The sequence below is a fragment of the Veronia pacifica genome, assembly GCF_001707825.1.
Classification (GTDB): domain Bacteria; phylum Pseudomonadota; class Gammaproteobacteria; order Enterobacterales; family Vibrionaceae; genus Veronia; species Veronia pacifica.
Genome location: NZ_LYBM01000007.1, coordinates 57,672 through 115,342, shown reverse-complemented (window position 1 = coordinate 115,342; position 57,671 = coordinate 57,672). Strand labels below are relative to the sequence as shown.

55 protein-coding genes and 2 pseudogenes (2 of these 57 cut by a window edge) are annotated in these 57,671 nt (G+C 43.2%); 23 read left to right on the top strand and 34 right to left on the bottom strand.

Annotation, left to right across the window (positions count from 1 at the left end; all coding sequences use genetic code 11):
- A protein-coding gene (locus A8L45_RS06180) for an AAA family ATPase (protein ID WP_068900291.1) crosses the window boundary here: on the bottom strand, positions 1-406 show its start. It extends 1,244 nt beyond the left edge of the window; only the first 406 of its 1,650 coding nucleotides appear in the window; the start codon lies at positions 404-406; its stop codon lies off the left edge, out of view.
- A gap of 336 nt (positions 407-742) precedes the next feature.
- A complete protein-coding gene (locus A8L45_RS06175) occupies positions 743-1,594 on the bottom strand; it encodes a sulfurtransferase (protein WP_068900290.1) in 852 nt (283 codons plus the stop codon).
- A 417-nt stretch (positions 1,595-2,011) separates the two neighbouring features.
- On the opposite strand from A8L45_RS06175, the gene A8L45_RS06170 reads away from it, so the two are divergent.
- The 3 genes from A8L45_RS06170 to A8L45_RS06160 all read left to right on the top strand — a co-directional run bounded on the left by A8L45_RS06170 (position 2,012) and on the right by A8L45_RS06160 (position 4,575).
- A complete protein-coding gene (locus A8L45_RS06170; RefSeq protein WP_068900288.1) occupies positions 2,012-3,166 on the top strand; it encodes an HD-GYP domain-containing protein in 1,155 nt (384 codons plus the stop codon).
- Between the two features lie 136 nt (positions 3,167-3,302).
- Positions 3,303-3,725: a DUF3010 family protein gene (locus A8L45_RS06165; RefSeq protein WP_068900287.1), complete on the top strand. Its 423-nt coding sequence runs from the start codon at positions 3,303-3,305 to the stop codon at positions 3,723-3,725.
- Between the two features lie 373 nt (positions 3,726-4,098).
- Entirely contained in the window at positions 4,099-4,575 is a 477-nt protein-coding gene (locus tag A8L45_RS06160; RefSeq protein ID WP_068900285.1) for a methylated-DNA--[protein]-cysteine S-methyltransferase, read from the top strand.
- A gap of 7 nt (positions 4,576-4,582) precedes the next feature.
- On the opposite strand, the gene A8L45_RS06155 is transcribed toward A8L45_RS06160, so the two are convergent.
- From A8L45_RS06155 to pdsO, 7 genes are all read right to left on the bottom strand, one after another.
- Positions 4,583-4,987, bottom strand: a complete 405-nt coding sequence (locus A8L45_RS06155) for a hypothetical protein (protein WP_068900284.1) — start codon at positions 4,985-4,987, stop codon at positions 4,583-4,585.
- A complete protein-coding gene (yidD, locus tag A8L45_RS06150) occupies positions 4,987-5,208 on the bottom strand; it encodes a membrane protein insertion efficiency factor YidD (RefSeq protein ID WP_068900282.1) in 222 nt (73 codons plus the stop codon). Before yidD ends, A8L45_RS06155 begins: the two co-directional genes overlap by 1 nt.
- Before the next feature lies 1 nt (position 5,209).
- Entirely contained in the window at positions 5,210-5,425 is a 216-nt protein-coding gene (locus A8L45_RS06145; RefSeq protein ID WP_068900281.1) for a DUF4177 domain-containing protein, read from the bottom strand.
- Positions 5,426-6,052: 627 nt separating this feature from the next.
- Positions 6,053-6,904, bottom strand: coding sequence for a class A beta-lactamase (bla, locus tag A8L45_RS06140; RefSeq protein ID WP_068900279.1), 852 nt, complete (start codon positions 6,902-6,904; stop codon positions 6,053-6,055).
- 88 nt (positions 6,905-6,992) lie between these two features.
- On the bottom strand, positions 6,993-8,294 hold the full coding sequence (locus A8L45_RS06135; RefSeq protein WP_068900277.1) for a UDP-N-acetylglucosamine 1-carboxyvinyltransferase: 1,302 nt from the start codon (positions 8,292-8,294) through the stop codon (positions 6,993-6,995).
- 29 nt (positions 8,295-8,323) lie between these two features.
- Positions 8,324-8,872 carry a GNAT family N-acetyltransferase gene (locus tag A8L45_RS06130; RefSeq protein ID WP_083228228.1) on the bottom strand — a complete coding sequence of 183 codons (549 nt, stop codon included), beginning with the start codon at positions 8,870-8,872 and terminating at the stop codon, positions 8,324-8,326.
- A gap of 28 nt (positions 8,873-8,900) precedes the next feature.
- The gene (gene pdsO, locus A8L45_RS06125) at positions 8,901-9,647 is read right to left on the bottom strand and encodes a sortase-associated OmpA-like protein PdsO (RefSeq protein ID WP_245680654.1); all 747 of its coding nucleotides are present in this window, start codon (positions 9,645-9,647) and stop codon (positions 8,901-8,903) included.
- A 328-nt stretch (positions 9,648-9,975) separates the two neighbouring features.
- On the opposite strand from pdsO, the gene A8L45_RS06115 reads away from it, so the two are divergent.
- Both A8L45_RS06115 and A8L45_RS24465 read left to right on the top strand, forming a co-directional pair.
- Entirely contained in the window at positions 9,976-10,518 is a 543-nt protein-coding gene (locus tag A8L45_RS06115; RefSeq protein WP_068900273.1) for a GrpB family protein, read from the top strand.
- Positions 10,519-10,682: 164 nt separating this feature from the next.
- A complete protein-coding gene (locus tag A8L45_RS24465; RefSeq protein WP_068900271.1) occupies positions 10,683-11,138 on the top strand; it encodes a DUF6559 family protein in 456 nt (151 codons plus the stop codon).
- 184 nt (positions 11,139-11,322) lie between these two features.
- Here the strand turns inward: A8L45_RS24465 and A8L45_RS06105 are convergent, their stop codons facing one another.
- Complete coding sequence (locus A8L45_RS06105) at positions 11,323-12,081, bottom strand: carbon-nitrogen hydrolase family protein (RefSeq protein ID WP_139122321.1); 759 nt, start codon at positions 12,079-12,081, stop codon at positions 11,323-11,325.
- 1,070 nt (positions 12,082-13,151) lie between these two features.
- Here A8L45_RS06105 and A8L45_RS06100 point away from each other — a divergent pair.
- Positions 13,152-13,736, top strand: a complete 585-nt coding sequence (locus A8L45_RS06100; protein WP_068900268.1) for a hypothetical protein — start codon at positions 13,152-13,154, stop codon at positions 13,734-13,736.
- A 172-nt stretch (positions 13,737-13,908) separates the two neighbouring features.
- Here the strand turns inward: A8L45_RS06100 and A8L45_RS06095 are convergent, their stop codons facing one another.
- From A8L45_RS06095 to A8L45_RS06070, 8 genes and pseudogenes are all read right to left on the bottom strand, one after another.
- The gene (locus tag A8L45_RS06095) at positions 13,909-14,475 is read right to left on the bottom strand and encodes a hypothetical protein (protein ID WP_068900266.1); all 567 of its coding nucleotides are present in this window, start codon (positions 14,473-14,475) and stop codon (positions 13,909-13,911) included.
- A gap of 1,080 nt (positions 14,476-15,555) precedes the next feature.
- Positions 15,556-16,299 carry a hypothetical protein gene (locus A8L45_RS06090; protein WP_068900264.1) on the bottom strand — a complete coding sequence of 248 codons (744 nt, stop codon included), beginning with the start codon at positions 16,297-16,299 and terminating at the stop codon, positions 15,556-15,558.
- A 1,146-nt stretch (positions 16,300-17,445) separates the two neighbouring features.
- Positions 17,446-18,075: a hypothetical protein gene (locus tag A8L45_RS06085; protein WP_068900262.1), complete on the bottom strand. Its 630-nt coding sequence runs from the start codon at positions 18,073-18,075 to the stop codon at positions 17,446-17,448.
- Positions 18,076-18,958: 883 nt separating this feature from the next.
- Complete coding sequence (locus A8L45_RS25215) at positions 18,959-19,537, bottom strand: methylated-DNA--[protein]-cysteine S-methyltransferase (RefSeq protein WP_245680658.1); 579 nt, start codon at positions 19,535-19,537, stop codon at positions 18,959-18,961.
- A pseudogene (locus A8L45_RS25210) lies at positions 19,520-20,050 on the bottom strand (bifunctional transcriptional activator/DNA repair enzyme AdaA); the annotation flags it as partial. The pseudogene A8L45_RS25210 and the gene A8L45_RS25215, both read right to left, overlap by 18 nt.
- 118 nt (positions 20,051-20,168) lie before the next feature.
- Positions 20,169-20,537: a DUF6151 family protein gene (locus tag A8L45_RS25205; RefSeq protein WP_281181494.1), complete on the bottom strand. Its 369-nt coding sequence runs from the start codon at positions 20,535-20,537 to the stop codon at positions 20,169-20,171.
- A gap of 29 nt (positions 20,538-20,566) precedes the next feature.
- Complete coding sequence (locus A8L45_RS25480; RefSeq protein WP_175401925.1) at positions 20,567-20,734, bottom strand: DUF6151 family protein; 168 nt, start codon at positions 20,732-20,734, stop codon at positions 20,567-20,569.
- 67 nt (positions 20,735-20,801) lie between these two features.
- The gene (locus tag A8L45_RS06070) at positions 20,802-21,176 is read right to left on the bottom strand and encodes a nuclear transport factor 2 family protein (protein ID WP_068900257.1); all 375 of its coding nucleotides are present in this window, start codon (positions 21,174-21,176) and stop codon (positions 20,802-20,804) included.
- 251 nt (positions 21,177-21,427) lie between these two features.
- Between A8L45_RS06070 and A8L45_RS06065 the strand changes: the two genes are divergently transcribed.
- Complete coding sequence (locus A8L45_RS06065) at positions 21,428-21,817, top strand: hypothetical protein (protein WP_245680653.1); 390 nt, start codon at positions 21,428-21,430, stop codon at positions 21,815-21,817.
- A gap of 176 nt (positions 21,818-21,993) precedes the next feature.
- Here A8L45_RS06065 and A8L45_RS06060 read toward each other — a convergent pair whose 3' ends face one another.
- On the bottom strand, positions 21,994-23,118 hold the full coding sequence (locus A8L45_RS06060; protein WP_068900253.1) for a peptidyl-alpha-hydroxyglycine alpha-amidating lyase family protein: 1,125 nt from the start codon (positions 23,116-23,118) through the stop codon (positions 21,994-21,996).
- 404 nt (positions 23,119-23,522) lie between these two features.
- Here A8L45_RS06060 and A8L45_RS06055 point away from each other — a divergent pair, with 404 nt between their 5' ends.
- From A8L45_RS06055 to A8L45_RS06040, 4 genes are all read left to right on the top strand, one after another.
- Positions 23,523-24,416 (top strand): NAD-dependent epimerase/dehydratase family protein, encoded by an 894-nt coding sequence (locus tag A8L45_RS06055; RefSeq protein ID WP_068900252.1) that lies wholly within the window; start codon positions 23,523-23,525, stop codon positions 24,414-24,416.
- 146 nt (positions 24,417-24,562) lie between these two features.
- Entirely contained in the window at positions 24,563-25,138 is a 576-nt protein-coding gene (locus A8L45_RS06050; RefSeq protein ID WP_068900250.1) for an NADPH-dependent FMN reductase, read from the top strand.
- Positions 25,139-25,662: 524 nt separating this feature from the next.
- Positions 25,663-26,406 carry a metallophosphoesterase family protein gene (locus A8L45_RS06045; protein ID WP_068900248.1) on the top strand — a complete coding sequence of 248 codons (744 nt, stop codon included), beginning with the start codon at positions 25,663-25,665 and terminating at the stop codon, positions 26,404-26,406.
- Between the two features lie 54 nt (positions 26,407-26,460).
- A complete protein-coding gene (locus tag A8L45_RS06040) occupies positions 26,461-26,883 on the top strand; it encodes a GNAT family N-acetyltransferase (RefSeq protein ID WP_068900246.1) in 423 nt (140 codons plus the stop codon).
- Positions 26,884-26,938: 55 nt separating this feature from the next.
- Here the strand turns inward: A8L45_RS06040 and A8L45_RS24455 are convergent, their stop codons facing one another.
- The 5 genes and pseudogenes from A8L45_RS24455 to A8L45_RS06020 form a co-directional block, all read right to left on the bottom strand.
- On the bottom strand, positions 26,939-27,115 hold the full coding sequence (locus A8L45_RS24455; RefSeq protein WP_175401924.1) for a hypothetical protein: 177 nt from the start codon (positions 27,113-27,115) through the stop codon (positions 26,939-26,941).
- 99 nt (positions 27,116-27,214) lie between these two features.
- Positions 27,215-27,961, bottom strand: a complete 747-nt coding sequence (locus A8L45_RS06035; RefSeq protein ID WP_175401923.1) for a sulfite exporter TauE/SafE family protein — start codon at positions 27,959-27,961, stop codon at positions 27,215-27,217.
- A gap of 370 nt (positions 27,962-28,331) precedes the next feature.
- Positions 28,332-28,535 (bottom strand): annotated as a pseudogene (locus A8L45_RS06030) (sulfite exporter TauE/SafE family protein); the annotation flags it as partial.
- Positions 28,536-28,552: 17 nt separating this feature from the next.
- The gene (locus A8L45_RS06025) at positions 28,553-30,064 is read right to left on the bottom strand and encodes a CoA-acylating methylmalonate-semialdehyde dehydrogenase (protein ID WP_068900241.1); all 1,512 of its coding nucleotides are present in this window, start codon (positions 30,062-30,064) and stop codon (positions 28,553-28,555) included.
- Positions 30,065-30,141: 77 nt separating this feature from the next.
- On the bottom strand, positions 30,142-32,079 hold the full coding sequence (locus tag A8L45_RS06020) for a bifunctional 5-dehydro-2-deoxygluconokinase/5-dehydro-2-deoxyphosphogluconate aldolase (RefSeq protein WP_068900239.1): 1,938 nt from the start codon (positions 32,077-32,079) through the stop codon (positions 30,142-30,144).
- 573 nt (positions 32,080-32,652) lie between these two features.
- Here A8L45_RS06020 and A8L45_RS06015 point away from each other — a divergent pair.
- Complete coding sequence (locus A8L45_RS06015; protein WP_068900237.1) at positions 32,653-33,489, top strand: MurR/RpiR family transcriptional regulator; 837 nt, start codon at positions 32,653-32,655, stop codon at positions 33,487-33,489.
- On the opposite strand, the gene iolG is transcribed toward A8L45_RS06015, so the two are convergent.
- Together iolG and iolB are read right to left on the bottom strand one after the other, a co-directional pair.
- On the bottom strand, positions 33,486-34,472 hold the full coding sequence (gene iolG / locus A8L45_RS06010; RefSeq protein ID WP_068900235.1) for an inositol 2-dehydrogenase: 987 nt from the start codon (positions 34,470-34,472) through the stop codon (positions 33,486-33,488). The two genes, A8L45_RS06015 and iolG, sit on opposite strands and share 4 nt — an antisense overlap.
- Positions 34,473-34,539: 67 nt before the next feature.
- Positions 34,540-35,376, bottom strand: coding sequence for a 5-deoxy-glucuronate isomerase (iolB, locus tag A8L45_RS06005; RefSeq protein ID WP_068900233.1), 837 nt, complete (start codon positions 35,374-35,376; stop codon positions 34,540-34,542).
- A gap of 372 nt (positions 35,377-35,748) precedes the next feature.
- Here iolB and A8L45_RS06000 point away from each other — a divergent pair, with 372 nt between their 5' ends.
- The 5 genes from A8L45_RS06000 (at position 35,749) to A8L45_RS05980 (ending at position 40,267) form a co-directional block, all read left to right on the top strand.
- Positions 35,749-36,654, top strand: a complete 906-nt coding sequence (locus tag A8L45_RS06000) for a DoxX family protein (protein ID WP_068900231.1) — start codon at positions 35,749-35,751, stop codon at positions 36,652-36,654.
- Positions 36,655-36,831: 177 nt separating this feature from the next.
- A complete protein-coding gene (locus A8L45_RS05995; RefSeq protein WP_068900230.1) occupies positions 36,832-37,356 on the top strand; it encodes an RNA polymerase sigma factor in 525 nt (174 codons plus the stop codon).
- Positions 37,353-37,910, top strand: coding sequence for a hypothetical protein (locus A8L45_RS05990; RefSeq protein ID WP_139122320.1), 558 nt, complete (start codon positions 37,353-37,355; stop codon positions 37,908-37,910). The genes A8L45_RS05995 and A8L45_RS05990 overlap by 4 nt, the downstream gene beginning before the upstream one ends.
- 263 nt (positions 37,911-38,173) lie before the next feature.
- The gene (locus tag A8L45_RS05985; protein ID WP_068900226.1) at positions 38,174-38,989 is read left to right on the top strand and encodes a hypothetical protein; all 816 of its coding nucleotides are present in this window, start codon (positions 38,174-38,176) and stop codon (positions 38,987-38,989) included.
- Positions 38,990-39,226: 237 nt separating this feature from the next.
- A complete protein-coding gene (locus A8L45_RS05980; protein WP_068900224.1) occupies positions 39,227-40,267 on the top strand; it encodes an AraC family transcriptional regulator in 1,041 nt (346 codons plus the stop codon).
- Between the two features lie 57 nt (positions 40,268-40,324).
- Here the strand turns inward: A8L45_RS05980 and A8L45_RS05975 are convergent, their stop codons facing one another.
- Both A8L45_RS05975 and A8L45_RS05970 read right to left on the bottom strand, forming a co-directional pair.
- Positions 40,325-41,464, bottom strand: coding sequence for a hypothetical protein (locus A8L45_RS05975; protein ID WP_068900222.1), 1,140 nt, complete (start codon positions 41,462-41,464; stop codon positions 40,325-40,327).
- A 24-nt stretch (positions 41,465-41,488) separates the two neighbouring features.
- Positions 41,489-43,558: a TonB-dependent receptor plug domain-containing protein gene (locus tag A8L45_RS05970; RefSeq protein ID WP_083228227.1), complete on the bottom strand. Its 2,070-nt coding sequence runs from the start codon at positions 43,556-43,558 to the stop codon at positions 41,489-41,491.
- A 1,073-nt stretch (positions 43,559-44,631) separates the two neighbouring features.
- On the opposite strand from A8L45_RS05970, the gene A8L45_RS05965 reads away from it, so the two are divergent.
- Positions 44,632-44,829, top strand: a complete 198-nt coding sequence (locus A8L45_RS05965) for a hypothetical protein (RefSeq protein WP_068900218.1) — start codon at positions 44,632-44,634, stop codon at positions 44,827-44,829.
- Between the two features lie 147 nt (positions 44,830-44,976).
- On the opposite strand, the gene A8L45_RS05960 is transcribed toward A8L45_RS05965, so the two are convergent.
- Positions 44,977-46,032, bottom strand: a complete 1,056-nt coding sequence (locus A8L45_RS05960) for a LacI family DNA-binding transcriptional regulator (protein WP_139122318.1) — start codon at positions 46,030-46,032, stop codon at positions 44,977-44,979.
- Positions 46,033-46,183: 151 nt separating this feature from the next.
- On the opposite strand from A8L45_RS05960, the gene A8L45_RS05955 reads away from it, so the two are divergent.
- Positions 46,184-47,335, top strand: a complete 1,152-nt coding sequence (locus A8L45_RS05955) for a phytanoyl-CoA dioxygenase family protein (protein WP_068900215.1) — start codon at positions 46,184-46,186, stop codon at positions 47,333-47,335.
- Between the two features lie 10 nt (positions 47,336-47,345).
- Here A8L45_RS05955 and A8L45_RS05950 read toward each other — a convergent pair whose 3' ends face one another.
- The 5 genes from A8L45_RS05950 to A8L45_RS05930 all read right to left on the bottom strand — a co-directional run bounded on the left by A8L45_RS05950 (position 47,346) and on the right by A8L45_RS05930 (position 52,472).
- Positions 47,346-48,371, bottom strand: coding sequence for a LacI family DNA-binding transcriptional regulator (locus tag A8L45_RS05950; RefSeq protein ID WP_068900214.1), 1,026 nt, complete (start codon positions 48,369-48,371; stop codon positions 47,346-47,348).
- 147 nt (positions 48,372-48,518) lie between these two features.
- Entirely contained in the window at positions 48,519-49,484 is a 966-nt protein-coding gene (locus A8L45_RS05945; protein WP_083228225.1) for a sugar ABC transporter substrate-binding protein, read from the bottom strand.
- A gap of 95 nt (positions 49,485-49,579) precedes the next feature.
- A complete protein-coding gene (locus A8L45_RS05940; RefSeq protein ID WP_068900213.1) occupies positions 49,580-50,383 on the bottom strand; it encodes an ATP-binding cassette domain-containing protein in 804 nt (267 codons plus the stop codon).
- Positions 50,384-50,410: 27 nt separating this feature from the next.
- Positions 50,411-51,553: an ABC transporter permease gene (locus tag A8L45_RS05935; RefSeq protein WP_245680652.1), complete on the bottom strand. Its 1,143-nt coding sequence runs from the start codon at positions 51,551-51,553 to the stop codon at positions 50,411-50,413.
- Between the two features lie 25 nt (positions 51,554-51,578).
- Positions 51,579-52,472, bottom strand: a complete 894-nt coding sequence (locus A8L45_RS05930) for a TIM barrel protein (protein ID WP_068900211.1) — start codon at positions 52,470-52,472, stop codon at positions 51,579-51,581.
- A 468-nt stretch (positions 52,473-52,940) separates the two neighbouring features.
- Here A8L45_RS05930 and iolD point away from each other — a divergent pair, with 468 nt between their 5' ends.
- The 4 genes in view from iolD to A8L45_RS05910 are tightly spaced (at most 55 nt apart) and all read left to right on the top strand, a layout consistent with a single transcriptional unit that may run on beyond the window.
- Positions 52,941-54,794, top strand: coding sequence for a 3D-(3,5/4)-trihydroxycyclohexane-1,2-dione acylhydrolase (decyclizing) (iolD, locus tag A8L45_RS05925; protein ID WP_068900209.1), 1,854 nt, complete (start codon positions 52,941-52,943; stop codon positions 54,792-54,794).
- 55 nt (positions 54,795-54,849) lie between these two features.
- Positions 54,850-56,025 carry a Gfo/Idh/MocA family protein gene (locus A8L45_RS05920; protein ID WP_068900208.1) on the top strand — a complete coding sequence of 392 codons (1,176 nt, stop codon included), beginning with the start codon at positions 54,850-54,852 and terminating at the stop codon, positions 56,023-56,025.
- Positions 56,018-57,064 (top strand): 5-dehydro-2-deoxygluconokinase, encoded by a 1,047-nt coding sequence (iolC, locus tag A8L45_RS05915; RefSeq protein WP_068900206.1) that lies wholly within the window; start codon positions 56,018-56,020, stop codon positions 57,062-57,064. The genes A8L45_RS05920 and iolC overlap by 8 nt, the downstream gene beginning before the upstream one ends.
- A 17-nt stretch (positions 57,065-57,081) precedes the next feature.
- On the top strand, positions 57,082-57,671 hold the 5' portion of the coding sequence (locus A8L45_RS05910) for a 5-deoxy-glucuronate isomerase (RefSeq protein ID WP_068900204.1). 271 nt of this gene lie beyond the right edge of the window; the window shows 590 of its 861 coding nt (coding positions 1-590); its start codon is at positions 57,082-57,084; its stop codon lies off the right edge, out of view.

The window sequence follows — 57,671 nt, the reverse complement described above, 5'->3', positions numbered from 1 at the left end:
TCAGCAAGGTGTTGAGGATAGCTGGACCCGCTTTCCAAATTTCATCAAGAAATACGACGTCAGCTTTGGGCAAGTAACCCTCTGTCAGTCTGACGTATTTTCCGTGGTCCTTAAGATCCTGGATAGATAAAGGTCCAAAGACCTCTTCCGGTGTTGAAAACCGGGTCATCAAATACTCGAAGTATTGGCTTTGATCAAAGGCTTGTATGAGACGCTTGGCAATGTAACTTTTCGCAATGCCCGGCGGACCAAGCAGAAAAACGCTTTCACCAGCCAAAGCCGACAATAGGCAAAGCCTAATGGTGTGGTCTCGCTCAAATACACCCTCAGACAGCGCACTGACAAGATTTTGGATACGTTCAGGAAGAAGTGCTTTATTAGTGCTTTTTGTAGCTGTTTTGCTCATTTAGACGTTCCACAACTCTCGCTAACCACCAATATGTTATTAGTATTAACGAAATATTAATTTTGTATAAATTTTTTTCTACATAAAGAGGGGGTATACAGTACAGCGTGCTGGGCTATTTCAGTAGCACTTGATGACACTCAAATAGTTGGTGAGATTATCTATAAATATCATTATTTTTTTGTGATTTAGATCCATTAAATATAAATCAACATCAAAAATAGAAAACCGCTGAGTTGTAGAGGAAAGGTGTCCTCCAAGTGTCTCAGCGGCCAGACATCGGAAATAGTATAATTTTTTAGTAATTAAACTTTAAACAGACGGATAAACGCCTGCTCACTCTTTGGTAACGGGCAAGTCAGGATGTGTGCCCCATTCACTCCAAGAACCGTCGTAAACACACACAGTTTTATCGGCAAACTCTTCCATCGCCAAAGCAAAGATACATGCTGTAACGCCCGAGCCACATGATGATACTAAAGGTCTGTTCTCTGCAGCATAAGGTTCAATAAGAGGGAGAAGTTTTTCCTTTACTATGAGTTTTCCATTTTCAATGAGATTAATGAAGGGTAAATTGCTCGCCCCAGGCATATGGCCGCTGGCCATGCCCTCCCTTGGCTCCGGGACCTGACCCCAAAACCGTTGTGCTGGGCGAACGTCAACCACAGCAGACGACTTAGTCATTAGCGCATGAAGAAGATCGTGTTTATCTATCACTCTCTCTGGAGCGAATTGGGATTGATACACGGCCTGTGTGATTCCAGAAACTGGCTCGCCTCGTTCAACCGGATAGCCTTTTGAATCCCACTCATCAAATGACATATTAAGCACTGCGACATTCTGATGGCCCATAACCTTAAACATCCACCAGCACCGGGCAGCACTAAACAGCCCATTCCGCGAGTAAACGACAATCAAATCTGAGTGAGAAATCCCTAAGGCACCCACTGCTTTTTCAAACTTTTCGGGCGTTGGCAACATATGCGGCAGACTTGATTGGTGATCTTTTATCTCGCTATCGTAATCAAAAAAAACTGCACCGGGAATTCTGGACTGTGCCCATTCAAGCTTGCCGTTTCTGCCAGAATCCGGCATGAACCAGGTTGAGTCGACCAGCTTTACACTCTCGTGATCTAATTGCTCAACGAGCCAATCTGCCTCAATGAGGTTGGTATCAAGTTGTTTCACGTTTCTCTCCCTAATTACATCGCCCCGATATGTCGGCTCTTGAGACTGTATGTGATAATTCAGTAACCGTTAACTAAGCCGATTCTCTCATTTTTTGAGTGTTAAAGATTGCCGTTGTAGTAAAAGTCGTGGTAAAGGATACAAGGATCGTCGCTGTAAATTCGCTTTAACCACAACTGTGACAACCCGCGATAGTGGCATCACGGGGATGAACTTTTCTTTACCATCCAGATTAATATGCATAAGAATGTATATTAATTAGTCATCTGAAGAGTTAACCGTGGCAAAAACATGGATTTATTACTGAACTATCTTAAAATGTAAGAGCCAAAAAGCGAAATATGCTGACGAGAGAAGTATACACCTGTCAATTCCACCATTTTTCTCTATCAGTACCCAGTCAACGGAGTCAGTTCAATGCTGCAACGAGTAGCCATTGATGAAATTCGGATCGGCATGTATGTCGAGCAAATAGAATCAAACAACACCAGGGCAAAAATCCGGCAGCCGGGGTTCATCAGGCGAGAAGAAACCATCGAAAGCCTGCGACAGCAAAATGTGGATTTCGTGCTCGTTGATCTTTTCCAGTCTCAGTTCGTCCAGCCTTTGGTTGCAACTGAAATCCCGGTTGGAGAGCAATCCTCGATCCCTGAAAACTTAGACCTGTCTGCGGCGAAAACACTTGTCGACGAGACAAAAAAGCACCTGACAAAGATCTTGACCAATATTGCTGAGGGAGCAGAAGTTGAAATAGCCCCACTTCGAGAATTAGGGTCAGATATTGTCAATAATATCTTCGAAAGACGGGATGCTGTTTTCTGGATCAATGGCATCAGAGAGAAAAGTACCTATTTACTTGAACACTCTCTGGGCGTTGCCTTTCATCTTGTCAATTTTGGTCGTTACATGGGTTTCGATAAACCTTTACTGGAGGATCTTGCGATTGGTGGATTGATTCACGATATTGGAAAAGTGATGATTCGCGATGAGGTATTGAATAAACCCGGAAAGCTAACTGATGACGAGTTTGTTCATATGAAAGAGCATCAGGTATTGTCACAACCCATATTGAACAGCATGACATCATTGAGCCAGATAAGCCGTGATGTGAGCCTGATGCACCATGAAAAGTTAGATGGCACAGGTTACCCCAACAGATTAAAAGGTGATGAGATTTCCTCTGTCGGTCGAATGTCAGCCATTGTCGATATTTTTGACGCTCTGACGACAGACAGAGTGTATAAACCGGCAATGTCGCCGTCAGAAGCCTTTAAAGTGATGATCAGTCTCACTCCTTTTCATCTTGATACTGACCTACTTAAATCTTTCATCCGATGCGTTGGCTTTTATCCTCCCGGATCAGTCATTGAGCTCAGTAATGGCAGAGTTGGCCTCGTGACTCAGCAGAACGAGGATGACATGACCAAACCAACAGTGAAGATCTTCTACTCGATACGAACAGGAGGTTATCGCGAGGTTGAGTACATAGACCTGAAAAAGCACCCTGATATTAGTATTGTCAGAGGACTAACCGAGCAAGCACTTGGCACATCTTTCGCTGAATTCCGCTAAATATCTCCTGCTGTAAAATCTTGGCATGCGTTTTTGCGTGAAATTTCGGCAATCGACGGTCAGTATGATCTTATTCGATGACCACAGGCTCTGCATTGCCTATACTATCGGCCTCCAACCCGCTATGGAAAAGATCATGAGAATTTGTGCCGTCGATTTAAAAAGCAACGAAGCTAACATCTGTCTGCTGGAACTGAATCAGGGAATGTTCGAAGTACCAGAGTGCCGGACCCGTAAAATGACCATTGCAGACGCCTCTAACGCGGAAGAAATGCGTCATTTTCAACGCACGTTTGCCAAACTGATGGAAGATTACAAAGTTGAAAAGATTGTTGTTCGTGAACGACCAATGAAAGGTAAGTTTGCTGGCAGTGCAATCGGCTTTAAAATTGAAGCAGCTCTGCAACTTCTTGACAATATCGACTGTGAAATCCTGACTGCAGCTGACATGAAACAGTCGTTGAAACGCAGCCCTGTTGACGTATCAATGAAAGAAGTTGGCCTGAAGCAGTTTCAGGAGCAAGCATTTATGACTGCTTGCGCTTACCTCAATCAGTAATGAATGCAACGGCAGGCGACAGTCAAGGGACGTAGCCTGTTCAATGCGAGCTTGATATGAGTTAGGACAGCCCCGTTGAGGGGCTTTATTTTTTGTCCTGCCATTACACTGATGCAGCTCCCAATTTGACCTTTGGCAGCACCAGAAAATACACCATCAGCTAGCTAAAAATATTGCTATCACCGCAATAATTTCCCGCCTAAGCATTTCTTTATTAACCAACAGCTTCACTTTTCGACGAATACAACAGCACTTGTCTGACTGACCTATGACGGGTTTGTTATAGTGGACCGATTCACTCATCCAACGTGAATCTAATGTGATTCATGAAGGCTAATTAGTTCAGCACATTGATAATGAAGGTGAGGTTAATTTGCAGCACTATATTTTCCGCTACCCCAGCCCACTTGGCGAACTCACAATGATTGCCTCAGAAAAGGGCTTGAAAGGCATTTTCTTCCCCGATCACAAACTGCCAACTGCAATGCCAGAAAACCTGATCGATGATAAGTCCCCTTTCACTGAAGTTTGTCATCAACTCGATGAGTATTTTGATGGCAAACGACAGACATTTAACATCGAATTAGATGTATCGGGCACCGACTTTCAGAAAGAAGTCTGGCAGGTATTACAGGTAATTCCTTACGGTGAAACTATTCACTATCAGCAACTGGCCGAAGCCATCGGCAAACCAAAAGCTTCACGTGCTGTTGGCGCGGCCAATGGAAAGAACCCACTCTCAATCGTGATCCCCTGCCATAGGGTTATCGGCAAAAACGGTAAGCTCACTGGCTATGCCGGCGGCGTTGACGCAAAAAAATGGTTACTGACGCACGAGAAAAACAGTTAATTGAGTGTCAGACATCTTTATTGGGACTGCGCTTGATCTCATCAAGAATTGAGCGAGAGATTTGATAATTTTTCTGGCGCACGATCTTTTGCGAAAAGAACAGTTGAGGTAATTCGAATAAGGCAAGCGCAACCAAAATAATGATGAAGAGTTCGAACCCGGCAACGATTCCAGCAACAGCCACTAGGAGTAAAATAAATTCAACAGTAAAAACCAGATACTTTCCCAGATAAATGTGGTGAATACCGCCAATAAAAGACCAGTTGAGGGACGCATAGGTATCAGGATCTTTGAGCTGTTTGGTCTGCGCTTTAAAATACAATTTGCGCTCAGCATCTGACAGCGTTTTTACTTCTGCAGAGAGTCGCTCTTCCCTGTGCTCAAGGGCTTCGATGGGTTCAAATATACTCATTAGGGGATCTCATCATGTATTTTTTCTACAAGGTCTGGCTGATTGCAGCGACGGATCCTTGCTAAACCTAGCTTCCATCCTTTAAGCGCACCATATTTCTCAATGCACTGGCGGGTATATTCAGAGCAGGTTGGTTCGAAATTGCATTCAATGTTTAATAGCTTTTTTGATCCGCCTTTCGCTTGGTACCAGCGGATCAATGCCAATGACAGGCTTTTCACATCAACGACCCAAAGTGATGATCACAGCTTCACGTTTCCAGAACAGCATAAAACGCTTCTGCTCAATCACTTGGAATACAACCTGCCAGCCGTCCTGAACGAGGGTATTCAACTCCGCTTCCATTTTCTGGACAGGGATACCACTCGCTCCCAACAACACAGTTCCACAACCGCCTTCGACAATATGTACCACTTTGTACTCTTTGAAATTACTCATTTTGATCCCTTAAAAAAACACATAATAGTGAGGTCGTTATTAAGGCGTCGAGGTTACAAGGGCGGAATTGGACTTGCAACTGCATACCCTTGATTTATCACAAGCTTTGTTTAAAACAATCTGAAAAAAGTTGAAATCTGTTAGGTAGGTCTTAGTGCTTACTAAATGCAGAAAATCTGTTTGCTAAATGGACTCAACGCCTTTCGGTATCCGCACCAACTGACATACCTCAAGTCCATCCATATGAGGCAGATTGAGGCCAAGTATTAGTGCTCACTCAAAGCAAGTTCGAGCCCGTGCTTGCCCTCGTAGAAAAAATAAGAAGTCAGGCCACCCGAGCTAAGAAGGCGTGAAACAGATATGAAAATTGACGCTACAAACAACCTGCAGGTACATAATTCAGCGAGTTTGACTGGTATGATGAACTGTAATGTTTGATTGAGAAGTCCGAGTGAAATGACAAGCCCTCAAGAAAATACAAACGAATATATTTACTCACAGACAGTTCCAAGAAAGTTATTGCTCTGGAATTCCAGATCACTTATCAGACACTATTACCATCGAAGACAATCAAGATCCGATAGAGAAATTATCACGCCCCCGACAAGGAGGGGCGGCTTCATAACGCTATCTGTAATTAGAAAATACGGCTTTGCCTATCTCCGCCAACACCTTGTTTCTCTTGGTGAGATCAAGTTTTGTCTCGGTCAGATAAATACTCACCATCAGCTTTCTGTCTGAATTAGGCCAAACCAGTGCAGTAACCCCGCGAGAGCCATAACCTCCAGCACCCGACCGATCAGCAATTTGCCAGCCCGCTGGGAGCACAGAACGTAATAGTGGATCAGAGACTCTGTTGTTCTTCATCCACATCAAAATCTGTGCTCTGTGTTTGCGCGTTAATGCATTGCCAAGCAGAATTTTTTGAAGTGTACGCAACATGGCCTCGGGCGATGTAGTATCGCGATTTTCCCCAGGAATAGCCGTATTCAAGTCAGGTTCAAATCGGGTCAGGTTAGTGGTTGAATCAGACTGTTTAATCAGAAAAGCTGTCAACGCAGAGGGACCACCCGTTAAGTTCAATGCAAGGTTAGCTGCTGTGTTATCACTGGTTAGCATTGTTGCCTCACATGCCTCGATAACCGTCATAGACTGACCTACCCGCTGTTCAGTTATTGGCGACCATGGAATCAGGTTTTTGCTTTCTATTCTTTCTGATGCATCAGAGCTGAGCGAACCGCTCTCGATATCATGCAAGGCCTTGGCGCAAAGTAATGTTTTGAAGGTACTCATCATTGGGAACCGCTCACTGCCCCGGTAATTCCACCATGAATTATCCCGGCTGTCCCAGACAGCAACCCCCACCCTACCTTTTGTTTGCTGTTCTACCTTTTTAATCGTGTCCGACAAACCAGCCGCTGTGACACTGTTGGCAACAGCGCCTAACGTCAAACCTATGAGTAAGATGAATTTTTTCATTTCAGTGATCTTTCATTGTCTATCTTGAGTCAACCGATGGTAGAGAACCATCACTTGGAGGACACATAAATGCTGTAGCCTTAACAATTTATTCTTGTATGTCTTGCCATTCCACGTCCGCACCCAAATGAGTCAATTTTTCAATCAAGTCAGGATGTGCCCTTGCAATGGGATCAGCATTGCGTATTTCTGACCTGCCCTTAATTTGTAATGCTGCAATTAATAAACCCAGCACCACCCTGATGATATAAGGTGAGTCTACTGAGGCTGGACGCAACGTGTTGTTTCCAGTAAGAAGCAGGCGGTGAGGATCAGAAAGGTGACATCGCACACCAAACTTCACTAACTCCGATGACCAGAAGAGTGCCCCTTCATAGATTTTGTTCCAGAACAGCACCTCACCCTGACTCTGAATTGTCGCGCTGATGATTTGTGGTAACAAGTCCGCCGGAAAATATGGCCAAGGCGCAGCTTCGACTTTAATAAAGGTCTCTGGCGTGAGGCTGGGTTGCACTCTGAAATCACTGACATCAGTGTAAATACGGTTTCCATTGAGCGTGACATTCAGACCGACTTTTCGCATCTGGCGAATGATCAAGGGTAATTCGCTGACAATATCGGATTCAATTTCAATATTTCCCCCAGTCGCTGCGCCCATTGCGGCATAAGTTGCGGCCTCATGGTGATCATCCGGAACACGAAATGATATCCCATTGAGTGTGCTGATCCCTTCAACTATTAGCGAGGATGTGCCAACACCACTGATCTTAGCTCCCATACCGATAAGGTAACGACAGAAATATTTAACATGAGGCTCGCAGGCAGCATTGGTCAGTGTTGATATACCGGGAGTCAGCACAGCCATCATCAAGAACGTCTCCGTCGCGGTCACTGACTGATAATCCAACCAAATGTCTGCGGCATTCATTTGCTGCGGTGCATTAATCCGACAGATATTTCCATCATAAGCCACCTTGCAGCCAAAGGCGCGAACGACCTCCAGATGCGGGTCTATCTCTCTCACTCCCAACGAGCAACCTTTACTGCTTTGATCAAGAATAAACTCGCCCGTTCGATGTAACAGAGGCGCCATCAATAATACCGTTGAACGAATACCAGTGGGTAACATGGCAGAGTGATGACGCCATTGGTTGTACTTATGTAGCAAGCTCAGAGTATCGCGCTGTCTGTCATGGTCAATATGGGCATTAAAGTCAGAAAAGTAGTGTGTCAATTTGTCACAATCTGAGATGGGAGGTACATTGGTCAGAACAACGCGCTCATCTGTTAGCAGCGAACCACATACCATAGGTAACAAGGCGTTTTTATTTCCGGACAGAGTCACTTTCCCTGACAGCGGTTTACCGCCGTTAATCACTAATGTAGCCAAAATACTGTCTCTCTTTGTTTAGATAATTATTACTGCCAGCCTGCTGGCCGACACACATTCCCTCTGTCACTGTCGGTTGACTGTTGACTCGCTATCAGCCTCAGATATCGTGATGGTGTCAGCCGATATCCAACGTTGAGGTAAAAACCTCCGGCATCGTCGGGATGAAATGGGCTGGAAACTTCTACACGACAACATTGCTTATTGTTAAAAAAGCTCCTGGCTGCATCTAAAAGTTGTGTCCCTATGGTCATCTCACGAAAGGTTTCATCAATAACCAGAGAAGAGACTCTCCCGTTTGGCTGATCCTGAAAAAATACAGGCTGAAGATGCAATGCGGCATAGCCCACTACCAGACCGCATACCTCGGCGACCAGTACCAAATCATTGTTTGACGCCCTCATATGGGCTAGCTTTTCCCGGATAATTGAAAGTGAGAGGCTCACACCAATCTGCGCATTAAGCATCTCGATTCTTTCAGCATCATTGACCTGTGCAACGCGAATATTCATTGTATTTTTCTCCGCACTTTCCTTTGTACCAGTCACCAATAAGCCATGTGCTAAGGTGCCTGCCATTGCATGACACCTTAAGCAGATCCCGACATCAGTGTTGTGCCGTTGCAGAGTGGCCGCTAATGGCTCTTAGGCTGACACGACGGTCAAAGAAATATCCCTCACGGTCACCTTTTTCTTTCAGTGCGGTTTCAGAACCGTATGCCTGTGTGGTTAACTGCTCCGGTGCGACACCTTTGCTTACCAAATGGTCAAAGACAGCCTTCACGCGTTTTTCAGATAACGTCATGTTGTAGGCTTTCTGGCCACGAACATCAGCGTGTCCTTCGAGATCCCAAAGCACATCAGGGTTTTGACGCATGATATTTGCCAGCTCGTTAAGTTGTCCTTTGAAGTGAGGCTCGATTTCCGACGAATTGGTACGGAATTGAATGTCCATCTGAAGCTCTAGATCTGTAGATTTTTCATGTTGAGCAAGACGCATATCAGCCAGTTCAATTTGAGACTCGCTGTATTTTCTGGTCATCATTGCCAACTGTTCATTGTTGTCTGATAGCAGTTCATTCATCGACAGCAGCTCATTTTCCTGCTCATAGCTGTAGTTTTTATAGCTTGATACCTCACCAATCAGGCCGCCAAGTAAAGCACCCGCGAAGGCACCAACAGGCCCGCCCAGTAATACACCCACGGCTGCTCCACCGCCCACACCGATATACTGAGGTTGTGTATCTCGCTCTATTTGTTTTCCTGCTGCCGAGGCAGTATTTGCCGCAGTGACCAGTGGAAGTGCCAAAGTGAGTGCCAATACAGTTTTTTTGAAGTTTGCTTTTTTCATCATGCGTTCCTCTTCTTTGAAATCTTATTAATTGCGCCCTGTGCGCTGTTCGATGAAGTTATTAAAGCAAGATAAAAAGGCCTCAAAAGGTGACAAAAAAGGCAATGCAAAGATAAAAAATGGCAAAAATATGGCGTCGACGGTTCGCCCCTTTTGCGAGCGTATCCATTTCGGATTTACTGCGAAGGAGAGTAAAACAAGGTCTAATGAGGTTCTGCTATTCCAGATTGTCGAGATGTCTCCCACTAATTCTGGCCGGCATAATCAGTCCGTCTGATATGATTTCTGGCTCAAAATTAGAGACTTGCATAAAAACGATACGGAGAGAGAAATGAACAATAGAGTGATTGAAGTTGTGGAGTATCGCGAAAGCTGGGTTGAAGATTATGCAAACGAAAAAAAAGCGCTCCTATCTACAGCAAATGCTGAAAATATTGTCGCTATTCACCACGTCGGTAGTACATCCGTCAAAGGACTGGCTGCCAAGCCAATCATAGATATTATTCTCGAAGTAAGAAGCTTGGAACGACTGGACCAAGACAACGATTTACTTGCTTCATTGGGCTATGAAGCAAAAGGAGAGTTCGGCATAGCAGGCCGTCGTTACTTTCAAAAAGGCGGAGCAAAGAGAACGCACCACATACACGCATTTCTATCAGGAGTAGATGACGTTCATCGTCACCTCGCCTTTCGTGATTACTTATCCGCTTTCCCAGAAGTCGCTGATGAATATGCAGCATTGAAACAGGAAGGTGCAGCAAGCTGTAACAATGATAGTGATAGATATTGCAATCATAAAAATGATTTTGTTAGAGAACATGAGGCAAGAGCAATTGAGTGGTGGGAAACATCCCGAATAAATGCGTCACGTTGAAACCCGCACTTATCTCATCTTTTTTGATTCATTTTTCAAAATAAACCGCACCAAATAGTCTGGAATGTAGTGGTAAGCCCCATTTGCCTTGGAGGGAATTGCGCAGATATATCGCTGTTAGATGAATAGGTACTGATGCACACTTGATTAAAGGATGAATTTGTATGTTTCAGAGATTTTTTAAAAATAGAAAAATTAAAAAGTATGCAAAAGACTTACCTTATGATTTGAAAAGGTATTATGGCAGTCAACAATATTATTCGAAGAAACAGGTTGATGGCTCAGCACAACGAAGAAGGATCAAGAATGATACAGCGTCAGAGTCTGTTTATCTCTATGCGATGTTTTGCTCCCCGGATGATTTTAATGCCATCCATCATGACAGCTTAGATGAAGGGTATGATTACCATTCTCTTCGCAGTGAAATAGCAGATATTTTATTTACAGGACATTCAGATTTCACTTTCACATCGCTCCTTATGGCGTCATCAGATTCCAGCCCCGGCTTTAATGATAAAAGTTATAGCGGAGGAAACAATGATGGCTATGGAGGAGACATTGGTGGTTTTGGTGGAGGGAGTGATGGCGGTGGCGGTGGCGGTGGCGGTGGTGGAGAATAAAGCCATCCGCGTCGAACACAGGTTGACATATTAAACTCACAGCCAGTAATAATTCCTGAGTATGAACAAACAGACCAAAGAAGGATAACCATACCTTGGTTATCCTTTTCTGTTTCCCTCGACGGGCATAGATAGATTGAGTGCCTATGCCCAACTCAAATAAAAGAGACCTGCAGGCGGCCAGTTATACCGCGATTGCTACCCTAGACTGGTTTGCTTGCCGCTTTGTCGTTACCGGAACTACGGTTAACTTCCCACTTTCCGTTTCTAATTCTGTATGCATAGAGAAGTCTTCACCAACAACAACGACAGACATGCCGTAATTTTTTTCTGTCATATCAAGTGCAGACGCTAATGCTATTTGGCATTGATTTTCTACCGAAACAATCATCAAATCAGGTCTACGATTCGCCGCAATATGAACATATGCCGGATTCAGAAAATCTTCTCCAATCAACGATTGCAACGCCCAACCGGAAACATTTGCGTGCTGCTCTATTTTTCCGAATTGTTCAACGGCTGAAACTGGTAATTCAGTCAGATAGCGCTGAAGGTGAACGACATTACCGTTTCTAATGATCACCTGACTACTGACCGAAAATCGTTTTGTGCGTATTGGCAGCACAGCATAGTTTTCAGCGGGAAGATTGCCGAACCCTTGAAACATATCAGCTTTTTCATCGTACGTGATCTGCTCTCTAAAGCCAAGACTCACAGCCATGTGGCCCGCTGCTGCTGCTATTTCATCAAAAAAAGGGGCATCTTTATTTAGACAGAGCGAATTTGAATCATCCGTCAGTGAGTTAAAAGGAAAAACTAAATACTGCACCCCGAGTTGATGAGCAGCATCGATAATATTCAGGTGTTCATTCAGAGCAGCATCGAATGTGCTTTTTTGATTGTCACACTTGGCAATGCCTATCACTAACGGGGATTTAGTCACTTTTAAGCCTCTGATTATTAGTACGCAAGCTCGAAACACAATGTGAGATTCAAGCCATACCTTGTATGCCATACCCATCGAGGTGACTGGCATAGAGTAAACTGGTCAAAAAGGAAGCGAATCTTAAATTTTCTTGTGATTTGAATCAATATTTTTTGTAATCAAAGGAACGGAATTAGCTCAAGATCTCGTCATTAGTAGTATGTCGAGGCTGTAAACGGACACCATTTTATCGAATATTCTTCTTCTTTCACTTTGGTTTAAATCTAACCTATTGATTAGTAATGATAAAAAATTTTGGCACTAATTATGTAAGATAAATCTACACAGGGGCTGAATCTTGGGTGGGAAGAGGTACAAACTGTTTCTCTTTTACCGAGGTATGCGTATCTGATAGACATCAGTTCAGAAGTTATCAACGTAACTGAAGCCAGAGAAAACTAAAGACTCATATCACATAAATATATAAATATGATGAAATTATATTATATGTGATACATATTAGTATTTAACACGTATATTTCCAACTCAATTTTTACGTTTTAATTAACCAGATATTATTAATAACCTACTAAAATGATAATAATCTGATATTTATTTGATACTTGTGTATCTTTTTTGGAGCATTTAATAAAGTTAAAAATTAATTAGCTATATCTGATAAAAAGTATATATATTATGTACATACTACTAAATACAATCGAGATATATCAATTAATCAGCATCAAGTGTAAATAAAAAAGGGCAGCTAAAAATCATCCTTCTTTATAATCCCCTAAATTTGTTGAAACAAATTTCCTGACCTAAGCTAGATTTGTTGAAAATATATTCCATCACTAGAGTCAATTTTTTGATGTCACTACTAAAAACGAAAAAGTGACACTGAATTCATATTTTCACCAGAAAAAAGGCATTTTACCCAACTAAAACTAGGTGAGTGAATTGTGCCTTGTGAATTAAGCATTGTAGTTTCTTAACAGACGACGTTACTGATCAATGACTGAACACTTATCGATATATATTTAGTGTTTCGTCAACAATGCACTTTCAAATAACTTTTTGGGGGAGATATGATACTCAAAGCAATTGACGGCATCGGTAAGCTTTTTTTCGGTGGTATTACAGACCTTACTGAAGACAAAAAAGCTGATACCGACGCTGACAAAAAATACGGTGGTAATAGTGACAAAGCGCTTGGAGATAACAGAAATGAAGGTCGTGCCCACAAGATCAAGGCCAAAACTGAAAAGAAGGACGGCGGCTCATTTCTCGGTGGCATTTTTAATGCTATCGGCGGTGTTATAAAAGGAGTAGCGCAGTTTGGAGTGGGTGCAGTAGCAAATATCTTTGGTTTTGGGGAGCTGTACAGTAAAGCACAAGACCTATGGCGGAAGCCGACAGCTGAAAATCTTGGCGAGTTTGTTCTTGAAGGCGGAGAGAAAGCACTACCGCTAGTCGCTAAAATTTTCAGTGGTGGTGATGAAAAGAAAAAGCAAGATATTATGAATCTTGGCAATAAACTGCTCGATGTTGGTAATTTTCTGGTTGACGATTTGCTGGAAGATGACAAAGAATCAAAGCTTGTTCAGGGTATAGTTAACGGCGTTAAGGGTATTCCCTTCTTGGGTGGTATTGCCGATTTCTTCTTAAGCTAATTAACTTGCCATATTTAGAAATCGACAATAATATCGGGTCATTCAATTCAATGTGCTGGTTATTGGACATAAAAGAGAAGTTAGAACGAGTTTATATAATACTCTTTCACTACAGAAGTTATTCAATGACCAGCAGTATTTATCTTATGATTGTCGGTAATATTTTCTTGCACTAATTACCGAGGAAAAAGTCAGCGATTTTACCAATGATAGGTATACCCTTAAGTGTATCTACAAAACCACCGACAAACTTCGACGGTTGTGGGCTCAACACATCCCCTACCAACTTACCACCAAAGTCGAGAAGCTTCTGACCTATACCGCCGATACCAGGGATTATCTTATTAAGAATAGGTAAGGCGGCCTGCCCCCCTTCGATTGCAAGTTCCCCCGCATTCTGAGCCGAAGGAACGTTCCAGACGTCCTGTGTCTTCTCAAAGACTCCGCCGAGCCCAAGCGCTCCTGATAGCGCTTTTACAGCGGTTTGTGCAATATTCTTAAAGAAACCGCCGATTTTATCAAAAATACCGCCGAGAAATCCGCCTCCACCGCCTTGCTGAGTTTTAGCCATCGTTCGGTGTGCTTGCATCTCGTTTCTATGATCACCAACAGCCGCGTTAGCATTTCCACCAGCTGGTTTATCGCCGCCCTGAGCTGCTGCTGCCATGCCGTTGTCACCACCACCGAATAAACCTCCGATGAGTTTTGACCCTATATTTACTATTGTGCCTATAGTCATATATTCCCCCAGAACAGATTCAATCCATTAATTACACGCCGCTGTCATTACTTTTTTTCAGATATTACAAAGTGATGAGCGATAAGGCTTCATCATGCCCTGCAAAACTGACGATATAATACAGCGTTGCTCTCTAGATAATTCTCATTCACCTAGTGGTAGTTGATTGAGGCTATCAAACAGTATTGAAATTCTATTTTGAGTTTTATATTTCATTGGTTTTGGTCAGCGCTTTATATGAATATTATTTCGCAACACATCAAGAATAGAACAGGAAAACTTTTTCAACAAACCGCTGTAAAATGGAAACGGGAGAAAATAAAAAAGTAACGATAACTAAACAGCAATGTCTAATTTATCATAATAATTTATTTGGTTAAATTTTTAATAGTATTTAAAACACACTAATAAACATTTAATATTATTAGGTATTTTTTATATTAATAATTTAAAATAAAACAAAATTCATATTTTTCATTAATGAATCATATGTATCATAATCAATATTATTTTATAGATAAAGAAACACTTTATCTATAAAATATGAATTTATTTGATAGAAAAAACAGATAAAATATATATGGAAAAGATTTCATATCTCAATTATGTTACAAATAATTTCCTTCAGACATTTAAAAGTGACAATAATCAATAATTTTTTTAGACTTTTGATGTATTAATATATAGATAAATTATTCTATAGAGCTCGCTGAGATTTCATATATTTAAAGGAACGGTTAGAGAAAGGGTGAATGAAGATGGTTTAGTGAGGTGTTTTAATGAAGTTGGTTCGATGAAATAGCGAGTTACCACGGCTGATTTAATAACCAATCTACGAGCAAATTGTATTTCAACGTGACATCGATGTTAGAATCTAAAAGTGGCAGACCTTACTTGTCGAATCGCATGTTTTGAGCGTTTGCTGGCTCACGGAATCACTTCACGACAAGTAGAAATTATTTTGGGTAAACACGCTGGCTATTCACACGCACCACCGGTCAGACTAAAACACAATCGACCACCGTTAATACATGCGCAATAACCAGCAAGCTAAGATATGACGTTGTTGGTGCGGAGCGCTTATGCTGCAGCTTCTTCGCCACCGCCTCCTTCAGCCTTCTTACCTAGTATTAAATCTGCGAGTTGCCCCAAGCCCGGAATACCTTTGAAACCATCAACGGCACCGCCGACGAGGTCATTTTTATCGTCGGGAAGTGCGCCTACAATTTTACCGGCAAATTCAAGAAGCTTTCCACCGATATCACCAACTCCCGGAAGTATCTTTTCTAGGAATGGGAGTGCTGCTTTACCGCCTTCCACTGCAAGCTCCCCGGCATTTTGCAGAGAAGGGTTGTTCCACAAATCTTGCTTCTTCTCAAACACACCGCCCAGACCAAGCATATCAGCAATTGATTTGATAACGTTCTGTAGAATTTCCTTTAACACAGGACCAAGCTTTTCAAAAATACCGTCTAAAAAGCCTTTCTTTTCGCCGCCTTCCTTCGCTTCATCTGCTTTACCTGCTTCATCAGCTTTGGCTTCTTCAGGCTTTCCGGCTTCTTTTTTCTCTGCCTTTGGTGGTGCGGCCTCTACTGGTGCTTTTCTAGCTCTTGGAGGTGGAGCTTTCTCAACTGCGGCTTGTTTCATTTGCGTTTCTTTAGCCTGCATCTCAACCTTTTGGGTATTTACTTTCTTTTGCGCCATATCGTTGTCTACTTGTGGCGCACGCGCTTTTTTCTTCGCCATCTCCATTTTCTGGGGGGGCTGCTGCGGCTTATTCGCAGCGCATTTCGTTGTTTTACCAACTCTTGAAACCATAACCATAGCTATCTCCTGACACCAGTTATCCGTTGAAATTAAACGTAGCACCGCCACTGAATGTACCAAGCGTAACAAGGGCAAATTAAGCAAGGGATGCTCTAAGCCTCTATCGCTAGTAATTCCTAGCAACATGACGTTCTAGATATTCTTCACGCACCTAGTTTTAGTTGGGTGAACTTATCTACTGTCATGGCTTGTCGCACCAACTCATCGGTAACACACTGCGTTTGTTTCAAACAGCTGCATATCAGAAATAATGCATAGCAGACTGATGATAGAACAGGAAATATTTTTCAACAAATGAGGAAAGAACAGGAAAATTAGGGGGAGCTTATGTTCTGTTATGTAGCTACTGATATCTACTTTTGTATCTTGTACAGGAGGTTTAAAGATGCGAAGATGATTTTAATCCATTAATTATATTAAAAAAATTTTACATATAATTATTTCATATAATTATTTATCATAGATTTCTAATATTAGACGATTGATTCATATAATAAAAAATAGAAAATTATTTATTCAACTAAAACACTCTAAAGAGAGGTGATTGTTAAAAAAAACAACTAATTAAGGATAACGACTAATATCTTAGTTTCAAATTTAATAAAATTTACATTATCATCATTTAATTAATGAGATTTAAGTCACTTTATTTTTTACTGCTTTCTTTCTTGGAGGAATATTTATTTTCAAAAGAAACTCAATTAAAAAACTCTAAATTAGGGTGATTTTTTTGATTAAATTTAAAAAACTTATCAACATAAAGCATTTCATTATATGTGACAGAGATGCTCACAGTAAAAACTTCTAATTTTATAACATACTAAATTAATATATCAATATATAAACTATACATCTTTAACTCTTAGTACCACTGTGGAATTTTAAATACACATTGAAATATAAATACTCATTTACCCTTCGAAAATTTTAATCTATATATTCTATCATTTACTGGCGCGAATCAGCGAAAATAATTGTCTACTTTAAGGTGTTGATGAGTTATTTATACACTTCAATATCATATATTATGTTGAAAATAGCTCATCATACACTCATAAAAAATTGCTGGTTATTGAAAAGTTTTAATAAAGTATCAAGTACTATAAACAGGGTTAAGCAACAACCAGCTAAACATTTTTTCTATTATCCAAGGAAGAAATTTAATATTCCACCTAGAATGGGTATACCTGAGACAAACTCTTTCGCCTTACCGAAGAAGCCATCTGTTTTTCTATTGGAGAATACGTCATTAAGCGTATTGCCAAAGTCCAAAAATCCTTGCCCTACTTTGTTTACTTTATCTTTCTTTTGTTGGTCATTACCTCCAATCAGATCAGCTGCCAAAGGTAATGCGGCCTGTCCTCCCTCAAGTAATGTATTACCAGCGTTGAATTGGTTGGGCGTACTCCAGAAGTTTCTTACTGAGTCATAAACCTTATCCAGTCCAAGGGCCCCTGCAATTGTCCTTGTTCCAGTTTGGGTAATATCTTTGGCAACTGGCTCAAGCTTTTGCCATGCCATTTTTGCTACATCTTTTACGGCACCGCCAAATTTATTAAAGATACCGCCAAGGAACGACTGATTTTTCTCTGGTACCTGAGCTTTCACTTGCTGAGTTCTGACTTGGTTTCGTTGATCACCAACTGCTTTCGTACTCTGTCCTCCACGTTTAACGTGACATTTTCTAGTCGTCTTAGTTTGTGTTGTTTGGACACTTTCAGTTACTTCCCGACGATATGTTTGGTTTGATCTTGAGATCGCGCTAATAGTCATAAATTCCCTCAAAACATATTAAACACTACATGATTACTGCATTTGATTAGTGGTATTCCTTAAAAGAGCCTACGGTGAAATAAATAAAAACACCGAGCCATTCTCAAATAACAGCGTTATTGCCAGGTACTTTTCACTCACCTAGTGTTAGCTGGGTGAAATAATATGAAGTCAATATATGTGCAGTTTTGAAATCCACTTTAACGACTGATCATTAGCATCGCTTAAATCGCACCATGTATAAGAAAATTGTTTCAGTACAACCAGAATAGAACAAGAAAAGTTTTTCAACAAATTCATAAAAATTAAATAACAATAAATAATATATGTATTTATTAATGTGCATAATTGCCTAATTATTATTATTTACTAAGTTATAACATAAGTAGTGAAATTTAAAACTATCACTAATATACTTAAAAACATTATAATTTATTAATATTTTCTGTTTAAAGGGAACTTTATACACCAATCATATAGATTCAAAAAAAATAACATTAGGGAGATCTAAATTAATGAATTTGTCCTAAAAAGCACATCTTTTCTTATATGCATATCAGTTTATATTTCAAAATTGATACTATTATTGTTTCTTTCATCATGTAAAAGAGATATTCATCACTATGAATTTTGATGTGCGCTATAAGGATCTTGACATTTGATAAGCTGCTGTTGAAATTTTTTTCCTGTGGCTCCGACAGCAGGCTGTGTGTTTTAAGAATGGAAAGGCGAAGATCTTTGCATGATAATACAGCAGCAGCGGTTTCAAGCCTTGCTTTTACCTCTGTGTCGCAACAGGGTGTTAAATCGAACAGTACTTGAACCGTATTTTAATGGTTATGAGGAAATACATTACCTAACGACCGCAGATACTCAAACGCTTCTAGATGGCATATTGAGAGACAGAATCACCACATACCGCCACCAGATTTTCTTTTTCATGAAGTAATAACCAACGCTTTCTCTCCAAGCCGCCGCCGTAGCCTGTAAGCTGACCATTTTTTCCAATTACACGATGGCAAGGTATAACAATGGCAATTCTATTCATACCGTTCGCAGAGGCTACTGCACGAACTGCTTTATTGTTGCCAATTGATTCTGCCTGTTGCTGATATGAGTATGTTTGACCGTATGGTATTTTGCACAGTGCCTGCCACACCGATTGTTGGAATGTAGTACCCGGTGTATCCAGCTTCACAGTAAAGCTCATACGTTCTCCAGCAAAATATTCATTGAGCTCCCTTCTTACTGTCTCAATATGCTGGTTTTCACCGTTCATAATTTTTGCATTAAACAGCCGTTGCAAGTCACTAAACTCAGTTTCTAACATCCTTCTATCTACAAACTCAAGTAAGCACAGGCCTTTGTCAGTCGCGCAAGCAAACATAGGTCCGATGGGCGTCGTCAAGCGGCTTATTAGCACTACATTTTGCCTGTTACATTCTGATGGAGTTGTTCCCATTAGCTTTTTATAGGTATACCCAAAACCACTTAATGAGTCGTAGCCCGCCTCATAGGCCGTGTTTGTTGCACTACTGCCGCTTTTTAACTCTATTAATGCATTATTGATTCTGTACATTCTCTGGAAGGTATGAAAAGTCATTCCATAGTGTGTTTTAAACCAACGCCTGATCTGTTCTGGGTTAATGCCGGTTTGTCGTAATCTGACGTCAGATATCTTTTCTTTTGGGTTGTTCCTCACCAATTCAATCGCCTCACTCACCTGATGCGGGGCCTCATTAGCATTTTCAGTTGGACGACAAATTTTACAAGGCCGAAAACCCGCATCCATAGCCTCTTTATATTTGGTATAGAAGACAACATTTTCTTTTTTTGGCTTCCTCGCACGACAGGTAGCAATACAAAAAATAGATGTTGTTTTCACACCAACATAAAAGGTGCCGGTGAAACTTGCATCACGCTCAACGAGTGCCTGATAAAAAATATTAATCTGCTCTTCATCTGTAACCAGCATGGATATTCCCTTTCAATTCACTATGAAAACAGCAACGGCGTGCCGTGTCACTCACAGAGAAAAACTAACAACTCGCTATTTCATCAACAACCGAAAAATTGACAACTATTTTGTCAACTCACTGACTCAAGATTTCAGGAAGTGCCAAGGCTTGACCTCCTTTCTTATGAAAGGGATTTGGGTGAGTCAATCCATGTAGTTTCCAACGGAGTAGTTTTTTAAGTGTGCCAGCAATGAGAGTGAGCTCATGCCTTTCTTTCATACTCTCAGGAATAGGTCCAACCGCCCGACGCGTATGAACAGCACCTAAAACCGGACCTGCAGTATTCGACAACGCTTGCTTATCATTGAACACATGATCAAAAACACCAACGAATGGAAAGCCGGGGATAGAGTTGGCTAACGGAGTATGGCAGCAAGCTGTAAACCAGCGATACATGCCTTTTGGCGAGAGACGTACACAATGTACATGCTCTTGCCCCGTCACAAGAGTGAGTTTAGCGGGCGGTATTTGAGTCAGAAAAGTACCGCTGATTCGTCCATCACATCCACCCGGCCCAGATGCCGGGCGAAAGCCTGACAGTCAGAACAGTAACAGACCACTCGGTTTGAGGTACGTGACGAGATATTTTGGACTGCAGCAACCACGCTTCGGCAGTCACAGGTTAAATGTAGTTCTGACATTATGAGACTTCCTTTTACTTTTTTAGGTTAAAGAGGCTCAATTTGGGTTAAGGAGATTTAATTTGGGTTAAAGAGATTCAACCCATTGTCTTCGCCACTGCGCCGCCGGGTAAGGTTCCGGCCAATACTCTACCTGCTTACATATTTTGTTCTGGTTAACCGTATGAAACGTGATGGCTCTGTCTGTTCTTTCGCCATTGGTCACGGTCACCTCAGTAACAACATTCTCACCTTCGCTAATAACTTTATGAACAGTAAAAGACCACAACGCATTGGTAGGATAGGCAGAATTGATAGCAATAAAATTCTCTCTGCCCACTATTTTTTCTGCTGTTAACGGCCATTCGCAGACATAGCTTTCAGCCAAAAAATCAGCGGCACGTGAAAAATCATTAGATTCCATCGCCTGCCAGAAAGAGATTACAACGTCTTTGGGTTCCATAGAATATCTCCTTTATTCGCCCCCCTAACTTACTGATAACACTTTACTCAAACCATCTTTGTTATTGAATTTTGCGAGTCTAATTCTCCCCTTTAACGCTTCATCCAAGCATCGAAGAAATTGAGGATTCTTCATATTTTGCTCTTACGATGAACGACATCATTGAAATACTTCTGACCCTATGAATTTTTAGTGGTAAGTCAGTTGCGATGCTGACTACTTTCAAGATACCTTGTGCCTCCAGAAAATACGTGAATTACCGTTTAAACAGTTATTCACGTTACAGTTTCACCATGAAGGTATCGTTCAAAATGAGAAAGACAGACAAGAAGAGAGAAAATGCCCTTAGGACTGTGTTGACGGACGTTTGCGAAATAGCTCAGAGGGAATATCGTGGTTTCGAATGGCTCACACATCTTGTGAACTATGAGAACTTTCCACGCTCTCTGAAAATCATCTGCATTTTTAATACCAACGCGGATTTAGAGCAGGCTGACACTTCAGCATTGAGTGAACTAATAAGGGAAAATCTGGCCTCCATTGAGGTGAAAATCAAAGACATTAACCAACATGTCCGGTTTGATACTGAAGAAATGTGCGAATACGAAAACAATGGCAAATGGAATGAGCGATTGCAGTGATCCGTTTACTACTAAACATACTTTGCCACCTCACTAGACCTTACCGACCTTGTAATAATGAGAGGGGTTTTACAGCCCCGTTTTTTTTCATCTATCTGTGGTCATTGCGCAGTAAAGATAATAAAGAATGCCCCCTTTCCCACAAAGGCCCTCGTATTCAAAAAACAATATGGCGACTAGTGAGATTGCTGTTCAAAGAACTGAACACGATTATTTTTCACCTCTGCAATGTAGACACGCCCATGATCATTAACCGCAATATCATGCGGCAAGTCAATTTTACCGAGTGATTGTCCAAACCCGCTATACCGATCAACAATTTTTCCATCTAGAGTGAGTTTCAAAACTTGACTTCGCTCGACACCATTTTCGAACTCATAAGCGTCTCCGGCATCTACCACGTAAAGGAAGTTATCTTTTCCTATATCCAGACCGTACGGCCTTCCAAGCTCGGGGAAACTCCATGTCTTTATCCATTGTCCCTGCTTGTTGAAAGCCTGAATTCTTGCATTCCTTCTGTCTGCAACATAGATGTTGCCTTGCCTGTCTTTGGCCAAGCCATGCGGTAAGTAAAACTCACCATGCATTTTGCCAAGCTTTGATATCTCCCATTGGAAATTTCCCTCTCCATCAAATTTAACAATGCGGCTATTCCGGAAGCCATCAGCAACAACAAATGAACCGTCGGGGTAAACTTCGACGTCTGTCGGTCTGGCAAACGTATATTTATTTTGCCCACAAGGCAGATTCTTGAGTAGATTTCTCACTTTAAGGCAGGCTTCCATATAAAAAGGATAGTGTTGACCAAAGGTGCGCAATAAGTTTCCCTTCGCGTCAAATTGATACACTTTGTTCAACATAATATCGGTGATCCAAACCTGATCGTTTTCATCGATAGTCAGACCGTGGGGTGACTTAAAATAATGTGCCCCCCACGATGACATCGTCTCATGAGCATCAGCCGAATATACTGTCACGACATCCTTTTCAATGAGGGTATTGTTATTGAATCCATATCCTGAGCGATGGAGAAAAAAGAGATTTCCATTACTATCGATATCGACACCACTACCCGCGCCAGTGGGCAACTGATTTATTGAGGGTAATATGCCTTTGGCAATGAGTTTGCTTTTTCCTCCGAGTTGAGGAGCGTTCGTCTCGGTGATACCGATATCTTTCCACGCATACGCGCCGATAACCGCCAAAAAAGTGAGCAAGGCAACAAGAAACACAGTTATCACGGGAATCACTTTTATTCTTCTCATCTTCCCTTCGCCATCAATTATCTCAAGATAAGACATTAATCATACCTGACTGATTATCTTGATAATATGTTGTTTAAAGCGCTTATCCATAACACGCGATAGTGTCGCCATTTCTCTGCAAACTTGAATCAAATATGAACATTTTCTCTGTATTTTGAGGGGAAACTGATTTGAATCGTTCGAAAGAAAAGACAATCAGTTGATAAGGTTCTACACCACAAACAGGTAACACACTCACCAGGCAAATATATGTGATGAAACGGTTCAATATCTGTTGTTTTTTCATCGAGGAGTGTTCATCGATTGCAGATATGTACAACCGTAACTTGCATCTACTTGTCTCTTATACAACGTTTTATTGTTTATTAAAAAACGACAAAGCAATGCCTTGACCTCAACTGCTATTGAGGTTTTAGCCTAATATTTTCAGGGAGAGACACATGAAGATATTATTGCTCGGCGCAACAGGCACCATTGGGTCTGCTGTATTAAGCGAACTTTTACAACATGATCACGCTGTTCTGGCGTTAGCCCGCTCGGATATCTCCGAGCAAGCCCTACGCCAAACGGGTGCTGAGGTAATACGTGGAGATATTGTTTCCCCCAGTCACTGGTCTACCCACCTTTGCCATGTTGACGCTGTTGTTCATGTCGCAGCGACATTTTGTCAGGACATGGGAGCCATAGACCGCAAACTGATAGATGAGTTAGTTGCTCAGGGAAATAAATTGGGAAGGAAAATTCGATTTATTTACACAGGGGGTGTTTGGCTTTACGGGCATACCGAAAATCAGGTTGTATCAGAAAATAGCCCTTTCAACCCCATCTCAAGTTTTTGTTGGATGATTGAAAACAGTGCCTTGATAACACGTGCCCAATGCTTTGATGCCAATATTATTCATCCTGGCATTGTTTACGACAGAGACTCTGGCGCACTGTCGGGATTTGTTCCTGACAAAGGTCAAATTGAAGTCTGGGGCTCGCTGGAAACACGATGGCCAGTCGTACACGTCAACGATCTCGCTTCAACTTACCGACTAATTCTGGAAAAAGGTTGCGACGGAGAATCTTACAATGTTTGCGGCGAGCAAGGCGTTAAGGTTGGCGATATTGCAGACGCTTATAGAAAGCGATTTGACTTAACAACTCAACCCGTCGTCCGTCCTGTCGAAGACGTCATCGCTGAACACGGCGATTGGGCACTTGGAGCAACATTGGATCAATTAATGAGCGCCGATAAGATTAAAAGAGAGCTGAATTGGCGCGCTCATCACAATGATATTCTCTCTTACATCAATGAACCGAACAGCCCATTCGCAACATCACCCTCTTAATCAACGAACCAATAATTTCGGACAATGTGTGGGAAGAAATATGCTCACCCTCCATTTTACCGTCACTAAAAAACTTATACAGCGGTGCCTCGAAGGCATGGATAACTAGGGCAAGCGCCGCTCAAACCCTCTATATGGATAATCGTATGTATATTCTCGTTTTAAGTTCCAGCCTAGATCCAAACAGTAAAAGTCGTGAACTGGCTAAGCTCTGTGTTTCAGAGATTCACGAACAGAGTTATCAGGCTAAGTATATTGATTTAGCGGAGTGGGATGTACCGAATTTCGACAACGACACAATTTATCAATCCAACCAATATAAACAACTTCACCAACTTACTCATGAAGCTTCTGGCGTTGTTTTGTGCGGCCCCGTATATAACTGGGGGACTTGCTCTGAATTGAAAAAATATATCGAATATGTAGGCTCAACACCGCCCGATGGTAGTCTGACTGGGGCGCTTTTCGATAAGGTCGTGACCTTTGTTCACTCTGCCGGTTTACCTCACTCTTATATGGCACACTCTGCCTTGTCAGTCTCCTTATCGATTGACTTCAAATGTATTATTAACCCCTACAATGTTTACGTGCACGACAGGCATTGGTCTGATGGGAAACTCTCTGACGAACGACGCCCTCGATTAACAAAATCCATGAAGGTGATGACAGAGCTTTGTAGCCTGCTGATTGGCAGAACGTATCGTTCTGGCTGGGAAATATAGTGCTGCTTTAGGAAAGAATCAGCGCACTGGTCGTATATTTTTATTCCCCGGCAAACTGCAAAAAATAGAACTGGGGTGGTTTAATGAAACCGGACGACAGTCGCGCTGTTTCGAGTTTAACGTTGGCAGAACGTGAAAACCTAAAAGCTTAATTGTTTTTTTGCTTTTTTCGTAGATAGCAATTGTTTGAGCACGATGAGAGGGTTATCGTGGAATAATCTCTTAGCTTTGTCGTTACAACATAATTGAGAACTAATAACTGAAGATTAATTCAACATATAGTGGGTATTTATTCGAGCCAGTACATAAGAACAAGCTTGGAATATTTGGTCCAGTTTAACTTGCTTTATATTAGATTTCTATGTGCTGACATGTTTGAGAGGATGGTTATTCAAGCCATGAAGAGGTGAAAAATCCCACTCAGCCTTCGACACACTCCCCTTATACAAAACGTATTTAATATTGAAAGAAAGCCCATGATTTAATTGGGTTTCTATTTCCGGTTAAACCCAAAAAGGTACACGGTGAAAATAGCTGCAATTTCAGATGTTCATAGTAATGTCTATGCCCTTCGGGCAGTGCTGGACGATATAAGAAAGCAAGGTTCAGACATCGTCGTTAACCTTGGTGATATCCTCTACGGGCCTATTGCCCCGAGAGATACCTTTGAATTACTGATGGAAAACGAACTGGTCACGATTCGAGGCAATCAGGATAGACAAATTTATGAAGCCACCGCGGATGAAATTTGCTCAAATCCCACCATGGAATTTATTCATGAGGACTTAGGGACCTTACCATTACAGTGGATGCATACCTTGCCATCTAACCTCACGCTTAATGAATCGGTCTTTTTATGTCACGGCACACCGGATGATGACCTGACATATCTTCTGGAAAATGTCGAAAGCGGTCATGCAGAATTACGAACTGATAGAGACATTATGGCTCTGCTTAATAACCAGAGTGAAGACGTTATTCTCTGTGGGCACACCCACACACCAAGAGCTATCCTGACAAGCTCACAACAACTCATCGTCAATCCCGGAAGCGTCGGCTTACCTGCCTACACAGATGATCTGCCCGTCGTCCATTCAATGGAAAACTACAGTCCACATGCAAGTTATTCAATCGTGGAAAAAGGGGATTTTGGTTGGTCGGTTCAACATAAAAAAGTGGCATATGATCATCGGTCAGCAGCACGCCAGGCCATAAAAAGACAGAGAACAGACTGGGCACATTTTCTCTCCACAGGTAGAGCATTGTAAGCCTTTACCATAAGTGAACATGCACTAAACACTCTCCGTTAGGTAATACAAATTATGAATATTGATTTTGTCTTCGCACCATCTGAAGCGCAGATCTCTCATATATATCAGGGGTTATTAGCGTTTAATGAACCCCATTTTTTCGAAATCCATGAAAGGAGTATCGGTTGTTTTATCAGCAATGAAAAGAATGAAATGCTGGGTGGGTTGACGGGGCGACTGATGTCAAAATGCCTTCATATTAATTATCTATGGCTGCCAGATATGTTACGCGGTAAGGGAATTGGCCGAGAGTTAATTCTCACTGTCGAAAGTGAGGCAAAACACCTGAATATTCACAACATTTACTTAGATACCTATTCATTTCAGGCTCCGGGATTTTATGAAAGGCTCGGATTTCGAGAAGTTGGACGCTATACAGACTTCCCTAAACAAGGTGTCGACAAAATTTTTTACCAAAAAAGCCTGCTGTCGTGAGCTATTCATATTCGGCCATGCAGACCATATAACCGAGTGTAAAACCAAGTTTGACTCACCAAACAACGTGGTTAAAAAGCTCAATCACCTTGTCATATAATGACTGCGTATGCTCGGATGGCTGCCCCTTAGTTCGCCACCCCAGCCACAGGGAGACAATGAAGACGACAACCAGCAAACTGATGATCAACATCAGCGACTTGGTATCACCGGGATTGTTGTCAGATGTCATTCGATGTCTCCCCTAGCTGGTCAACATAAATTCCTGCCACCTTAAAAGGATGAACCAGAGGGGTAATTACACCTGTCACATAGTTGGGAGATAAACCAATCAGCACACCATATAAATGCCGGACACAAACAGAAAACCGAAGCAAAGACGGTAAACCCATTTTTCGCTGGCGATATCCAGCAAAACAATCCCCAGTTTTACGCCAAGAGGGGCCAGCGGCATCAGAATGAGCGATGTAAGAATGTTTTCTACATCAAGTAAACCCAAGCTGGCATAAGGGACAAGCTTCATCGCATTGACAGCAGCAAAAAAGACCGCCATGGTGGCAATCAACTGACGTTTATCGAGCTTTAACGGTAATAAATAAATGCTGGCTGGCGCACCACCAGAATGGATGGTGGTACTTGTAAACCCGCTAAGAAGACTCCAAATAGCTGCGCTCAAACGACCGGGCTTTGTTTCTGGCAGCCAGTGCATTGCATAGAAGGTAACAAATGCCAGAGAGATAATACCTAAAAGCAGTTCCATTGCTCTGTTTCCGCTACCCTGAATGAATAAACCAGCCAAGAGCACGCCAAACCCCGCAGGCACTAACATTTGCTTCAAAATCGTAAGATCAGCGAACCTGTAATGGTGTTTTACAGCAAAAGCATCCATCAACAATAAGATAGGTAGTAGAATAGCCGCCGCCTGCTGAACGGGAAGACTGAGAGACATCATGGGAACGGCTACGACGCCCAATGCGCCTCCCAGACCACCTTTTCCTATACCAAATATAAGAACCGCCGGAACAGCGACGAGATAAAAATAGGGATCGGTCACTATCGTTACTGTAACAATGTTCATAAGCCACATGGAGACAAGAAAGAGACAACGAACAAACTCATGATCAACATCAGCGACTCGATATCACTGGGATAGTTTTCAGATGTCACTCTACATCTCCCCTAAGTGGTCGATCTAAATTTCGGCCGAGTTATTAGGATGAACCTGGGAGATAATTAAACCTGTCACATTGTTGGGATATTAACCATTCAGCACACCATATAGATGCTTAAGGAAAACAAATAGGTGCTTAAAGCAAACAAAAAAGCTGAAGCAATGACGGTAAACCCTTTTCTCGCTGGCGATATCCAACGTCCCCCCCGGTTTCACATTAAGAGGTGCTAGCAGCATCAGAATGAGAGACATAGGAATATTTTCTAAATCCAGAAAACCGATAATGGTGTTTTACAGCAAAGATATCCATTACGAGTAAACTAGGCAGCAATATAGCCGCCGCCTGCTGAACAGGAAGACTGAGGGACATCATAGGGACGGCGACGACGCCTAATGCCCCTCCCAGACCACCTTTTCCGATACCATATATAAGGACCGCCGGAACAGCGGCCAGATAAAAGAAAGGATCGGTCACTATCATTGCTGTGATAGTATTCATCAGCCATGGGTTGGCATAATGAAATCGCTCTTGTGTTTTTCCAGTCTAATACTCGTAGGCCAACGGCTAGTTACCGTCTTCATTCGGGTGTAAAAACGTACCCCATCATTTCCATGTACATTCAATGGCCCAAAAATAGAGCGTTTCCATCCACCAAAACTGTGGAATGCCATGGGTACTGGAATAGGGACATTGACCCCAACCATGCCAGCCAATACATCTTCACTGAAGGCTCTGGCTGTTTCACCATCACGGGTGAAAATCGCGCTGCCATTTCCGTATTCATGTTCATTAATCAGCTCAAGTGCCGTCTGATAATCAGGCGCCCTGACGATAGAAAGCACTGGGCCGAATATTTCGTCACGATAAATAGTCATGTCGGGCTTAACATGGTCAAATAACGTTGGACCAACAAAAAAGCCATTTTCATGTCCGGGTACCGATAAGTCGCGGCCATCGACCACCAGCTCTGCACCCGCCGCTTCCCCTGCATCGATGTAGGAGATGATCTTATCTCTATGCTCGGCAGTAACCACTGGTCCCATATCATTTTCGGGTCCGTCCTGTCTGCCCGGCCCTGTTTTCATTGCTTTGACCTTTTCACTCAGGCGACTGACGACATCGTCGGCAATATCATCACCCACTGCGACCACAACTGACAATGCCATGCATCTCTCACCGGCAGCACCGAAACCTGCACCCATAATTGCCCCTGCCGCCATATCAAGATCGGCGTCCGGCATAAGTACACAATGGTTTTTCGCACCGCCCAACGCCTGACATCGCTTACCATGCGCTGAGGCTGTCGAGTAGATATATTCAGCGATGGGAGTGGAGCCAACGAAACTGACAGCCTGTACTCTTTTGTCAGTGAGAAGAACATCTACGGCTTCTTTATCACCCTGAACAACATTGAACACTCCGTCAGGCAAACCTGCCTCTTTAAGCAAGGCCGCAATGCGAAGAGATACCGAGGGGTCTTTTTCTGAGGGTTTAAGAACGAACGTATTTCCTGTGGCGAGAGCAATGGGGAACATCCACATTGACACCATCACGGGAAAGTTAAATGGCGTAATACCAACACAGACACCCAGCGGCTGCATCAGAGAGTGGCTATCGACACCTGTACCAACGTTTGCTGAATTTTCGCCCTTTTGGAGATGCGGAATTCCACAAGCAAACTCGACCACCTCAAGTCCACGGGTTAATTCGCCAAGAGCATCTGAATGCACTTTTCCGTGCTCGTCGGTGATCATTTTTGCCAGCTCATCCATGTTCGCTTCCAATAAGGATTTGAACCTAAACATGACCCTTGCCCGGCGCAGAGGTGGCGTTTTTGCCCACGCTTTTGCAGCCTGAAAGGCAGACGTGACAGCCTTTTCCGCTTCCTCTGCCGAGCTCAAGGCAACCTGACGGATCTGTTCACCCGTGGCAGGATTGAAGATAGGACTGAACCTACCACTTTGATTTTCAGACACCTCTCCTTGGATAAAATTGTGTACTGTTTCCATCTTTCGCTCCCTGTCATAATCTGTCGAACAGCAGGCATGTAACCAGTTAACGGCGACCACCTCCTGAATATCATGTGTTACTGTTTCCGCTTTCTCCAGTAATCAATCATGGTGATATAGTTGTTTTTAACTTGCTCAATCAGCTCATTGTCATCAATCTTTGCAGCTAACCATTGGCGTGATGGTTCACCAAATAGTGTTCGTCCCACCGCAAATCCCCGAACATAACGACTGCTGACTGTTTCCTTAAATCCTTCCGCCAATACCGACATGGGTGCATCAAGACCCAAAATAACAACCCCCTGACAATGTGGGTCATACTCATCAATTAACTTATCTACCTGTTGCCAGCCTGCAGCCTTGAGGGGGGGTAACTTCCACCAGTCCGGCTTGATACCTAACTCGTATACCCGGTTCACCACCCGTCGATATTGTTCATCGTCTGCTTTCAGGTCAGTTCTGTCTCTCGGCAATACAATTTCGAGAAGCATCTCATTACCGGTGTGGCAACAGGCCTGATAGATTTCCTGTATCTTATTTTCCTGCTCCTCGCACAGACTTTGCTTGTCGTCAGGGTGATAAAACATCAGGCATTTCACTATTTGTTCTTTAGGCCATCGACTCAGGTAAGTACCGATATTGCCATGCTCCAGCCTGAGAGGGCGCGAGCCCGGCAGCTCCACGGGTCGGCCAACCCAGAATCGACCCAGATTTTTATCATTAAGACCAGTCACCTGGTTAAGAACGTCCTGGCCAAAGGTGCTATCACAAAGGACCCCAGCGTTATCCCGCAACCCCGCGCTGGCGGCACCGCTTTTTGCTGCTTTCCATAGCAAGTTTTTCAAATAAGGAATGTGTTCAATAGAGACATCGGCGTTATTGACCATATCCACAAACTGCGCCCGATGATCGAACGCCATCACACACACCTCTTGCCACTTTTGCTCTCTTTTGGTGACCCGATGTAAGTGATTCAGTTGGGTATCTTTATCTGGCCTCGGAACCTCTTCCCAACGCGCGAGATAATTATCCAGCTCCTCTCTCGTCGGCATGGCGGGCGAACATCCGTGCCGGGAAACAACCAGAGCACCACAGGCGTTGGCATATTGACAGCTCTTCTCCCACGATTCTCCGTTCAAATAACCGCGCAATAAACCCGACATAAAGGCATCACCCGCACCAAGCACATTGAGCACATCAACCCGAACTCCCTTCACTGTCACTCCCTGATCAAGATTGTTCGGGATAGTGTCGGTGAACACACTGCAACCCAACGCACCGCGTTTACAGACCAGTTCAGCATCAGTATGCATTCGCACTTTTTTTAAAGCCGCAACAGTATCAGTGTCTCCACCAGCAATGTGGAACTCCTCTTCAGTACCCACAATCAGGTCAAAGAGCGATAGCACTTGCTGTAGCTTGGTTGTCACTGCACCTGACTCAATGAACCGGGTCTCACCATCTCCATGAGATGTTAGCCCCCAAAGAACAGGCCGATAATCGATATCGAGTGCCGTTTTAACCCGGTGTTTCTTCGCATACTCAAGCGCTTTGAGCACGGCTTCTCTGGTCTGTGGATGTGACAGGTGGGTACCGGTTATCGCCAGACAACGGGACGACGCTATGTATTCTTCAGATATATCATCCACAGATATGGCCATATCTGCACAGTTTTCACGAAAGAAGATGAGAGGGAAGGTATCCTTGTCTTTGATCCCTAACACCACTAACCCAGTCAGGCGATCAGGATCTGTGATCAAATACTGGGTGTCTACGCCTGCTCTCTCAAGCTCTTCCCTGACAAAACGTCCCATGTGTTCATCACCCACCCTTGCCAGCATACCGGACCGCAGGCCCTGAATTGCTGTACCGTATGCGAGATTCCCCGACGAACCACCGAGATATTTTGAAAAAGTTCGCATGTCCTCAAGCTTTGCTCCAATTTGATCGCCGTATAGATCAACAGCAACTCGGCCCATGCATATTACGTCCAATGTTTTCTCCGGTCCCACCATAATCCCTTTCCTGTCTCCACCTGAATGAAATATTCATTTCAACCATTATCTCACTGGGTCTCAAAGACCTTTCCGATAGCACATCACTACTTTGCCACAGATAAAATGAAACGTTTATTTCATTTTATATTAAGATCGAAATAAACGAATGGCAACAGAATTGTGCGAATTTTAATCGTATTGATTTTCAGGAGCGGGAATCTCGGTTTGACCTCTTTTGCACGACGTTAAATCTGCTCTAGTAATATCGCAAGACATCCTCAAATCACAAAATATACGTTTCCAGTTCTTTTTTCTTACTCACTCCCTCGAAGCAACTTGCCGTTTTATCTGGTTTACTAACATGATATGAAATATTAATTTCACATCGTGTTAAAATTGAAATGCTTGTTGATTAAAAAACTGTCTGATTTTCGAGTCAACTGAAAATGAAACCTTGAATATGGACAAGACTGTAAAAGTTAACCGTAATTTACCGTATGCTATTCATTGCATAATAGCTGACTAACATCCCACAACACTGAATTACAGGACGTGTTGCGAGTGTATTTACTCAACCAATTAGGATTTCAGATGACCACAATAGCCACATCTTTCAGCGAACTGGAAGAACAAATCTGTCAACGCTTCGACTCTCTCAGTAAACGTTTAAGACAGGTGGGTCGGTACTTGCTTGATAATCAAGAACGTGTGGCATTTGATACCGTGGCAGTTATTGCAGAACAGGCCGATGTTCCCCCATCAACCTTAATTCGTTTTGCCCGTGCATTCGGTTTCTCTGGCTTTAACGAAATGAAGACCCTGTTCAGGGCTGCACTTGTGGAGGGCACGAGTAACTACAATGAACGTCGTCGTCTTTTTATTGAGCTGGAGGAAGAACCGTTAGATCCTGAGTCACCGCCTGATATTCTCCATCGATTCGCAAAAGCCAACGCGGACGCTCTCGAACAACTTGTCTCATTAGTAAATGACGAAGATTTAAAACGTGCTGTTACTATTCTGAATCAGGCAGACACCATCCATATACTCGCGGCAGGACGATCATTTAATGTCGGTGTCTATTTGGCGTATGCACTTCGTCATCTCGGTAGGAAAGCGCTTCTCATTGACGGACTTGGCGGAATGTTTGAAGAGCAAGTCAGTATGATTTCTGCCAAGGACGCCGTTGTTGCAATCTCTTTTTCACCTTATGCAAGCCAGACAAAATCCAGTATCGAGTCTATTTCTAAAATAGGCTGTCAGCTTATCTCACTCACAGACAGCGCTGTCAGTCCGCTGTCCGGGCCTTCGGATGTATGCTTTGTTATCAAAGAAGCCAGTGTTGAGGGATTCAGGTCCCAGTCTGCCACGCTCTGCGTGACACAGACGCTCACAGTTTCACTGGCTGCCCTTAGTGATAAGCAAGATTAGAGGCTGACTTTTTTGTTGGTACTCATTGATAACAATGCCGCCTCCGCCAGCTCTAATGCTTTTTTCCCGTCTTCGCCGGTACAGGTGAGATCGGCATTACCGTCGAGCACATCAACAAAATGTTGTAACTCAATACGGTATGCCTCTTTGTAGCGCTCAAGAAAAAAGTGCATAGGTAACGAACTTTCACAGCTGTCCGCACTGAACATATCCAGTTCGGACTCTTTGACATTATTGACTCTCAGTAGGCCTTTGCTGCCATGAAACTCAAGACGCTGATCATAGCCATATCCGGAGCGACGACTATTAATAATGGTCACTAACGCACCTGAGGCAAATTCAAGCACAACTACCGCCGTATCAACATCCCCCGCCTCACCGATTTCTGCATCAATCAAGTTACCACCATGGGCTGATACAGAAACGACATCTTCTCCCATCATAAATCGGGCCATGTCAAAGTCGTGAATTGTCATATCACGGAACATTCCACCTGATACCTCAACGTAACTCACTGGTGGAGGCGAAGGGTCACGGGAGATGATGGTCAGCGACTCTGCTTTACCGATCACCCCTGATTCATAATGCTCACGCATCGCACTTATATTCGGATCAAAACGGCGATTAAATCCCACCATCAACAATGCCCCATGCGACGAGACAATCTCAAGACAGCGGTTAACGCGATCTAGACTTAAATCTATCGGCTTTTCACAAAAAATCGCTTTTCCGTGTTTTGATGCCAGCTCTATCAATTCTGCGTGAGTGTCTGTCGCGGAACAAATGAAAACGACATGAATGTTTTCATCTGTCATCACACCTTCTACTGTCCCTACGATCGCATCTACCGATGTCGCTAGTGCATTCGCTGCATACTCAAAAGGATCTACCACAGCAGCGACCCGACATTTGGGGTGAGCATGAATATTGGCAGCGTGTATTTTTCCTATTCGACCTGCACCGAACATAGCAATGTTATACATTTATTCTCCCAGAAACGTCCTCTAGAACCATTTCGTTCATTGACGCTTTCAGCTTGTTATCGAATGGTTATTTCGCGCTTTTTGACAATTTTTGCCTGTAAGCATCGGTATTTACCCATTGATGGTCATCCTCCCAACTGAACAACCATTTACGCACTGGACCGGCCATAACATTGAGGTAATAGCTGTCATAGCCTGCGATAGTGGCCACCGGATGATATCCACGGGGAACCATCACCACGTCACCGTCATACACAGCCATACACTCATCAAGGTCCCGGTCGTCGGTATACACCCGCTGAAAGCAGAACCCTTTCTCCGGTCTGAGTCTGTGATAATAGGTTTCTTCCAGCAAGGTCTCGTCCGGTGGTGTATCGCGGTCGTGTTTATGACTGGGGTAAGAACTCGTACAACCCTCATCCGTATAAACCTCAACAACTAATAAGCTATCTGCATCTTTGCTGTCAGGTAGAATATTATGGACAAAGCGTTTGTTGTTTCCCTGTCCTCGGGCTTCACTGCCCACTTGCTCCGGTGTAATAATGCGGGATGGATAAGTGCCTTTGCCGGGAGCACGACACACGGCTAGCTCAAGGCATGTTTTCGCCGTTAAAGTGACACTGTCATTTACCGTGAGATATAGAGACCAAGGGGGTAAACGCTCAAACGGATCCATCCGCTCACCCATACTCTGAGTTGCCAGGTTGTTTAACGCAATATCTGCCAGTCCTGACACCAGCACCAAACACAATTCGTTATCCGTATCATGAAACGATAACTGCTGCCCTTTATCTAGGTAATAGACCTGAAAGCCGACATAACTCCATCCAGCGCTTTCAGGCGTGATATTCTGAATACACCCATCAGCGTTGACGCTTTTTCGTTTTGAAAGTAACTCTGACACAGACCTCTCCCTGCTAACAATGAACCCCAGCCAGACATCCCATCTCTACACTCACTGCAATATGCAGGTATTGCCGATGTTGAAACGACTGTACGTCATGTTGATACACCTCAACATCAGAATTTTAGAACAGTATGTCCATGATCATAAATAATGAAATATAAATTTCATTATTGCTTACAGTGAAATGATTCATAGGTATCGCTCTCAAGACAACGCCAACACATTTTTCACCTTCGCCACTGACAAAAATTGAGGAAATGAACACAGCCAATGGCAAGAAGGTTTTTATTTATAAAGAGAGTGCAATCAAACGCCACTGTCACTCGTTAATTCCATAACAACACCAACCATTAAATGTGGAGGAAATACATGAACGCAGAGCATGAGCGGTTAGAATTAGGAGCATTGTTACTTCGGGTGGGGCTTGGAATGGTGTTTATCATTGGTGGTTTGTCAAAATTAAGCCAATTGCTGTCCAGCAGCAAACAACAAGCCATGGTAGATAATTACATGGGAACAACAGGCTATATCAATGAGTTATTTCAGGACTACTTGTTCACTAATGACCTGCTCACTCCATGGTTTTTCCTCACTACCCTGTCTGCATTTGAATTATTTTCAGGTATCGCACTTGCCATCGGTTTCTTCGTTCGTCCACTCGCCCTTTTCTATGGCTTCTTACTCTGGACATTTGTCGTTTCCTTACCTGTTGACACCGTGCCCGGTGCATCAGTAGGCGTTAATACCTACACCTCCCCTGCTATGTTTGTCCAAATCCGCGATATCACGCTATCCGGCATGATGTTCGTCCTTTTCAATCTCGGTGCGGGATTAAAAAGCGTTGACCGCAACTGGCTGAACCCACCCACAGACACTAACTGGCAAGCTATCGGTCTTCTGCTGCGATTTTCTCTTGGCATGACATTCATTGTCGGTGGTTTCTTTGGTGCTTATAGCAAAATTCCAACATTTGCTGTCTACCCACCTGTTTTAGCGATCATTGGCTTACTATTGATTTTTGGTTCAGGGAGGGGGGTTAAAGTCGCAGGCATAGTAACCATTGCCGTTATGATTTGGTTCATGTTCAACAAACTTTCGTTAGACAAGGGGATCATCGCAAACTTGAACGGCTTTAAACGAGAGTTTGCTCTGGCTGCCGCAGGAGGAGTATTGGCGTTGCTGGGTGGTGGCGACCGCTTCACCCTGACAGACCTCCAAATACGCGCTAAAACCACCCTGACTTTCACCCGCGTGAACGCACATAGCAGTCGCTAATGACCAGACAAGGAGAGCTCTGGTATCAGTAACCGTGGCAGTCGGCATCCATTGAAAACGAACTGAGTACATCAGGAGAAAAAAGGGATTGAGTTTACAATAACCATTCCCTCACCCTCCTTACATTTTTGGAATGTCGGCAAAATAGAGGGTTACTTATATTGGGGAAAGCAATCTATGTTCACACTATCAGAAAAAAAGAACAATCGACGTTTTTCGAAGCCTTTGTTGAATTCGCTTTACCGCTATGCATTTTCTTTATGTCACAACGAGGCGCAAGCTTTCGATTTAGTGCAAATATGTTGTGAGAAAATACTGCGTGTCAAGGAGGCAGAAAAACAGACAAAGAAGTACATGTTGTCGGTCATACGAAACAGTTTCATCGACCAATGTCGTAAAGAGCAACTTGAATTCAAAACTCATCAAGATCTGTTTCCAGCCTACGATGTATCGGAATGCGCGCAGATCATAGAGAGTCTCGATGCAATAATTATCGACCAGCAGCATGTCTCAATCATCATGGATAAAGTGTCGCATCGAGAAAGAGAGTTGCTGTATTTATGGGCTGTAGAGGGACTGACATTTCAGGAGATCGCCTATCTTACGGATCAACCCAGAGGCACCCTTTTGTCAAAATTAAGTCGTCTAAAGAAAAGACTGACCCGTCAATTTAGTTACCTTTTCGAGAGAGTATCCGAGTGATGAACAGCGACAGACAAAATAAGCTAAAGAAGAAAATGGTTAATTATTACTCAGGCATTAACCTTACAAACGAGCAAATTGAAGAACTCACTTCACCTCGCATGGAAAAGTCTCGATATCCTATGCTGGCATACACATTTGCCTCAGTATTGCTGATTCTTTGCGTTTTCTTTTTTACTACAAAGAACACCCTGCTGTCAGTCACCGAGGAGATTGCTTATAACCATAAAACGAATATGCAAATTGAAGTTGCCAGTGAGTCTTTATCAGAAATTAGTCTTCACCTGAATCGACTGGATTTTTCACTGATCAATACAACATTCTTCGAAAACGATAAATGGCGTTTAATTGGTGGTCGCTACTGCAGTATTGGTGGAAAAATTGCGGCACAGTTAAAAGTGTTTAATATCACAGAACAAAAAACCTATACCTTTTATCAAGCCAAAATACCCTCAAACCTCAATATTGAAAGAGAGAGGAAGACATTGCATGTCGATGGAGTTGACGTGACTCTTTGGCGAGAAAATGGACTTTTGCTCGGATTGGCAAGATAAAAAACAACAAAGACACAAGACTGATTGATTTCATAAACCCATTAAATCAAAGTTTTAGAACGACAGGCATCAAATACAATACTGATGAAGTCTCAGATATTTTCAAATAGGTAATTTAAAGTCTCTTATTTGAATAATTAGACTTAAAAAAGATACAAAATACGAATCGATACCTACATTATCGGGAGAAACGGGTAACGAGAGAGGAGGCACTTGGGCACTGGTTTATACTTAACGAGTGAACCCATTGCGAGGATGATCGATTGAGTACTCCCCCAATATATAATGTCAACAAAACTGGCCTGAAGGTGGGTAATGTAGACGCAACAAAGGACTCAGATGAGGACTCGACGCCGACTGATTCGCAAGATGAGTGCGACGAAAATACACCATCATCAAAAATAAGTGAAATATTGGAGAAGTACAGCAACTACTTGGCATTGGTCACCTCTTTATCAGGTGAAACGTACATCAATGAGTTAGCCGTTAACAGTGATACCCGTGTTGTTGGTATTCACCTAGTCAATCACGAGTCACTCTCCAAAAAGCTCACACGTTATTTCAGGAAGCGAGGAAGAAAACTGTCCTCATATCCTGAGCTAGCCAGTACCCAAGTCGTCAATGCCGAAAAAGCACTTGAACACCAACAGCTTCTTATACGAATGACTCCTTCAGGTGGAAAGTCGATACAGTGTGTTAGGGGAAATGTCATAGAAAAAGACGATTTTATCGAGGGAGGACAATATTTTAGCTGGTATTCAGAACAGCCTCAATGGATGAAAAATTGGCTAATAGACAATGATTTTGTCGCAAACGAAGAGCATGAAGGACACGTTAAAGATCTCAAGCGTGTTCAGACTGATAGCAAAACACACACGCAGCCTGCAGCAAACGTCTCGGATGGCGAGCAACTTGATACGGTAAAAAATACAGAAAAAAAAGATAGTCCCCCAGCCTCACGCCAAACTCCCAGTGTCAAAGAGCTTACCGAACGATTAAATAGATTGAGATGTATGCTATCATACCCTGATTCATCAACTCAATCTGCATTTCAAAAACCGAAGAAAGATACCAAATAAGAGACACCAGCCTCACTATTGTTGATATGAAACCAGTTGAAAAAAGAGTCATCTGTTAGATATTTAATATAAGAAATTAATTAGGTTATTTACTCAAATAAAATGAGAGATCTCTACCTACTCTTATATTATACAAATTAATAGATTCGAATATAAAAGCTTATCAATGTAATAAGCACACTTTTATAAACTCTAACAATACATTCAGGACATCTCTAATTTAGACGTGGGATTTTCATGGACAATTTAGATAATTCAAAAAAAGAAATGCGTTTTCCGGTGAGTTATTTACACCCAGTAAAATCGTTGTGTGAAGCACAAGGGATTGACTTTATATCTATGCTGAAAGACAAATACAACCTTGACGAAGATATACTCAATCAGCGTGATGCGTTTATTAGTGCCTATCATTTCAGACTTAATCTTGAACAAATTTCACGGTGTGTTGAGAACAACCCTAGAGGTCAATACCAATTCGTGGAAGCACTCCCTTTGGACACTCATGGATTTGTCGGACTTGCAGCCATGTCATCTGCATCCATTAAACAGGCGGCGGGTGTTACACTAAGATATTTGAATCAAGTAATGCCTGCAATGAGGCTGTCGGTCAATGAAACGTCCCAGTTTGCAGAGCTTAATCTTGGCCTCGCCGCCAACTTTGATAAATATAATAGTTTGTTAATCGAAGCGGTAGCTTGTGCAGTTTTTAATATCGCAAGACTCACCAATCTTGATTACGCCACAACCCATGTTGAGTTTTCTCATCAAAAACTTCACTTCACTGAAATAAGTAAAATATTTCCAAAGGCAAATGTAAAAATGGGCTGCGAAAAAGATCGAATGCTATTGCCTATTGAATTATACAATACACCTATTTATACAAGCAGTTCTAAAACTCAGATGATGCTCACTTCGATATTAAGAAGTCAGCAGAAAACAAGCGATATACAACAAACAACAACAGAAAAAACACTCTGTATTATCGAGCAACGTTTTGATTCAATGTTGCCGTCATCTGTTGAGGATGTCAGTGCAGCACTTGAAATATCAACGCGCTCCTTAAGCCGTCATCTTAAAGAAGAGAAAACGAGCTTTAAACGGATCTACAGTGACTTCAGGCTTAAACAAGCCAAACATATGCTGCAAGAGAGCGGGTCTAGCATAGCCTCCGTATCACAGAGACTTCACTTTTCGGGTGACAGCAGCTTTTCACGCTTTATCAAAAAGCAGACAGGAATGAGCCCAAGTGATCTCAAGAGGCAGTTGGCGTCAAAGTGATATGTCGTTTTATAGTGAAATGAGAAAGGCAACCTCCAGAGGTTGCCTTAAATAGAGTTATTGAGTCAGCTCTTCATAGCGATAAACAATGTTCCCCGATTTCTCGGTGCCCTCTTTACCGTAGTTACCCAATACCTGTACTTTAAACAGCCTAGGCACAACACCTTGCTCATCTTTAATGCAGTAAGTGGTAAACGTCGGCCACATTTGATGTCTGCCAGCAACGTTGTATTGTAGTGGTCCATAGCTACCAGGCTTGCTCAAGACACCTGTCGCTGTGTCAGAGAAATACTTGTAAACCTGTTCACTGTCTGTTGGGTTAGTGATTTCAGAGGCCTTTTTATCATTCAGCAGGTATCCGACACCGGCTTTACCGGAACCTGAGGCACCGCCATTAACTTGCATTACATAGGCTCTTGATTCAGCTTTTATACTGATATCCCAACCACCATTATCTGCCATGACAACATTGCTATCATTGATGTCGAAGTATTGCCTCTCGCTAGAAAAATCGACTTCTGTGACAACTTCATTATCAAAGGTTTGTGAGTTCTCATTCCAGTTTTTCACTGAGAACTCTAATTTTCTTGTCGTGGCTTGTCCAAATTCCACAGTCAACGTTTTCACTGATACCAATGCATAAGTGTCGCTGCCGTCAACATCAGTTTTAATAATCCATCCGTTACCCTCTTTCGCTGAATAAGTCGGGGCGCCTTGACTGTAATCAGCTTCTACCCAGTCTTCCATTTCAATTTGAGTTTTAATGGAATCTTCAACATATGTACCTGCAGAACAGGTTGCAAATGTGACTTCAGAAAATTTATCCGCCGTGGATGAAGCATCTAACTTTTCAAACTCGGCCTGAACTGGCTGATTTTTGTCATCATACAATTCGTCATATTGGTGGGCAATGAAACCTGAAACCTTACCATCACCCGAGGCAGATGCACCGCCATTAGTCGAAAAACCAACATACTTTTGATACGCCACGTGCCAGCTATCGTCAGTGACTACTGCACCAGAAATTAAGCTTAACCCCTGTTTCTGCCCCGTTGACGCATCTACAACACTTACAGTGCCTACTTCAGTGTTTCCATTGTTTTCTTGCTCAGAAGAGGAAGAACCTGAGCCATTACATCCCATTAATATCAGTGCTGATACAGCAGCAGCAGATACTTGCTTAATATTGTAAGTCATATCATATCCTTTGTTTTTAGCTGTTTATCCTTTGTATTCAAACCCAGCATATATATAACGTCCCTTTGATGGCCTCAGGTCGTTATTATTACTTGCATCCTGAACAACATTGGTGGCGTTATTTATTCCAATAAATACTTTTAAGTTATCTGAAATTTTTGTATTCGCTTTAAAATCGATCGTGCTATACCCCGGCGATTCGATGTTATTTCTTTCGTCTACAAAAACTTTAGATTTATATTTTCCGGCTACAGAGAACTCTGTTTTTAAAGAAGGAACTGAGTAGCTCGTAGTTAATAGGTAGGTATGTTTCGCCCTTTCAGGTAACGTTTTTCCATTCAACTCCGGATTATTATCTAAATTAGTCGCGACTAAATGGTTATAAGAAACCTCAGCCTTTAAGTTGTCTGTAATTTTTGCTGTAAGTGTACCTTCGAACCCTTCGGTTTTTGCTTTACTTACGTTGAGATAACTATAAATAGCAAGTTCATTAGTCGATTTATCTTTGTCCAAACCTGTATCAATAAGGTTTTCTAATTTATTACTGAACGTATTTAATGCTAGTGACGTCTTTTCATTCACTCTAAAATCGACACCAAGTTGGTAGCTTGTTGAGGATTCTGGCTTCAAGTCACGATTACCGAGTACCATATATCCAAGAGCGCTATGGTCAAATATGTAAAAACGCTCTTTCAGATTGGGGGTTTTATACCCTGAACCAATACCAGCTCTGAGCGTTACTTGATAATCGCTAAGTTTGGCAGGGCTGTATCTAGCATTCAGGCTTGGTGTAAGTTTAGAGCCAAAGTCTTTATCGTCCTGATAACGAAAGCCAGGAACAACCTCAAGTTCATCGGTAATAAAGATCTCATCTTGTGCATAAAATTCGACTTTCTCATTTTTTGCATCTTTCAGTTCGGCGAGACCGTCGTTGGTCTGCTCAACGCTATCAGATTCGGCAACAACACCGAGTGTCAAGAGCTGGACATCGGTTATATCAATACTGAATTTAAGCTCTGCTTTTTGTGCATCTGAACTCGCTGTTCGAGTTTGATCAATCTTGGGGGTAGAAATGAAATCTTGATGACTGGTTTGCTTCTGTTCACTGTATATATAGTATCCAGATGCAAATATAATATCGGTCAGTTGTTTTTCGACGCTAACGTTGATACCGGTTCTTTCATTTTTTTCAATTTTATCTTTTTTTTGTCGGCCATGTGGTGGCTTTAGCTGGCCGAGATAGGGAGCATGGATATCATCCATATACCAACTGGGTTTGATCTCCAATACTGTGCCATTGCTAAACCGATACCCCCCAGCCAAAGATAAATTATATTTAGTACCTTCGTATTCATTAATGGAATATGTGGTCTTATCGAGGTCAACCCCGCCCTGACTTCTCACATCACCGACAAATTTCAAATACCAATCTTCATCACTGGCATAGGCATAGAGTTTTGCTGCTCCATCATTTACTATACCGTCTCTGACATTGGCGTCACCGTATGAACCAGCATCAAAAGTAAGCTCATACCCGTTTCCAGAGTCGAAAGGACGTTTAGTGATAATATTCACTACACCTGCCATCGCATTTGAGCCGTACAAAGAAGACACTGCACCTTTAACGATCTCTATTTGCTTAATGCCGGCTAATGAGAGTTTTGTAATGTCTGTCGCCTCGTTGGCGGACAGATTGGTGGGTAAGCCATCTAGCAAGACCAGCGTCTGATCCGCATTCAGCCCTTGCATGATAATATTTTTACCGTCTTTACCGTGAATATCGGTCAGCTGAACGCTGGAGACGTACTTCATTGTCTCAGACAGATCCCTGTCATGACGGGTTTTTATCTCTTTCTCTGACACCACTTCAGTTCGTACAGGGACATCTAACAACTTTCGTTTGCTTTTGGTTCCTGTTACCACGATGACATCGAGCGAATCATCGTCATAGGCTTCAACAACATCTTCATTATTGAGTGTGTCACCTACAGAATCCTGACTAGCTGTTACTGTGGATGAAAACAGAGTTAAAGTGCTAAAAATCAGAGTGAAACTGGTGTGAAAATTTCCCACAATACGTCCTTCCTTTGACATATTAGTCTGAGCGATACTTAATCCCACACTTTATACTGATAATGCGGATGATAACGATTCGTATTTGAGATCACTTTAAAGAAAAATGAGTTCTCTGTGAATAAAAGCAATGAATTTGACGCGATATACTGGATTAACTCGACAAAAATAGAAATTACACCCACAGCACATATTGACTTTGGGTAAGATCTCTAGCTTTAAAATCGTTTTTTCACCCACCAGCACTTAAAAACATTGGAGAATGTCAGGATATATTTTTTTAGATCATTGGCTTTTTACGTCAATAAATAAGTCATTAAAGCTTTCACCTCTACCTAAATATATACCTCTCATCGTAACTAAATATGGAGGAATAAAGAGTGTTTGATAGGAAATTTAATTTACCTTCTGTTGAATTGTGAAAAATACATTTACCATAATGCATCGGCCTACTTATAAAGCTAATAGATTGGGATATATTATTTAATCTTTATTATATTTGAAATCATAAACCTTCTATAGAATTATATTTACCAAATTTAATTTTACTTATAAAGTAAAATATCAATACTTTCAATTTTGATAAAAAACTAATATTACGATTTACAAAAATATACCATTTTTTAATTAGAGTTAATTAGAAAACCTATTATTGATGGATAAGTCATAAGTGTTATATTTATAGCAATGTGAAAGTTAAGCTCACCAGAAGAACCAGAAAATAATAATATCAACTAAACGATAGTAGATAAGATGCTGCCCAATAAATCACATATTTACGCCAATAATTCTGACAAAAGAATAGCCAGAAGTGTAGTGATAAACAGTCAGTAGGAAACTAATAATTTGCATATCCATGTATCACTTGTGCCGAGACTTTGTATCAATAAAAATACAATCAGTCATACAGCAGCTGATATCGACCTGACGTGCTGGTAACTACACTGATACTCAGTGTATTCTTGAAGTGTTAATGCAAGATACAAAACGTAGCCTTCAGATTGGAGTCTAATTGGTCATTGGGCGTAAACGAGCAGAAAGGCCTGCTTTTACGTGACAGATAATCAACAGGCTGGAATCTAGGGAGGTTCACTATGAATAATGAAAACGTTTTTGCTAGATATTCTGATTATGGCACCCCCGCAGATGAACACGATACGTGCGGAGAATCGTCGGTTTTTGATCCGTCGACCAACCGAGAATTGACCGACATGGCTATTTTTACAAAAGATCATTCTTCTGCAAAACCGTCATCAGGTGCTATCAATATGTACTTTATGCAATATTATTGATTCGATAAGTCGTGATGACTCAGCCATCCATAACTGGATGGCTTTATTATGTCTGTACTTCATGCAACTTGTTTACCTGTCCTAGTACGTCTACTCAGTGAAAGAAAAAACTGTTCCACTAAATAGATATCGCTATAGATTAGCTAGTTACCTCAGACTTTGACTGAACGGTGTCACCACATTGATTGAAGACTGATAGCCATTAATCAGCGGTGTTCTGCGGTAGTGATTGAGTAAAAACTGAAGAGCAGCACGGGCATCATCTCTCAGCTTATGGTCAATCACCGCATGTATCTTGAACTGGTTAAGAAGGTCACGGTTCTCATCATCCATGTCATGGGCGATAAAAACCGGGTTTTCTCGCCCAAGTGCTTCAAATGCTCTCAGAATTGCCCGATTTCCACCACCGATACTGTAAACACCGGAGACAGCATTATCAGACTCAATACAATCTTTTATTCGCCTCTCCGTATCAAGTGGTAATCCCTTCCCACCACTCGCATCAATAACAGACAAGTAAGGATACCTCGCCAATACACTAAGAAAGCCCGCTAACCTCTCTTCCTCGCCATGAAAAGTATGATCGCTGAGTGGACAAAGAATCCGACTCTCTGATACTGGTAACCATTGTGCCAGTAAATAAGCGGCCGTTTGTCCCGCAGAATGATTATTCATACCAATATAAGCAAGCCTTTTACTATCGGGAATATCAGTGACCAAGGTAACAATAGGTAGTTGCTCAGATACAGCATTTACCGCTCGACTGACTTCAGGCAAGTTGGGGGCCTTGAGAACAAGACCATGGCATTGTCTTGCTGTTGTTTTCATCACTTCCTCCACCATATCGAAAGCAGAGATCCGCTCAAAAAATCGAAAACGAACCCTGATTTTGTAGGGAGACATTTGAGGAAGCACCCACAAAAAGGCATCTTTCACCTGCTGGCTGAAGCGTGACGGTGTATCCATCAAGAGATCAAAGTAGAAAGTTCGTCCTCGCATCAGGCTTAGCTGATATTGGCTCTCTAACTCTTCAATCGCTTTTGTCACTTTTTGTACGGTCAAGCGGTGTACATTTCCCCTGTCATTCAGCACTCTATCGACAGTCGCTAAACCCACACCAGCCTGCGCAGCAATTTGTTTGGCTGAAAATCGTTTGATGTAACCACTCCTTGCGTCTCTCTTAAATATCACACTACGAAACAATATTGGACACCACCATGAGTGTAATGTTTCCAACCTCACCAGTGATGATCAGAACCGATAATTGATGAGTTTTTGATGAATTTCTTTGTCAAAAATCTACATAGATTGAATACAGTGAATAAAGAAGACAACAGAGCGAACAGGTGAAAAAATGACTTTTTTTAGCGAAGAAACAATGGAATATGATATTAAAACGCTCTCACAGATCTGTGAAAAAGTGACTGTCAAAGGGGATTACCCATTGTCAGCACACATAGAAAAGAATGTCGTCATTTACGATGGTGATACTCTTAGACAGCGAAGCGACAAACTGGCATTGAAGACAGAATTCGCCCATGTATTAAGAGATGGGCCGGGCGTGCTTGTTATAAAAAACGCATGGAAAAAAATGGAAACTGTGGATGAAATGACTCAGGTCTTTGCATTCATTCTCGACCACGAGGCAACCATAAACCACGGTGATCACTTTGCCAGCAAAGATGCTGTTCCCAATGGACGGATCTGGAATGTATTTCAGAAAAGTGCACTCATCAATCCTGAAGTATTTATTGCTTACTATACCAATCCTGTCCTACGTTGGGTCAGTGAAGCTTGGTTAGGATCTGGATATCAGGTCACAGCTCAGGTAAATATGGTGTACCCGGGAGGAAAAGCACAACAGCCTCATCGCGATTATCATATGGGGTTTCAGCGAGCAAAGGCACTGTTTGATTTTCCAAAACATGTTCATCACATGACGCCAATGCTGACATTGCAAGGGGCAGTTGCTCACAGCGATATGCCCATCGAATCCGGCCCAACATTACTTCTACCCTACTCGCAACAGCTTCCTGATGGCTATTTCAGTATTCATCAAAGTGAGTTCAACGCGTATTTTCAACAGCACGCCATACAGTTGCCTTTGGAAAAAGGAGACGCCGTTTTCTTCAACCCGGCTCTGTTTCATGCAGCAGGCGAAAACAATACACGCGATCTCAATCGCTGCGCGAATTTACTTCAGATCTCGTCGATATATGGCAGAGCAATGGAGACCGTTAATCACTTCGCCATTTGCGATGCCGTTTTCGATACCTTGGCACAGCAATGGCATAAAGATGCCCTATCTATCGATGAAAAAACATCCATCATCACTGCTGTTGCAGATTGCTATGCGTTTCCGAGCAACCTAGATCGCGATCCACCAGTCAAAGGCATGGCTCCAGCAACAATGGCCGATTTACTCGAACAAGCATTGGCAGAGCGATGGAAAAAAGAGGTGTTCATCGATACTCTGACTGAAAAGGAAAATAGGAAGCGAGCCTGAATACCTCAGGCTAATTAACAGGCTTCAACGAACCACGGGAAACCGCTTCACATGGTAACGTAACAGATTGGGGAGACATTTCTGGATTCGCGATTCGTTCAAACAGGGCGTTGATGGTGGCCTGAACCATTTCGAGATAAGGCTGGCGGATAGTCGACAAATCATAAGCCTTGGTGCTTGCCAGCTGAATATCATCCACGCCCACAATACCAACATCATCAGGTATATGAAGCCCCAGCTCTTGTCGGATAGCATCCATACCACCACATGCCATAATGTCATCAGCAAAGAATATGGCATCCGGACATTCAGAGCCGCGGTATAACCTAAGAGTAGCCTCAAAGCCCGCTGTATAGCTGAACTCCCCTCCCTCAACCACTTGCCATGTCTGGCATCCTCTCGCCAATAACTGACCAACAAAACCCCGCTGACGATCAAGTGATGCCGTAGTGCCGACAGGACCACCAACAAAAGCCGGACGAACATATCCCGCGTTCAGCACCATATCAGCGGCCATCTGTCCGGCTGCAATATTGTCGCAACTGATTTCAGTCACGCTGTTATCGCTGGACGTTCTTCCGAAGATGGTTACTGGCGTTTTTTTGACCCGACAGGCCTCAACCAGCTCTTTGGGCAAAGACGCGGAGGTGATGATCAGGCCGTCAACGTTGTATTCCATGACGAGTTCAACGGCTTCACTAATGTCCATATCACCGTCAACGTTTATCAGTAGGCTGTGGCAGTTTCTCTTTTGTATCTCGGTAGTGAATGCACTCAAAACGGGCATGTAGAAGGGGTTGTTGAAATCTGTCACCAATATTCCAATCAAGCTTGAACGGGATTTAATACCGCGTGCGAGACGATTTGGTTTGTAATTCAATGTTTCAGCAGCAGCCAACACCTTTTTCCGAAGCTTCTCAGAGATGCTGGCGTTGGGGTTAAAAGCACGTGATACTGCAGAGACAGAAACGCCTGCAGCTTTAGCGACTTCAACGACTGTTACTTTACCTTCAACTTCTGGTTTGCCGACCGTCATGCTTGGTTATCACCTTGTATTCACCTCATACACGGATATTAACTGAGAATGTTTTCAAATGCACAGGACGAGGGGCAATGATGAGAAATGAGCCACTCAACGATGATGAGCGGCTCGGGGGATAACATACAAAATGTTATCTACTGGCTATCTATATTCACCTGCCAGTTTTTCAACCAAACCAACGTTGTTTTTTGTGACAAAACCCGGACCCGAGTTAATATTATTTGATGGAATGACACCGTAGCGGTTGTAAAGCGTCAATGCCATCACAGGCACATAACCTTGCAGGAAAGGCTGCTGATCAATGCCCCATTGAATGTTGCCTTCCTTGATCGCTTCAGCTATCTCGCCACTCAAGTCGAATGTGCCGAAGTAAATTTTGCCCAGTTGACGGTTTTTCTCTAGCGCCCTAAGCGTGGGGTGAGCAGATGTTGGTCCAAGTGTAAGTACCGCACCTGTGTCAGGTTTGGCACGCAGGTAGGCAAGTACCTTCTTTTCTATACCCGTCGGATCCTGACCAGAGTCAATCATCTGGCTGCCCAAATCGACGCCGAGTGCATCAGCAAATCCCTGACAACGCTCAACTGAAGCGGGATTAGTAATATAGTGATTCACACAGACAAAACTCTTTACGCCATCTTTTTTGGCACGCTTACCTGCACCATATCCGGCATCATATTCAGGTTGACCGACATGCATCAGCGCACCGACATCTTCACTCTGCTGATGTGTCCCTGAGTTAATGGTGATCACCGGAATGCCTTTTTTCTCTGCTTTTTTCAGCGCACCCTTTAGAACATCATAATCAGCAAGTGTTGTAATAATACCATTTGGATTAGATGCAACAGCCTGCTCAAGTATTCTGGCCATATCAGCGAGGTCACCAGTAGGTGGATTTCTGTACTCCACCTTCACATCAAGCTGATCACCCGCTTCTTTAATTGCATTTTTAATCGTATTCCACCATGAATCAGAATCAGGCGCATGGCTCACCAGTACAAATCTTTCATCTGCAGCCAGTGCAGTAGTTGGTGTAAAAACCGCCACACCTGCCACAAGCCCCAGCAACACGGACGCTTTTTTCACGACCTTGATTATTCGGTATTTCATCCGTCTTTCTCCATGTTGTAACTGTTAGGTTAATAAAAAGCTTCGTTAGAATGTCTGTTAACTTGATAACAAAGCACAATCTGTGCGTGGCTTTCTTAATGGCCGACTGCCGCATCCGTATGCGCAAATTCGGCCAGTTCAGCTTCTAACGTTTCAAGCTCCTGTCCTCCTGACATCATTTCAAGGATCTGTTCCCTGGAAACATCACTCTTTTTCCAGGAGCCCAGGCTTTTACCCCTGTTTAGCAGGGTAAATCTATCGCCCACCGGATAAGCATGATGGACATTATGTGTAATAAGAATCACTGCCAGACCTTTTCCCCGGGCTCTGGCGACCACTTTAAGGACGTTGGCAGATTGCTTAACACCCAAAGCTGCTGTGGGTTCGTCAAGGATCAGTACCTTGGCACCAAAGTGGATAGCGCGGGCAATGGCAAGACATTGACGTTCCCCACCAGACATAGTGCCTATGGGGTGATCGCAATCTCTCACGTCAATTCCCATATCTGCCATCCCTGCTCTTGCAATTTCATGGGCTTTTTTAGTATCAAATACGTTAAACGGGCCCCATTTTTTCGTCAGCTCGCGACCCATAAAAAAATTCCGGGTGACGCTCATCAGGGGAACCAGTGCCAAATCTTGATAGACGGTTGCAATACCTGCGTCGAGCGCATCGCGAGGAGAATTGAAAGCCACCGGCTTTCCGTCCATCAGAAACTCGCCTTCAGAGGGTTTATGAACACCTGCGAGTGTTTTTATCAGCGTTGATTTCCCTGCTCCGTTATCACCCAATAGACAATGCACTTCGCCCATTTTGACCTTCATATTGATATCTTTCAGGGCAATAACAGAACCGAAGTATCGGCTGACGTTTTTGAGTTCTAGAATGTATTTATCCATTGTATTTCCTCTTTCATCAGCGTTAACTCAACGTGCACTGGTGACTTTTTTGCGAATATAATTATTAAAAAGGACAGCGATTAGCAGCATGACACCAAGGAACACCCTGAACCAGTCAGAGTCCACCCCGGTGAAAAATATCCCCATCTGAACAACACCGAAAATGAGGGCACCGAAGAATGCACCGATGACAGAGCCATATCCCCCAGTAAGCAAAGCACCACCAATTACAGCTGCAATAATGGCCTCAAACTCTTTCAGCAAACCACGGTCTGCGGCTGCGGATCCAAATTCGAAAACTTGACAGGCTGCAAACACCGTTGCGCAGAAAGCAGTAAACATAAAGAGGAGAATTTTCACTCTGTCAGTGGGCACGCCGACGTTATTTGCTGCACGGGTATCGCCGCCTGCTGCAAAAATCCAGTTACCAAAACGTGTACGTAACAAAATGAAAGAGGCAATGAACGTCAGAAGGAACCACCAAACGACCACCATGGGTATACCAGAAACGATAGGTGAACCATCATTGTATGTATCAATCAGACCGACATTACCGAGCCAGATAAAAAACCCCGTACCAATCTCACCACCAAATGCCGCTGCGAGCCAGTCGCCTTCAGCCACTTTATCGACGCCAGAGAGAATGGTTTTATTGGTGAGAAGAATAGAAAGCGCGATAGTTAAACCGCGTAGGATGAATAAAAAGGCCAAGGATACAATAAATGAGGGTAACCCCGTTCGGACGACAATGTATCCATTGACAAAACCTATGGCCATAGCACCAGTAAAAGCGAATATAATTGCCAACCATGCTGGCCACCCCCAAAAAACTGATGGTATTGCGATCATCATGCCGGCAAAGCCGATCATTGACCCGATAGATAGATCGAACTCACCGGCAATCATTAGCAGGCATGCGCCCACTGCAATGATGCCTAGTTGTGCAGAAACCGTGGTCCAATTCAGAATGCCGTCTGCATTGAACATGCCTGAATCCCAAGCGACCAACGCAAAGAAAATAAAGACCAGAATGGCTCCAGACACAGAACCTAATTCAGGTCTGGACAATATTTGGTTCAGTAAAGAGACGCTGCGAACCCTTTCGTCATCTGCATTCATCTTTTGCTTGTCCGTTTTACCTGACTGATTCGATTTCATCACCGATGTCATATTACTCCTCCCTTCTCGGCTTGTTTCACTGTCTGATAATAGTGTTTTCAATGAACACTCTGCTCTTTTCAGCGTCTGTGCTGACATCATGGCCGGCAGCGGGATCTGTGTCCTGCTCAACAGTGACCCAACCGTTAAAGTTAATGTCGGTTAATGATTCCCGAACAGCGGAAAAGTCCACACACCCCTCTCCGAGTGGGCAAAAGATGTTAAGAGCAATAGCCTTATAAAAATCAATGCCCTCCTTGACTGACCGAACAAGCACATCTTTTTGAATGTCTTTAAAATGAAGATATTTGACACGTTCAGCATATTGGGTAATTAACGCAGCAGGATCGATACCTGCGTAGACACAATGACCAGTATCAACACACAAAGACATGAGGTCATTGGGGAGATCACGCATCGCCTTATCCACCTCATCTTGATACTCGATAAAAGTACCCGCATGTGGATGCAACGTGGCAACGATACCAAATCGATTACAAATTTCCCCCACTCCCTTTAGTGTCTTGATCATCTCATCCCACTGTGAGTCGTTCAGCCGAGTAGCAGTGTCTTTTTGGCCCGCCTCGTCCGTTCTGGGAGAACACACATGATCAATAACAACAAGAAACTCAGCGCCCTGCTCTTTCAATATCTGGCAGGTTATTTCTGTTTTCTCTAAAATTCTTTCCCTTTCTTCTGGCCGGTGAAGATAGTCAAACAATGTTCCTGCAATCAATTTCAAAGAATATTCTCGCAGTACGTCTGCAAGCTCTGTATTCTCAGTAGGCAGATATCCCAAAGGTCCAAGTTCAGTAGCCTGATAGCCAGATTGTTTCATCTCATGCAATACCTGACTCCACAGTGGATTGTCAGGGTTGTCGGCAAACTCTATTCCCCAGGAACATGGCGCATTAGCCAAATTCAGTTTCACAACTTCACTCCCTTGTTGTATCAAATATTTTCACTGTTTCATCAACTTCATATCGTTTTAGCAGTAATAAAACGCATCGCAATTGTTAATAAAGTGTAAACACATTGCGACTAAACACTTTCTTTAATTTTCCCCTCGAGCCTTATTTTATATGGGCTACGGTAGTTTTTATTAACCGCCATCAAGCAAAGGTCAACAGCTTCGTAACACCCTATAAACATCTATGGTAATGTTTTCATTTTGTCAAAGGTATTATTGATAAAATAATGCTAAAAAGTGAGGTTCGTCATGATTAATGATGAAACCATCAGTAGATACGACGCTAATAGCGATTGCGAGATTGAAAACAATTTCAAAATTAGACTAATCTTTAATCACAGAGTACGGAATATAGCCAACTGACTAAAAAAGGCTGACGCTCTGCACCCAGTAAAACTGATGATTAAAGACTTGTGATGGAGCGTAAGAATGGAAACGGTTCGACTCACTACAGCAGAGGCACTTGCCCGCTATCTCACCAAACAGTTTATCGAGGTCGATGGAGAGGAAGTGCCTCTGTTTGGATGTGCTTTTGCAATTTTTGGACATGGAAATGTCACTTGCCTTGGTCAACAACTCTACGAGCATCAATCTGATATTCCAACGTGGCGTGGTCAAAACGAACAGTCAATGGCATTAGCTGCTATTGCTTACGCTAGAGCCAACAAGAGACAGAGGGTAGGTATTGCGACATCTTCTGTTGGACCGGGAGCAGCCAATATGATCACAGCTGCCGGGGTCGCGCATACCAACCGCCTGCCACTACTGATGCTCGCCGGAGATACGTTTCAGTCGCGTCTTCCTGATCCTGTATTACAACAGACCGAGCACTTCAATAATCCGACCATCACAGTTAACGATGCGTTCAAAGCAGTGACCCGCTACTGGGACAGGATCACCAAGCCAAGTCAACTGGTCGCGTCCCTGCCACAAGCCATTGCCACCTTGCTCGATCCAGCTGATTGTGGACCTGTTATGTTGGCATTACCACAAGATACTCAAGGCGAGGTTTGGGATTTTCCCACTGTGTTCTTTGCAAAAAAGGTTCACCGGATCCGCAGACCACAACCAGAGCATTGTGATATCGAACGCGCTGTAGCGTGGTTGAAAGAAGCTAAGAAGCCTCTGATTATCGCTGGCGGCGGTGTCTTTTACAGTCATGCAGAGCAAGAGCTTGAGGACTTTATTAATCGCCATCAGATTCCCCTTGTGGAGACCATTGCTGGTCGTTCCGTATTGCGGTCCAGTCACCCACTGAATTGCGGTCCAATTGGTACGACTGGCTCTGACAGTGCGAATCATCTGGCCGCAGAGGCGGATGTGGTATTAGCAGTTGGCACTCGTCTTCAGGATTTCACCACAGGTTCATGGACAGTTTTCCAAAATCCATCGTTGAAAATCATCAGCATTAACACCTGCCGGTTTGATGCTGTCAAACATCAGGCTTTACCGATTGTCGCCGATGCACGCGATGCGATTAAAGCTCTGCACTCTTCACTTGAACAATGGTCAGCGGAGGAAAGCTGGCTCGCCATATCAGTGAGGGAGCGTGAGAGTTGGAAGGAGCAAGTTAACACCCGCACTGCGCCCGTTATATCGGCTTTTCCTTCTTATGCACAAATTGTCGGTCAAGTGAATCAGCTTGCCGATAAGCGCGACAGGATTATTACTGCCGCAGGCGGTCTCCCCGCTGAGTTGAACATGAACTGGCAGGCCTCTGACTCAGGGCAATTGGACATTGAGTTCGGTTTCTCGTGTATGGGCTATGAAATTGCCGCCGGATGGGGAGCGAAAATGGCGATGCCGGATAATGACCCCATCGTACTTGTCGGAGACGGCTCGTATCTGATGATGAATTCTGACATTTATAGCTCAGTTCTGACTGGTCACAAGATGATTGTCATCGTATGTGATAACGGTGGTTTTGCGGTGATCAATAAATTGCAAAACAATACTGGCAACACCAGTTTCAATAATTTACTCAAGGATTGTGCAAGCCTGTCTGAAGGCGACCTTCCCCGGGTTGATTTTGTTTCTCATGCAAAGAGTCTGGGGGCTAATGCCGAAAAAATTGCCTCTCTTGCCGAATTCAGTGCCGCTTTTTATCGGGCTAAAGCCTCAAATAAAACCTACGTCATTGTCACTGATATTGACCCCACCGTCTGGTCATCAACTGAGACTTGGTGGGAGGTGGGTTTGCCTGAACACACTGACGATAAAACGCGGGGCGACATTATTGAAAACTGGGAGTCTGGACGCAAACACCAGAGACCTGGCGTTTAGGTAATTAGCACATTTTTCAAACAACGGTTGTCAGAATACGAATTGAGGAAGATGTATGTTCAATGAAGAAACCAGATTAAGTGTTCCTATCCGTTGGGGGCTGGTTGGGGGCGGTCGTGGCAGTGAAATCGGTCATTCCCATCGTGCTGCAGCAGCACGTGACCATCTATTTACATTTGTTGCTGGCGCATTGGATTTAGATGCGGATCGATGTGCTGACTTCGGTCATAAAATGGGGTTGGATCAAGATCGTTGTTATCCCCACTACAAGGCGATGTTTTTGTCAGAAAGCCAGCGAGATGACGGCATTCAGGCGGTATCCATTGCCACTCCTAACTCTACCCACTTCGATATTGCCAAGGCTGCTATTGAAGCTGGCCTCCATGTGATTTGCGAAAAGCCCGTTACCTTAAACGTACAAGACGCCATTACGCTAAAGGCATTGGCAGAAAAACATAATCGCTTTTTTGCCGTTATGTACGGGTACGCTGGTTATCCGATGATCCATCAGGCAAAGGAGATGGTCAAACGAGGCGATATCGGCAAAGTTCGTATTGTTAACATGCAGTTTGCGCATGGCTTCCACAGTGAGGAAATTGAGAAATTCAGTGAAGGAGCACAGTGGCGCATGTCGCCTACAGTATCAGGGCCAAGTTTCATTATCGGCGACTGTGGCACGCACCCCTTTTATCTCGCCACTCTGATCACCGACCTCAAAGTAACATCCTTGCTATGTGCCAGACAGAGCTTTGTCGAGAGCCGCTCGCCTCTTGAAGATAACGCGAACATTCTGTTCAAGTTCGACAACGGTGCGGTTGGCACACTTTGGGCAAGTGCAATTAATGCAGGATCCATGCACCAGCAAAAGATACGGATCATTGGAGAGAAAGCGAGCCTCGAATGGTGGGACGAATATCCAAATCAACTTAGGTATGAAGTTCAGGGTGAGCCAGCACAAGTACTGGAGCGCGGAATGGGATACCTCTACAGCGACATCGATGCTGTTGGCTGTTCAAGGGTTGGCGGTGGACACCCGGAAGGCTTTTTCGAATCATGGAGCAATCTTTACCATAGATATGCACTTGTGATAGACGCAATCGAACGCCAAGACGAAGAAGCCCAAAAATCACTCTGGTATCCGGATATTGATGCAGGAATTGATGGCGTCAAACTGATTAACTCCTGTGTCAAATCGGCAGACGCCGGTGCCGTGTGGGTGGATTATGAGTAAAGAAGACTTGGTCTTAACCGGTTGGCAGAACCATGTATCGCGTGAGATCGATGTCATTTGTCTCGGGCGTGCTGGCGTAGACCTTTATGGACAACAGCCAGAGCAACCGTTTGGAGCTCTTGTATCGTTTTACAAGTCAGTGGGAGGCTCCCCGGCCAACATTGCATCTGGTTTATCCGCACTTGGGGCAAGAACGGGCTTTATTGGCGGCGTTTCACAAGATGGGCTTGGTGATTATGTCTGCCAGTTCCTCAAAGAGCGACAGATAGACCTGACTGGTATGAAAAAATTCACAGGTGAATATCGAACAAGTCTTGCTCTGGCGGAGCTGAGACAGCAACCAGAAGTGGTTATTTACCGAAATCAGGCGGCGGACCTTGCCATCGACGCGTCTGATATTTCGTCCTCTTATCTCGCCAGAGCCAGATGCCTCGTGGTATCGGGTACAGCTCTCTCTCTCTCACCATCCAGAGAGGCGACGCTACACGCGATGACACTCGCCAGACAACATGATCTGAAGGTAGTCCTTGACCTTGATTACCGCGCATATTCATGGCGTGACTCCCCGTCAGAGCAATATCAGAGAGCGTCTGAATTATCTGATGTGGTCATCGGTAACCGTGAGGAGTTCTCAGTCCTCTCGACGGGCTCTGATAATGAGTACGCATCGTTGTCCGATATCAATACTGCCGAGAGACTGCTGAAGAACTCGCGAACTCAACTGGTGATTATTAAGGCAGGGGAACTTGGCTGCGAGGTGTTTGGACGCAACAATCAAGGTCAGATAACCAGCTTCAAGCAAGGAATTTTTCCCGTTACCGCGCAGAAACCCTATGGTGCAGGCGATGCCTTTGCAGCTGCTTTGCTTTACGGCCTGCTCTATCAATACGCAATACATGACGCGGTTGCGATGGGAGCAGCCAATGCAGCCATCAATGTGATGGGAACAACTTGTGCTGAAGATATGGCCTCGTTATCTGTGTTGCTCGATTTCATGACACAAAATAATTACAGCGTTACCGGAAGTAGACTCACCTAATTTAAGGAAAAAGTCAGATGGGCAAGCATATACCGCCTTTCAATAACAATAATGAACCAATCATTGATATCAATGATGAAACGACACCTCTTTGTTACTTCAACTCTGTTTTGTTGAAGCAGGGAGAGGAATATACCTATCAGTTGGAAGACTACGAATCAGCAGTGGTACTCGCTGCAGGAACCTGCAATATCGAAGCCGGCCAACATAGTTTCAGCGATATTGGACAAAGAACCAGTGTTTGGGACGGTGATCCTGCCGCTGTCTATGTCCCTCCCGGCATGAGTGTCACCGTAAGCTGTACCTCTGAACAAGCTGACATAATGATTGCCGGCGGTCGTTACGATGCCAGTTCTGAAAAGAAGGAGCTGACGCCGTTCTGTATCGACCCCGAGGAGACGGATAAGGTGCAATATGGTAGTGACGATACCAAGACTCACCGCAAAATAAAGCACATATTAGGTCAGAAAAATGCAGGATGCAGAGGCCGCTTGTTAGTCAGTGAGCTATTTACTGTCGGTGCAGGTGGCTGGTCGGGTTTTCCACCACACAAACATGATACTGAACGCGGCGAGGAAGAGACGCGTTTCGAGGAGGTTTATCAGTT

Bases quoted from the DNA above. Each gene is read 5' to 3' on its own strand.
- A8L45_RS06170 (WP_068900288.1), top strand. From the start codon at position 2,012: ATGCTGCAACGAGTAGCCATTGATGAAATTCGGATCGGCATGTATGTC.
- A8L45_RS06165 (WP_068900287.1), top strand. From the start codon at position 3,303: ATGAGAATTTGTGCCGTCGATTTAAAAAGCAACGAAGCTAACATCTGT.
- A8L45_RS06155 (WP_068900284.1), bottom strand. From the start codon at position 4,987: ATGAGTATATTTGAACCCATCGAAGCCCTTGAGCACAGGGAAGAGCGA.
- A8L45_RS06145 (WP_068900281.1), bottom strand. From the start codon at position 5,425: ATGAGTAATTTCAAAGAGTACAAAGTGGTACATATTGTCGAAGGCGGT.
- bla (WP_068900279.1), bottom strand. From the start codon at position 6,904: ATGAAAAAATTCATCTTACTCATAGGTTTGACGTTAGGCGCTGTTGCC.
- A8L45_RS06130 (WP_083228228.1), bottom strand. From the start codon at position 8,872: ATGGCAGGCACCTTAGCACATGGCTTATTGGTGACTGGTACAAAGGAA.
- pdsO (WP_245680654.1), bottom strand. From the start codon at position 9,647: ATGATGAAAAAAGCAAACTTCAAAAAAACTGTATTGGCACTCACTTTG.
- A8L45_RS06115 (WP_068900273.1), top strand. From the start codon at position 9,976: ATGAACAATAGAGTGATTGAAGTTGTGGAGTATCGCGAAAGCTGGGTT.
- A8L45_RS24465 (WP_068900271.1), top strand. From the start codon at position 10,683: ATGTTTCAGAGATTTTTTAAAAATAGAAAAATTAAAAAGTATGCAAAA.
- A8L45_RS06100 (WP_068900268.1), top strand. From the start codon at position 13,152: ATGATACTCAAAGCAATTGACGGCATCGGTAAGCTTTTTTTCGGTGGT.
- A8L45_RS06095 (WP_068900266.1), bottom strand. From the start codon at position 14,475: ATGACTATAGGCACAATAGTAAATATAGGGTCAAAACTCATCGGAGGT.
- A8L45_RS06090 (WP_068900264.1), bottom strand. From the start codon at position 16,299: ATGGTTATGGTTTCAAGAGTTGGTAAAACAACGAAATGCGCTGCGAAT.
- A8L45_RS06085 (WP_068900262.1), bottom strand. From the start codon at position 18,075: ATGACTATTAGCGCGATCTCAAGATCAAACCAAACATATCGTCGGGAA.
- A8L45_RS25215 (WP_245680658.1), bottom strand. From the start codon at position 19,537: ATGGGAACAACTCCATCAGAATGTAACAGGCAAAATGTAGTGCTAATA.
- A8L45_RS25480 (WP_175401925.1), bottom strand. From the start codon at position 20,734: ATGTCAGAACTACATTTAACCTGTGACTGCCGAAGCGTGGTTGCTGCA.
- A8L45_RS06070 (WP_068900257.1), bottom strand. From the start codon at position 21,176: ATGGAACCCAAAGACGTTGTAATCTCTTTCTGGCAGGCGATGGAATCT.
- A8L45_RS06060 (WP_068900253.1), bottom strand. From the start codon at position 23,118: ATGTCTTATCTTGAGATAATTGATGGCGAAGGGAAGATGAGAAGAATA.
- A8L45_RS06055 (WP_068900252.1), top strand. From the start codon at position 23,523: ATGAAGATATTATTGCTCGGCGCAACAGGCACCATTGGGTCTGCTGTA.
- A8L45_RS06050 (WP_068900250.1), top strand. From the start codon at position 24,563: ATGTATATTCTCGTTTTAAGTTCCAGCCTAGATCCAAACAGTAAAAGT.
- A8L45_RS06040 (WP_068900246.1), top strand. From the start codon at position 26,461: ATGAATATTGATTTTGTCTTCGCACCATCTGAAGCGCAGATCTCTCAT.
- A8L45_RS24455 (WP_175401924.1), bottom strand. From the start codon at position 27,115: ATGACATCTGACAACAATCCCGGTGATACCAAGTCGCTGATGTTGATC.
- A8L45_RS06035 (WP_175401923.1), bottom strand. From the start codon at position 27,961: ATGAACATTGTTACAGTAACGATAGTGACCGATCCCTATTTTTATCTC.
- A8L45_RS06025 (WP_068900241.1), bottom strand. From the start codon at position 30,064: ATGGAAACAGTACACAATTTTATCCAAGGAGAGGTGTCTGAAAATCAA.
- A8L45_RS06020 (WP_068900239.1), bottom strand. From the start codon at position 32,079: ATGGTGGGACCGGAGAAAACATTGGACGTAATATGCATGGGCCGAGTT.
- A8L45_RS06015 (WP_068900237.1), top strand. From the start codon at position 32,653: ATGACCACAATAGCCACATCTTTCAGCGAACTGGAAGAACAAATCTGT.
- iolG (WP_068900235.1), bottom strand. From the start codon at position 34,472: ATGTATAACATTGCTATGTTCGGTGCAGGTCGAATAGGAAAAATACAC.
- A8L45_RS06000 (WP_068900231.1), top strand. From the start codon at position 35,749: ATGAACGCAGAGCATGAGCGGTTAGAATTAGGAGCATTGTTACTTCGG.
- A8L45_RS05995 (WP_068900230.1), top strand. From the start codon at position 36,832: ATGTTCACACTATCAGAAAAAAAGAACAATCGACGTTTTTCGAAGCCT.
- A8L45_RS05980 (WP_068900224.1), top strand. From the start codon at position 39,227: ATGGACAATTTAGATAATTCAAAAAAAGAAATGCGTTTTCCGGTGAGT.
- A8L45_RS05975 (WP_068900222.1), bottom strand. From the start codon at position 41,464: ATGACTTACAATATTAAGCAAGTATCTGCTGCTGCTGTATCAGCACTG.
- A8L45_RS05970 (WP_083228227.1), bottom strand. From the start codon at position 43,558: ATGTCAAAGGAAGGACGTATTGTGGGAAATTTTCACACCAGTTTCACT.
- A8L45_RS05965 (WP_068900218.1), top strand. From the start codon at position 44,632: ATGAATAATGAAAACGTTTTTGCTAGATATTCTGATTATGGCACCCCC.
- A8L45_RS05955 (WP_068900215.1), top strand. From the start codon at position 46,184: ATGACTTTTTTTAGCGAAGAAACAATGGAATATGATATTAAAACGCTC.
- A8L45_RS05950 (WP_068900214.1), bottom strand. From the start codon at position 48,371: ATGACGGTCGGCAAACCAGAAGTTGAAGGTAAAGTAACAGTCGTTGAA.
- A8L45_RS05945 (WP_083228225.1), bottom strand. From the start codon at position 49,484: ATGAAATACCGAATAATCAAGGTCGTGAAAAAAGCGTCCGTGTTGCTG.
- A8L45_RS05940 (WP_068900213.1), bottom strand. From the start codon at position 50,383: ATGGATAAATACATTCTAGAACTCAAAAACGTCAGCCGATACTTCGGT.
- A8L45_RS05935 (WP_245680652.1), bottom strand. From the start codon at position 51,553: ATGACATCGGTGATGAAATCGAATCAGTCAGGTAAAACGGACAAGCAA.
- iolD (WP_068900209.1), top strand. From the start codon at position 52,941: ATGGAAACGGTTCGACTCACTACAGCAGAGGCACTTGCCCGCTATCTC.
- A8L45_RS05920 (WP_068900208.1), top strand. From the start codon at position 54,850: ATGTTCAATGAAGAAACCAGATTAAGTGTTCCTATCCGTTGGGGGCTG.
- iolC (WP_068900206.1), top strand. From the start codon at position 56,018: ATGAGTAAAGAAGACTTGGTCTTAACCGGTTGGCAGAACCATGTATCG.